This window comes from Thiohalocapsa halophila (assembly GCF_016583825.1).
GTDB classification, from domain to species: Bacteria; Pseudomonadota; Gammaproteobacteria; order Chromatiales; family Chromatiaceae; genus Thiohalocapsa; species Thiohalocapsa halophila.
Genome location: NZ_NRRV01000010.1, coordinates 1 through 55,548 on the forward strand (window position 1 = coordinate 1; position 55,548 = coordinate 55,548).

At 67.8% G+C, this 55,548-nt stretch carries 54 protein-coding genes (1 of these 54 only partly in view); 26 read left to right on the forward strand and 28 right to left on the reverse strand.

Going from position 1 to position 55,548, the window contains the following annotated elements:
* Window positions 1-139: 139 nt before the first annotated feature.
* Together epmB and CKO31_RS05805 are read right to left on the reverse strand one after the other, a co-directional pair.
* The gene (gene epmB / locus CKO31_RS05800; RefSeq protein ID WP_200234896.1) at window positions 140-1,141 is read right to left on the reverse strand and encodes an EF-P beta-lysylation protein EpmB; all 1,002 of its coding nucleotides are present in this window, start codon (window positions 1,139-1,141) and stop codon (window positions 140-142) included.
* Between the two features lie 8 nt (window positions 1,142-1,149).
* Window positions 1,150-2,457 (reverse strand): MFS transporter, encoded by a 1,308-nt coding sequence (locus CKO31_RS05805; RefSeq protein ID WP_242475182.1) that lies wholly within the window; start codon window positions 2,455-2,457, stop codon window positions 1,150-1,152.
* Window positions 2,458-2,630: 173 nt separating this feature from the next.
* Between CKO31_RS05805 and CKO31_RS05810 the strand changes: the two genes are divergently transcribed.
* Window positions 2,631-3,095 carry an SRPBCC family protein gene (locus CKO31_RS05810; RefSeq protein ID WP_200234900.1) on the forward strand — a complete coding sequence of 155 codons (465 nt, stop codon included), beginning with the start codon at window positions 2,631-2,633 and terminating at the stop codon, window positions 3,093-3,095.
* Between the two features lie 115 nt (window positions 3,096-3,210).
* Window positions 3,211-3,657, forward strand: coding sequence for a PAS domain-containing protein (locus CKO31_RS05815; protein ID WP_200234902.1), 447 nt, complete (start codon window positions 3,211-3,213; stop codon window positions 3,655-3,657).
* A 67-nt stretch (window positions 3,658-3,724) separates the two neighbouring features.
* On the opposite strand, the gene CKO31_RS05820 is transcribed toward CKO31_RS05815, so the two are convergent.
* Both CKO31_RS05820 and CKO31_RS05825 read right to left on the reverse strand, forming a co-directional pair.
* A complete protein-coding gene (locus CKO31_RS05820; protein ID WP_200234904.1) occupies window positions 3,725-5,491 on the reverse strand; it encodes a BatD family protein in 1,767 nt (588 codons plus the stop codon).
* Window positions 5,492-5,553: 62 nt separating this feature from the next.
* Window positions 5,554-6,837, reverse strand: coding sequence for a Coenzyme F420 hydrogenase/dehydrogenase, beta subunit C-terminal domain (locus CKO31_RS05825; RefSeq protein WP_306341710.1), 1,284 nt, complete (start codon window positions 6,835-6,837; stop codon window positions 5,554-5,556).
* 791 nt (window positions 6,838-7,628) lie between these two features.
* Between CKO31_RS05825 and CKO31_RS05830 the strand changes: the two genes are divergently transcribed.
* The 3 genes from CKO31_RS05830 (at window position 7,629) to CKO31_RS05840 (ending at window position 11,300) form a co-directional block, all read left to right on the forward strand.
* A complete protein-coding gene (locus CKO31_RS05830) occupies window positions 7,629-10,049 on the forward strand; it encodes a putative bifunctional diguanylate cyclase/phosphodiesterase (RefSeq protein ID WP_200234906.1) in 2,421 nt (806 codons plus the stop codon).
* Window positions 10,050-10,137: 88 nt separating this feature from the next.
* On the forward strand, window positions 10,138-10,299 hold the full coding sequence (locus CKO31_RS05835) for a hypothetical protein (protein ID WP_200234907.1): 162 nt from the start codon (window positions 10,138-10,140) through the stop codon (window positions 10,297-10,299).
* Window positions 10,296-11,300, forward strand: coding sequence for a 5-bromo-4-chloroindolyl phosphate hydrolysis family protein (locus tag CKO31_RS05840; RefSeq protein WP_200234909.1), 1,005 nt, complete (start codon window positions 10,296-10,298; stop codon window positions 11,298-11,300). The genes CKO31_RS05835 and CKO31_RS05840 overlap by 4 nt, the downstream gene beginning before the upstream one ends.
* A gap of 105 nt (window positions 11,301-11,405) precedes the next feature.
* Here the strand turns inward: CKO31_RS05840 and CKO31_RS05845 are convergent, their stop codons facing one another.
* Complete coding sequence (locus CKO31_RS05845; protein ID WP_200234911.1) at window positions 11,406-12,950, reverse strand: Ycf46 family AAA ATPase; 1,545 nt, start codon at window positions 12,948-12,950, stop codon at window positions 11,406-11,408.
* A 193-nt stretch (window positions 12,951-13,143) separates the two neighbouring features.
* On the opposite strand from CKO31_RS05845, the gene dapB reads away from it, so the two are divergent.
* Window positions 13,144-13,959 carry a 4-hydroxy-tetrahydrodipicolinate reductase gene (gene dapB, locus CKO31_RS05850; protein ID WP_200234913.1) on the forward strand — a complete coding sequence of 272 codons (816 nt, stop codon included), beginning with the start codon at window positions 13,144-13,146 and terminating at the stop codon, window positions 13,957-13,959.
* 3 nt (window positions 13,960-13,962) lie between these two features.
* Here the strand turns inward: dapB and CKO31_RS05855 are convergent, their stop codons facing one another.
* On the reverse strand, window positions 13,963-14,391 hold the full coding sequence (locus CKO31_RS05855) for a DNA polymerase III subunit chi (RefSeq protein ID WP_200234915.1): 429 nt from the start codon (window positions 14,389-14,391) through the stop codon (window positions 13,963-13,965).
* Between the two features lie 47 nt (window positions 14,392-14,438).
* Entirely contained in the window at window positions 14,439-15,929 is a 1,491-nt protein-coding gene (locus tag CKO31_RS05860; protein WP_200234917.1) for a leucyl aminopeptidase, read from the reverse strand.
* 207 nt (window positions 15,930-16,136) lie between these two features.
* On the opposite strand from CKO31_RS05860, the gene lptG reads away from it, so the two are divergent.
* Window positions 16,137-17,198 (forward strand): LPS export ABC transporter permease LptG, encoded by a 1,062-nt coding sequence (lptG, locus tag CKO31_RS05865; RefSeq protein WP_200234919.1) that lies wholly within the window; start codon window positions 16,137-16,139, stop codon window positions 17,196-17,198.
* Between the two features lie 35 nt (window positions 17,199-17,233).
* Here lptG and CKO31_RS05870 read toward each other — a convergent pair whose 3' ends face one another.
* Window positions 17,234-17,605, reverse strand: a complete 372-nt coding sequence (locus tag CKO31_RS05870; protein ID WP_200234921.1) for an Hpt domain-containing protein — start codon at window positions 17,603-17,605, stop codon at window positions 17,234-17,236.
* Between the two features lie 246 nt (window positions 17,606-17,851).
* Here CKO31_RS05870 and cysM point away from each other — a divergent pair, with 246 nt between their 5' ends.
* The 4 genes from cysM (at window position 17,852) to CKO31_RS05890 (ending at window position 22,292) form a co-directional block, all read left to right on the forward strand.
* Window positions 17,852-18,742 carry a cysteine synthase CysM gene (gene cysM / locus CKO31_RS05875; RefSeq protein ID WP_200234923.1) on the forward strand — a complete coding sequence of 297 codons (891 nt, stop codon included), beginning with the start codon at window positions 17,852-17,854 and terminating at the stop codon, window positions 18,740-18,742.
* A gap of 28 nt (window positions 18,743-18,770) precedes the next feature.
* Complete coding sequence (gene rlmD, locus CKO31_RS05880) at window positions 18,771-20,102, forward strand: 23S rRNA (uracil(1939)-C(5))-methyltransferase RlmD (RefSeq protein WP_200234924.1); 1,332 nt, start codon at window positions 18,771-18,773, stop codon at window positions 20,100-20,102.
* A 145-nt stretch (window positions 20,103-20,247) separates the two neighbouring features.
* Window positions 20,248-20,715 (forward strand): CYTH domain-containing protein, encoded by a 468-nt coding sequence (locus CKO31_RS05885; RefSeq protein WP_200234926.1) that lies wholly within the window; start codon window positions 20,248-20,250, stop codon window positions 20,713-20,715.
* Window positions 20,716-20,786: 71 nt separating this feature from the next.
* Window positions 20,787-22,292 (forward strand): ABC transporter substrate-binding protein, encoded by a 1,506-nt coding sequence (locus CKO31_RS05890; RefSeq protein ID WP_200234928.1) that lies wholly within the window; start codon window positions 20,787-20,789, stop codon window positions 22,290-22,292.
* Between the two features lie 22 nt (window positions 22,293-22,314).
* Here the strand turns inward: CKO31_RS05890 and CKO31_RS05895 are convergent, their stop codons facing one another.
* Both CKO31_RS05895 and CKO31_RS05900 read right to left on the reverse strand, forming a co-directional pair.
* Complete coding sequence (locus tag CKO31_RS05895; RefSeq protein WP_200234930.1) at window positions 22,315-22,701, reverse strand: phospholipase A2 family protein; 387 nt, start codon at window positions 22,699-22,701, stop codon at window positions 22,315-22,317.
* A gap of 431 nt (window positions 22,702-23,132) precedes the next feature.
* Window positions 23,133-23,621, reverse strand: coding sequence for a DUF2939 domain-containing protein (locus CKO31_RS05900; protein WP_200234932.1), 489 nt, complete (start codon window positions 23,619-23,621; stop codon window positions 23,133-23,135).
* Window positions 23,622-23,885: 264 nt separating this feature from the next.
* Here CKO31_RS05900 and CKO31_RS05905 point away from each other — a divergent pair, with 264 nt between their 5' ends.
* The 4 genes from CKO31_RS05905 (at window position 23,886) to CKO31_RS05920 (ending at window position 27,063) form a co-directional block, all read left to right on the forward strand.
* Entirely contained in the window at window positions 23,886-25,154 is a 1,269-nt protein-coding gene (locus CKO31_RS05905) for a multifunctional CCA addition/repair protein (protein WP_200234934.1), read from the forward strand.
* A 102-nt stretch (window positions 25,155-25,256) separates the two neighbouring features.
* Window positions 25,257-25,745 carry a PH domain-containing protein gene (locus tag CKO31_RS05910; protein ID WP_200234936.1) on the forward strand — a complete coding sequence of 163 codons (489 nt, stop codon included), beginning with the start codon at window positions 25,257-25,259 and terminating at the stop codon, window positions 25,743-25,745.
* A 1-nt stretch (window position 25,746) separates the two neighbouring features.
* Window positions 25,747-26,664: an amino acid ABC transporter substrate-binding protein gene (locus CKO31_RS05915; RefSeq protein ID WP_200234938.1), complete on the forward strand. Its 918-nt coding sequence runs from the start codon at window positions 25,747-25,749 to the stop codon at window positions 26,662-26,664.
* A gap of 24 nt (window positions 26,665-26,688) precedes the next feature.
* Complete coding sequence (locus CKO31_RS05920; RefSeq protein ID WP_200234940.1) at window positions 26,689-27,063, forward strand: uracil-DNA glycosylase family protein; 375 nt, start codon at window positions 26,689-26,691, stop codon at window positions 27,061-27,063.
* 34 nt (window positions 27,064-27,097) lie between these two features.
* Here CKO31_RS05920 and CKO31_RS05925 read toward each other — a convergent pair whose 3' ends face one another.
* Window positions 27,098-28,630 (reverse strand): peroxidase family protein, encoded by a 1,533-nt coding sequence (locus tag CKO31_RS05925; protein ID WP_200234942.1) that lies wholly within the window; start codon window positions 28,628-28,630, stop codon window positions 27,098-27,100.
* Between the two features lie 231 nt (window positions 28,631-28,861).
* On the opposite strand from CKO31_RS05925, the gene lptF reads away from it, so the two are divergent.
* Window positions 28,862-29,992: an LPS export ABC transporter permease LptF gene (gene lptF, locus CKO31_RS05930; protein ID WP_242475183.1), complete on the forward strand. Its 1,131-nt coding sequence runs from the start codon at window positions 28,862-28,864 to the stop codon at window positions 29,990-29,992.
* 32 nt (window positions 29,993-30,024) lie between these two features.
* Here the strand turns inward: lptF and CKO31_RS05935 are convergent, their stop codons facing one another.
* Window positions 30,025-30,318 carry a hypothetical protein gene (locus CKO31_RS05935; protein ID WP_200234944.1) on the reverse strand — a complete coding sequence of 98 codons (294 nt, stop codon included), beginning with the start codon at window positions 30,316-30,318 and terminating at the stop codon, window positions 30,025-30,027.
* Window positions 30,319-30,638: 320 nt separating this feature from the next.
* On the opposite strand from CKO31_RS05935, the gene CKO31_RS05940 reads away from it, so the two are divergent.
* The 3 genes from CKO31_RS05940 (at window position 30,639) to CKO31_RS05950 (ending at window position 34,313) form a co-directional block, all read left to right on the forward strand.
* Window positions 30,639-31,613, forward strand: coding sequence for a MerR family transcriptional regulator (locus CKO31_RS05940; RefSeq protein WP_200235085.1), 975 nt, complete (start codon window positions 30,639-30,641; stop codon window positions 31,611-31,613).
* Window positions 31,614-31,755: 142 nt separating this feature from the next.
* The gene (hisF, locus tag CKO31_RS05945) at window positions 31,756-33,381 is read left to right on the forward strand and encodes an imidazole glycerol phosphate synthase subunit HisF (RefSeq protein ID WP_200234946.1); all 1,626 of its coding nucleotides are present in this window, start codon (window positions 31,756-31,758) and stop codon (window positions 33,379-33,381) included.
* Complete coding sequence (locus CKO31_RS05950; protein WP_242475184.1) at window positions 33,381-34,313, forward strand: COG3904 family protein; 933 nt, start codon at window positions 33,381-33,383, stop codon at window positions 34,311-34,313. The genes hisF and CKO31_RS05950 overlap by 1 nt, the downstream gene beginning before the upstream one ends.
* A gap of 148 nt (window positions 34,314-34,461) precedes the next feature.
* Here CKO31_RS05950 and CKO31_RS05955 read toward each other — a convergent pair whose 3' ends face one another.
* From CKO31_RS05955 to CKO31_RS05970, 4 genes are all read right to left on the reverse strand, one after another.
* A complete protein-coding gene (locus CKO31_RS05955) occupies window positions 34,462-35,430 on the reverse strand; it encodes a GNAT family N-acetyltransferase (RefSeq protein ID WP_200234947.1) in 969 nt (322 codons plus the stop codon).
* Window positions 35,431-35,555: 125 nt separating this feature from the next.
* Complete coding sequence (locus tag CKO31_RS27365) at window positions 35,556-35,915, reverse strand: winged helix domain-containing protein (RefSeq protein WP_306341712.1); 360 nt, start codon at window positions 35,913-35,915, stop codon at window positions 35,556-35,558.
* Window positions 35,831-36,751: a cupin domain-containing protein gene (locus CKO31_RS05965; protein ID WP_200234951.1), complete on the reverse strand. Its 921-nt coding sequence runs from the start codon at window positions 36,749-36,751 to the stop codon at window positions 35,831-35,833. Before CKO31_RS05965 ends, CKO31_RS27365 begins: the two co-directional genes overlap by 85 nt.
* 2 nt (window positions 36,752-36,753) lie before the next feature.
* On the reverse strand, window positions 36,754-37,662 hold the full coding sequence (locus CKO31_RS05970) for a DMT family transporter (RefSeq protein WP_200234953.1): 909 nt from the start codon (window positions 37,660-37,662) through the stop codon (window positions 36,754-36,756).
* Window positions 37,663-38,012: 350 nt separating this feature from the next.
* On the opposite strand from CKO31_RS05970, the gene CKO31_RS05975 reads away from it, so the two are divergent.
* Window positions 38,013-38,618 carry an OmpA family protein gene (locus CKO31_RS05975; protein ID WP_200234955.1) on the forward strand — a complete coding sequence of 202 codons (606 nt, stop codon included), beginning with the start codon at window positions 38,013-38,015 and terminating at the stop codon, window positions 38,616-38,618.
* A gap of 704 nt (window positions 38,619-39,322) precedes the next feature.
* Here the strand turns inward: CKO31_RS05975 and purB are convergent.
* The 7 genes from purB to CKO31_RS06010 form a co-directional block, all read right to left on the reverse strand.
* Window positions 39,323-40,705 carry an adenylosuccinate lyase gene (gene purB / locus CKO31_RS05980; protein ID WP_200234957.1) on the reverse strand — a complete coding sequence of 461 codons (1,383 nt, stop codon included), beginning with the start codon at window positions 40,703-40,705 and terminating at the stop codon, window positions 39,323-39,325.
* 245 nt (window positions 40,706-40,950) lie between these two features.
* Window positions 40,951-41,166, reverse strand: coding sequence for a hypothetical protein (locus tag CKO31_RS05985; RefSeq protein WP_200234959.1), 216 nt, complete (start codon window positions 41,164-41,166; stop codon window positions 40,951-40,953).
* A gap of 4 nt (window positions 41,167-41,170) precedes the next feature.
* Window positions 41,171-41,347, reverse strand: a complete 177-nt coding sequence (locus tag CKO31_RS05990; protein ID WP_200234961.1) for a hypothetical protein — start codon at window positions 41,345-41,347, stop codon at window positions 41,171-41,173.
* Between the two features lie 105 nt (window positions 41,348-41,452).
* Window positions 41,453-41,890: a hypothetical protein gene (locus CKO31_RS05995; protein ID WP_200234963.1), complete on the reverse strand. Its 438-nt coding sequence runs from the start codon at window positions 41,888-41,890 to the stop codon at window positions 41,453-41,455.
* Between the two features lie 94 nt (window positions 41,891-41,984).
* Entirely contained in the window at window positions 41,985-42,347 is a 363-nt protein-coding gene (locus tag CKO31_RS06000; protein WP_200234965.1) for a type II toxin-antitoxin system PemK/MazF family toxin, read from the reverse strand.
* A complete protein-coding gene (locus CKO31_RS06005; protein ID WP_200234967.1) occupies window positions 42,337-42,531 on the reverse strand; it encodes a hypothetical protein in 195 nt (64 codons plus the stop codon). The genes CKO31_RS06000 and CKO31_RS06005 overlap by 11 nt, the downstream gene beginning before the upstream one ends.
* Window positions 42,532-44,132: 1,601 nt before the next feature.
* The gene (locus CKO31_RS06010; protein ID WP_200234969.1) at window positions 44,133-45,305 is read right to left on the reverse strand and encodes a DNA phosphorothioation-associated putative methyltransferase; all 1,173 of its coding nucleotides are present in this window, start codon (window positions 45,303-45,305) and stop codon (window positions 44,133-44,135) included.
* A 46-nt stretch (window positions 45,306-45,351) separates the two neighbouring features.
* Here CKO31_RS06010 and CKO31_RS06015 point away from each other — a divergent pair, with 46 nt between their 5' ends.
* The 6 genes from CKO31_RS06015 (at window position 45,352) to CKO31_RS06040 (ending at window position 49,444) form a co-directional block, all read left to right on the forward strand.
* On the forward strand, window positions 45,352-45,681 hold the full coding sequence (locus CKO31_RS06015; RefSeq protein ID WP_200234971.1) for a type II toxin-antitoxin system HicB family antitoxin: 330 nt from the start codon (window positions 45,352-45,354) through the stop codon (window positions 45,679-45,681).
* A gap of 179 nt (window positions 45,682-45,860) precedes the next feature.
* Window positions 45,861-46,259 (forward strand): HIT family protein, encoded by a 399-nt coding sequence (locus CKO31_RS06020; RefSeq protein WP_200234973.1) that lies wholly within the window; start codon window positions 45,861-45,863, stop codon window positions 46,257-46,259.
* Window positions 46,259-48,580: a DEAD/DEAH box helicase gene (locus CKO31_RS06025; RefSeq protein ID WP_200234975.1), complete on the forward strand. Its 2,322-nt coding sequence runs from the start codon at window positions 46,259-46,261 to the stop codon at window positions 48,578-48,580. Before CKO31_RS06020 ends, CKO31_RS06025 begins: the two co-directional genes overlap by 1 nt.
* Window positions 48,577-48,816: a DUF4160 domain-containing protein gene (locus CKO31_RS06030; RefSeq protein WP_200234977.1), complete on the forward strand. Its 240-nt coding sequence runs from the start codon at window positions 48,577-48,579 to the stop codon at window positions 48,814-48,816. The genes CKO31_RS06025 and CKO31_RS06030 overlap by 4 nt, the downstream gene beginning before the upstream one ends.
* Window positions 48,773-49,036, forward strand: coding sequence for a DUF2442 domain-containing protein (locus CKO31_RS06035; protein WP_200234979.1), 264 nt, complete (start codon window positions 48,773-48,775; stop codon window positions 49,034-49,036). Before CKO31_RS06030 ends, CKO31_RS06035 begins: the two co-directional genes overlap by 44 nt.
* Before the next feature lie 63 nt (window positions 49,037-49,099).
* Window positions 49,100-49,444 carry an HVO_A0114 family putative DNA-binding protein gene (locus CKO31_RS06040; RefSeq protein WP_200234981.1) on the forward strand — a complete coding sequence of 115 codons (345 nt, stop codon included), beginning with the start codon at window positions 49,100-49,102 and terminating at the stop codon, window positions 49,442-49,444.
* 32 nt (window positions 49,445-49,476) lie between these two features.
* Here the strand turns inward: CKO31_RS06040 and CKO31_RS06045 are convergent, their stop codons facing one another.
* The 5 genes from CKO31_RS06045 to CKO31_RS06065 all read right to left on the reverse strand — a co-directional run.
* Window positions 49,477-52,398, reverse strand: coding sequence for a DEAD/DEAH box helicase family protein (locus CKO31_RS06045; RefSeq protein WP_200234983.1), 2,922 nt, complete (start codon window positions 52,396-52,398; stop codon window positions 49,477-49,479).
* Window positions 52,399-52,400: 2 nt separating this feature from the next.
* Window positions 52,401-52,994, reverse strand: a complete 594-nt coding sequence (locus CKO31_RS06050) for a class I SAM-dependent methyltransferase (RefSeq protein ID WP_322789101.1) — start codon at window positions 52,992-52,994, stop codon at window positions 52,401-52,403.
* A 431-nt stretch (window positions 52,995-53,425) separates the two neighbouring features.
* Window positions 53,426-54,058, reverse strand: a complete 633-nt coding sequence (locus CKO31_RS27610; protein ID WP_200234987.1) for a nucleotidyltransferase domain-containing protein — start codon at window positions 54,056-54,058, stop codon at window positions 53,426-53,428.
* Entirely contained in the window at window positions 54,055-54,774 is a 720-nt protein-coding gene (locus tag CKO31_RS06060) for a pentapeptide repeat-containing protein (protein WP_200234989.1), read from the reverse strand. The genes CKO31_RS27610 and CKO31_RS06060 overlap by 4 nt, the downstream gene beginning before the upstream one ends.
* Window positions 54,775-55,147: 373 nt before the next feature.
* A protein-coding gene (locus CKO31_RS06065; RefSeq protein ID WP_200234991.1) for a phospholipase D family protein crosses the window boundary here: on the reverse strand, window positions 55,148-55,548 show its 3' portion. The gene runs 316 nt beyond the window's last position; the window shows 401 of its 717 coding nt (coding positions 317-717); the start codon falls outside the window, past its right edge — the gene reads right to left on this strand; it ends in the stop codon at window positions 55,148-55,150.

Sequence of the window (55,548 nt, forward strand, 5' to 3'; positions counted from 1 at the left end):
TTGGGCGGCGGGCTGGGCGGCGGGCTGGGAATGCATCACCAGTTGCGAGGACGTACTCGGGCAGCGCCTGCAGGACAGCAGGCTGGCGGATTATCCAGATGTCTCTCGCGCTCGCAACGCGCACCCGCGACTTGGCGTCTCATGACAGCGGCAGCTTGCTCGCCGCGCCCGGTAGCTCGCGGACCAACAGCGGTGTCAGATACCCCGGCAGACGCGCCCGCAGGGCCTGGTCAAGGGCACGGGCGCGGGCGTCGCTCACGGCGAAATGGGCGGCGCCGGCGACGGGGTCGAGCTGATGCAGGTAATAGGGCAGCACACCGCAATCGAAGAGCCGCTCGCTGAGCGCCGTCAGACAGCCGACGTCGTCATTGACGCCGCGCAGGAGCACGCTTTGGTTGAGCAGCGTCACGCCGGCGTTGCGCAGCATCGCCAGTGCCTCGGCCGCGGCGGCGCCGAGCTCTGTCGGATGATTGGCATGGATCACCAAGGCACCGCGCTGCGGTTGGGTGCTGAGCAGGTGGCACAGCGCGGGGGTTACTCGGCTCGGCAGCACCACGGGCAGCCGGCTGTGCACGCGGATGCGGCGCAGCCGCGGCATTGCCGCCAAGCGCGCGAGCAGATCGCCGAGGGCATCATCGTCCAGCAGCAGCGGGTCGCCGCCGCTGAGAATCAGCTCCTGCACATCCTCGGTAGCCGCGAGCTCGGTCAGCGCGGCGTCGAGCCTCTGGCGTGCCGGCAGCGCCGCATAGGGGAAATGCCGCCGAAAGCAATAACGGCAGTGCACCGCACAGGCGCCGGTGGCCACCAGCAGCGCGCGCCCATGATACTTGCGCAGCAGACCGCCCTCGCTGCAGGCGGCCTGCTCGGCCAGGGGGTCGGGGCCGAAGCCCGCCGCCGCGTCCAGCTCCGCGCGCACGGGCAGCACCTGGCGCAGCAGCGGGTCATCCGGGTCGCCGCGGCGCATCAATCCCGCGAGCCCGCGCGGCACCAGTAAGGGAAAGCTCGGCGCATCGGCCAGTATCCGTGCCCGCGCGGCGGGGCCGATGTCGAGGAAGTCCAGCAGCGCGTCGACCTCGGTGAAGGCACCCGCCAGCTCCTGCTGCCACAGCGAGCGGCTGCGCTTTTGTGCCAGGGCATGCATGCGCATCGTCAGCCGGCGTCGTCCACCGAGACGTCGCGCAGGGTGAGCGCATAGGCAGCGACGGCGAGGGCGCCGACACCGAGCAGACCGATGACCGTGGCCGTGTCGTAAATGTCCGCCAGCACCCCGACGAAGCCCCCGAGCAGCATGGCGACGCCGATGATGGTGTTGCTCACCGCCACCATGGCCGCGCGGTTGTCGCTGTTGGCCATGTCCACCAAGTAGACCTTGCGGCCGAGGCGCACACCGGCGTGCGCGATGCTCACTGATAGAAACAGACCGGCGAGCAGCCAGGTGAGCACCCTGTCCTGAAGGCCGTTTTGGCCCACGACCCAGGTGGCGATGCCGGTAACGCCACCGAGCGCCGCCGCCAGCGCCATCACCCATCGGGCCGAGCGGTCGCTGAGCCGGCCCCAGATGGGTGCGCTGAGGGCACCCGCGAGTCCGCTGGCGATGATCAGCAGCCCAAGCCCGGAGACGGCCGTGTCGCCGCTGCGCTGGAGCAAGAGCACGTAAAAGGGCGGTGCCAGCGCCAGGCTCAGCAGCCCGATGCGGGTGATGAGATAGCGGCGAAAGTCCGGGTCCGTGCGCAGCAGGTCCAGGCTGGCGAGGGCCTGGGTCAGGGCATTGCCGCCGCCGCCGGTGGCGCCGGGCTGCTCGCGGATGGCGACGAACACCAGCGCGCCCAGCAAGAAGAGTCCGCCGCCGGCGGCCAGCAGCAGACCATAGACCAGTCGCTCGGATTCCAGCCCGCCGAGCACGCCGAGGGCAATGCCGAGGGCCAGGGTGGCGGCGCCGGCGATGCCCGCCGACCAGCCCATGAGTCGCCCGCGGCGGGACTTGGAGACGGTCTTGCCGAGCACATCCTTCGCCGAGACCGAGCAGAGTCCGCGCGCCAGGCTGAACACCGCCAGGAGCCCCAGGATGGTCCAGCCGGCGGCGGCGCCGTCGAGCGTCAGCGCGGCCGCCGCCATGGCGCCGAGGACCGCGGCGGAGAGCAGGGCGCCCAGGATCCAGACCGGCTTGCGCTGCGGCATGCGGCGGATATAGGCGGCCACGGCCAGCTGCGGCAGCAGCACGCCGGATTCGCGCACGGGCACCAGCAGGCCGACGAACACCGCCGGTGCTCCCAGCGCGCCGAGCAGCCAGGGCAGGACCAGCTTGGCGCTGGAGAGCTCGTCGGCCACCTTGCTCAGCAGATTGGCGACCAGATAGGCAAAAAAGTTGCGGGGCTGATCGTTGCAGGACTCGGGGGGGATGTCCTTGCAGACACGGGCGTCCTCGTCACCGGTGACGAAGTCGTAGAGCTGACCCAATGCCCGCTCGGGCGCGGTGGGGTAGCGTGCATTTCGCCCCGCGGCGGGACTTTCATGCTGAGGCTGTGTGTGGTTCATAATGCAGGTGGAACCGCAGAGGGCATTCCGGGTCGCAACAAACATCGTGCACGCGGCCGGGGTGCGCCGCGCAACATCCGGCTTGGGAGATCGTCGTGGTCAAAGCGCAAGCGAGCATCGAGATCGAGCGGCCCCCGGACGCGGTGTACGCCTTCGTCGCCGAGGACTTCGAGCGCAACTATCCGCGCTGGTCACCGGAGGTGAAGGAGCTACGCATGATCTCGAAGGGGCCGATGCGGGTGGGGACCATCGCCCGCCAGGTGCGTGTGGATCAGGGGCGGCGCACCGAGTCCACCTTCAAGATCACTGAGATGCAGCCGGCGCAGCGGCTGACCTTTCAGGGCACGAGCTTCCCCTTCCTCGTGGATTACCGCTTCGACGGCGCTTCGGAGCATACCAAGCTCACCTTCACCTTCGAGCTGCGGCGCCTCGATCTGATGATGCGCCCCTTCGAAAAGCTGATCCGCTCGGCGGTGCAGGATGGCGCCGAGCGCACGGTACGCAACCTGAAGCGGCTGATCGAGGCCGAGTGCGCGCCGCCGCAGCGGCACTCGGCATGAGCGCGCGGGCCAGCAGCACCGCCGACCCCTGCCCGCGTGCGGCCACAACGAGCCCTGCTCGCGCGGGGCAGCACCCGTGCTCGGCGGGTCGGCGGAAAATTGGGCGGAGACTGTCATGAACTTCGTCGTCGAGAAAGACCCCGGCGTGATTCCCACGGTGCTGGCGCAGATCCTGGATAGCTGCGTCAACGGCGTGACCCTGTCCGATCCGGACCTGCCGGACAACCCCATCGTGTTCGCCAACGCGATATTCGAGCACATGACCGGCTATTCACAGGACGAAATCATCGGCCATAACTGCCGTTTCCTCCAGGGCGACGATCGCGACCAGCCCGGCATCGCCGAGATCCGTGCCGCCATCGCCGAGGAGCGGCCGGTGGAGGTGACGCTGCGCAATTATCGCAAGGACGGCAGCCGCTTCTACAATCGCTTGAGTATCCGCCCGCTGCTGGACCCCGAGGGCAAGGTCATCTACTACCTCGGTGTGCAGTACGACGTCACCGAGCAGGTAGAGGCGCAGCAGGAGATCGCCCGTCTGACGGAGCTGCTCGGGCAGGGGTGACGGGCCGCGCCCGCCCCACTGACCGGCAGGCCCGGCGTCGGGCGCTGGATGGCGGGCAGCGGCCCCCTCAAGCGGGAGTGGCGCGGGTCGTGTGGGCGCCCGCAGGGCCCGCTCCGCTGCCCACATCCAGCGCCTCGAGCCGCGCTGCCACCGGCCGTTTGGCCCATGCCCCGTCATCCGGTCCGTAGAAGGCTTTGTCCAGCAGTTTCAAATCATCCCTGAGCGGCGGGCCGAGCCGCAGCATCAGCTGAGCGAGATTGCCGGGCGGTCGCTCGGGCCACACTGCCGCGCCCCAAGCCAGCAGCGCCGTGCGCGCGTCCGCGGCTGAAGCTCGCGCGTAGGCGTCGGCGACGCCGGCGATCAGCACCTCGGGGTCGGGCTCGGTCGGGGGCGCTGCCCGGCTTTGGGGCGCGGGGTCGGGCGGTGCCGGTGCTCGCTGTCGCCGCCGGCGCTGCAGGCCGCGCCGGGGCCAGAGCAGGATTCCCCAGAGCACAATCCCAAAGAGCGCGACGCCTGCGGCGAGCATGATCACCCAGGCCGGTAGGCCGGCCATTGCGTCCCGCTCGGCGCCGGCCGCACTGCGCTGTGTGGATGGTCCGTCGCCGTCGGCGGAGGTCGGTGCCCCGGCGTCGCCGGCGGCAGCCTGCTGATCGCGGGCCCAGCGGGCGGCCGGTCGGCGCTCCGCAGAGGCCAGCGGCGCGACGGTGAGGGTCCAGTCTGGCAAGGTCGCCGTGCGCGGCGCGCTCGCCCGGGTGTCCCACCAGTCCAGGGCCGGGCCGGGCAGCACGTAGCTGCCGGCCTCGGCTGCGCTGATCAGCACGCGCTCGGTGCGATAGCCGACGATGCCGTCGCTGGCTCGCTCGTTCCAGAGCCGCGGCGCGTCTTCTTGCACGCGCAGCTGAAACGGGATGCCCAGCGGAATGGCCGGCAGGCGCTCCGCCGGCAAGCCTTCGACGCGCAGCGTGATCATGCGCTCCAGGCCCTGTCCCGGGGCGATGCGGACCTCCGTGGGGCCCGCCTCGGTGAGCGTCAGGTCCCGTGCCGGCAGCCAGGTGTCGGCATCCGCGCCGGCGGGCAGCGGGCTGGCGCTGATGTGTAGCGGCTCCGCCCGATGGCGCACCGGTGCACCGCCGGCAGGCTGCCAGGCATCGAAGCCGATCCCGGTGATTGCCAATGGGCCCGGGCGCTGCGGGAACAGCGAAAAGCGCTGCACCAGGACATGCGTCTTGTCCTCGTCGGTGCTGCGGCTGGTGCCGAGGGGCAGCAGGCGGGCCCCGTCGGCTTGTGGTGTCGGCAGATGCCCCTGGGGTGGACCATCCGGCGAGCGCACGCGCAGCGTGATCAGGAATTCCTCACCGACGACGCCCGCGCTCGGGGTGACCTCTGCGCTGACGCTGATACGCTGCGGCGAGACATCCGCTGGCGGTGGCGCTGTCTCGGTGGGCGCCGGCAGCAGGCGCGACTGCGGACTGGTGGCCTCTGCGACCATCAGCGCCAGCTCCGGCGTCCGCGTGCCACCGATGGTCAGCGCCGGCACCGAGAGCTGGCCGCTGCGCCTCGGCAACAGGGTCAGGATCAGCTCATGGCGCTCGCGCCGGCGGCCGTTGACGGTGCTAACGGTTTGCGCCCGGCGGCGGCCGACGACCTCGAAGTCCGCCGCCAGGGGGCCGAGATCCAGCGCCGTCGGCAACGGGTCATCGCTCGTGAGCGTGAATGTCACGCGCTCGCCGGCGGCTACACGCGCCTTGTCGAGCTGGGCCCCGAGCTGGGCCTGAAGCAGCTCGGCGGCGGCGGGCGCCGCCATCAGCCACAGCCACAGCGGCCACAGCCGCATCAGCGTCGCCGGCCGGCACCAATGCCCGCCGCCGCGCCGCGCCGAGCTGGCGCAGCCTGGCCTCATTGGCGCTCGGCCCGCTGCCCGCCAGCCGGCGGCTGGAGCCCTTCGCCGAAGGCTTCCCGGTGGGCATCGTCATAGGCTGCCAGCGTGCGATAGACGTATTGCGGCACGATACGGGGCTCGAAGCGGCGGAAGTGGCTGCGCACGTGGTGCAGGTTGCGGAGCATTTTCATTTCGATAATGGCGCGGGCGAACTCCAGGCCCCGGGGACCGCGGTTGCGCTGCAGCCAGGCGATGAAGCGGCGCACGGGCTTCGGCGGCTTGCCCGGTGGCTTGGCGAGCATCTGGATGTAGCGCGGCACGCCGCGGGTACGGTCCCCGGCGCTGTCCAGTGTCGTGGTCTCCAAGTCCTCGCGGAGCAGGTCCAGCAGCTTGGCGCCGCGGTCGGTGCGCACCAGCACCCATTGCCAGCCGAGGCGTGCGCCCATGTAGCCGATGGTGATGTCGGCCAGGGTGTTGGCGTAGTCGAAGCAGGACAGGCACGCGGAGGGAAAGATGCCTTCCAGCTTGTCCATGGGGAAATCGATGTAATTCAGCCGCTCGGTGCTGCCGTCTTCATGGTGCATGTGCAGGCTGTAGTCCTGCATGAACTCGTAGTGGACGATGGTCTGCGGGGAGCGCGAGACCTGCTCCAGGAAGTAGGTCAGGTCGGGGTAGGTGACGTTGTCCGAGCAGGGGATACCGATGACGTCCAGGCGCTCCAGGCCGAGCTTGTCCTCGGCGGCGCGCAGCATGTGCACCTGACAGCCGGTGCCGATGACTGCGAGACGGCGGACACCTGCGTCGCGCACGGCACCCAGCAGGCCAAGACTCGGCGACAGGCAAGGCTTGTTGCCGGCGCTCGCCAGCACCTCGGCGGGCGTGCGCGCCAGCATGGGCCGTGGCGCGAAGCGGGTGCCGGGCATGGTGCCCGCGGTGATCACCGCCTCCACCTCGCCGCGCTCCAGCAGCCGCGCGGCGAGGCTGGTCACCATGCCGGACCACTGCGCACCCGCCACGGGTTGTTGCATGCGCGCGGCCAGCATCTGCTGAAAGACGCCGAAGCGCAGCTCGTCGCCATCGCGGCGGTTGCGGCCGAACAGGCGCTGCTCGATGGCCTCGGCGCGGTTGCGCACGAACACACAGGCCCGGGCCATGTCGGGCTTCAGCCAGGTGTCGCAGAGGCCGCAGTCGCTGCACAGATTGGGACGCCCGGCGAGGCGCTCGTCGCGGGAGAGCAGGGTGCTCTGGCGCAGACCCTTGGACGGGCCGCCGAGGGTCTGGGGATCGGGCTCGATGTCCAATGGCATCTCCAAAGGCGGCGGCGCGGCGCGACGCGGGTCTTGGGGCATAGGGCGCGGGATCTCTCGTCTGGGTGGGTCAGTGCGGTCGACACCCTGCGGCGGCGCTCGCCGCACGGGCATTGCCGGCGCCTGCACTGTAAACCGAAATCGCCAGACCCGGAACCGAAACGCAGGAGTGCGCTGAGTCTAGCCGCAAACATGGTGTCCTCGGCGGCACCGGCGGTATCATGTGCCCCATGGCAGGCGAGCCCAACAAGACCCAGCGCCGAATCATCACGCGCTCCGCTACGGGCACGCGCACTTCCCCTATGGCGCAACCGAGGACGGCAAGGATCTCCGCGACAGCTGAGGGCCGCGCCGGGCCTGAGCGATGAGCACCGCGTGCGCAAACTGTGCGCCAATTCCGGACCTTTGCGCCGCCGCAAGGTAGCGCTCCCGGCTCATGCCCACGCGGTATCGCAGCAAGGCAGTCGCCGGACCCATTCCCCGGCTTCGCATAGGGTCCAAGCGTTGGGCGCTATGGCTGCTTCCATGATACTGTTCCCAGGCGGGCGTCGGGGAATCCCTGATTAGCGCCTGCGCTGCCGGCGTCCGGCATAGCGCCTCACGCCGGGCCCTGCCGGCATCAACGGCCGAGCGGGTTTCTGCGTCAGCGCTCCGGTGTGCGCACCCTGGAAACGGCTGCTGCATCCGGGCCGGCGTCGGCGACTCGCCGCTGCATCCAGCGACGGTCCACCCTGGCACGGGCATTCCCAGAGGATGCACGTCTATTCACCGACCGACTGACGAGCATGCATTTACGGGCAAAGCTCGCCCTTGCTCTTGGCCCCCTGGTGGTGGCGCCGGTATTCGCCCTGGGCTGGCTCACCTGGGAGTCATTGCGCAACGAGCTCCAAGGCGAAGCCGCGCGCGGGATGCAGGCAGCATTGTTGCTGGCGGAGCAACGGCTGACGGATTTGGTGGCCGATGCACATGCAGACGCCGGTCTGCTGGCCGCCGCGCCCGAAGTCCGGGCCTATGCCGCAGCCCTGGTCAGTGCGGATGGCGGGGCAGCCGTCCGCGCGGATTTGATGCGCCTGCTTGAGCACTATCGCACCGCCTACCCGGGCTATTTGGCCATCCGCCTGCTGAACGACGGGGGGGACATCCTCATCGAGGCGAGCGCCAAGGGCTTGCAGGACGACACAGCGGCATTGCGTGCGGGCGATCCACCGCCGGCCGCGGGGGCGACAGCACTACAGCGCTTCGATTCGCAGGCCGATGTGCTCCATGTCGAGCATCCCGTCGTGCTGCCGGCCGCCGACGGAGTCGCCGGTTTTCGGGGCCGGCTGGCGCTGAGCGTTGCTCTGGCACCCCTCTATGCGCGTCTCGCGGAGCCCTATCCGCGCTTCGGCGGTGAGCTGCTGCTGGCGCTTCCCGGCGGCGGTCTCCTTAACGCTAGTGGCGATGCACCGCGCCAATTGCCGTCCGCCCTGCGTGAGCAGTTGAGCGCTTTGGAGCATGCCGTCGAGCCCCACCGGCTGCGCTGGCGCGGCGAGCCGAGCCTGGCACTGGCTCGGTCGCTCCCTGCGGGTGTCACCGCGGTCGCTGTGCAGCCCCTGCACAATCTGTCCCGGCCGCTACAACAGCTGGCGCTGCAAATCGTCGCCATCAGCTTTTTCGCGGGCCTATTGCTGGTGGCGATGCTCTTCGTCTGGCTGCGGCGGCTGGTGTTGCGGCCGCTCACGGCCCTGCGCCAGGCGGCCCGCGCCATCGGCACCGGGCGCAGTGTGCCGGCGCTGCCGGTGCCCGGCGATGATGAGCTTGGGGAGCTCGCCGCGGAGCTGCATGACATGGCCGAGCGCCTGGGCCAGTACAACGAGCAGATCGAGCAGCTCGCTTTCTACGATCAGCTCACGGGGCTGCCCAACCGCAACCTGATTCGCGATCTGCTGGCTAAGCGTATGGGGGCGCCGCGCGCACAAGACGATGTGCTGGCACTGCTGTTCGTGGACCTGGACAACTTCAAGCAGATCAACGACAACCTCGGCCATGCGGTGGGCGACAGCCTGCTCGAGACCTTTGCCGATCGGCTGCATGCCTTGCTGGCGGCGGAGGGGCTCGGCCACAGCGCCCTGCTGGCACGCTTCGGCGGCGACGAGCTGCTGGTTGCGGCGGATGCACTGCCGGGTCCGCGTGCAGTCGAGACGCTCGCCAAGCGCATCCTTGCCGTGGCATCGGAGCCCTTCGAGCTCAACGGGGGCCGCTATATCGTCACCGCCAGCATCGGGATCGCCCTGTATCCCCGGGACGCGGATGACCCGGAAGGACTGATCCGCTGTGCCGATCTCGCCATGTATCGGGCCAAGGCCGAGGGCCGCGACCTCTATCGGTTCTTCACCCGCGAGCTCAATGCGCGCGCTTCCCAACGCCTGCACTTGGAGCACCGCCTGCGCGAGGCGGTGGCGGCGCAGCAGCTCAGCCTGCTCTACCAGCCCATCCTGGACCTCGACACAGGGGCGCTGGTGGCCTGCGAGGCCCTGCTGCGCTGGCACGACGACGAGCTCGGGCCAGTGCCGCCCGCACGGTTCGTACCGGTGGCGGAAGAAAGCGGTCTCATCCAGGACATCGGCCGTTTCGTGCTGAGCACGGTCTGTGAGCAGGTGGCGGCTTGGCGTGACGCTGGTCTCGGCACCTGTCCCGTTGCCGTCAACGTCTCCGCCGCGCATCTGCAGCGCGAGTCCCTGGCGGGTCCGGTAGCGGACCTGCTCGGGCGCTTCGGCTTGAGCGCCGATGCCCTGCAGATCGAAATCACGGAGTCCGTGCTGATGGACTTGAGCGGCGCCATCAGCGCCCGCGTTCAGGCCCTGAGCGACTTGGGCCTCGCCATCCACATCGACGATTTCGGCACCGGGTATTCCTCCATCAACTATTTGCGGCGCTTCGCCATCGACTGTATCAAGATCGACCGCTCCTTCATCGCCAACCTTTGCAACCGTGACGAGGATCAGGCCTTGGCCACCGCCATGATCGCCATGGCCAAGGCCTTCAGCCTCAGGGTCATTGCCGAGGGCATCGAGGAGCGGGTACAACTGGAGGTGCTGCGCAGGCTCGGCTGCGACTTCGGTCAGGGCTACTACTTCGCGCGCCCGATGGACGCCGCCGATCTGGCCCGCTGTCTTCAGGCCCCCGGGCTGCTTGCCGCGCCCAAGCTCGCCGCAGCCGGGGCCTGAAGGCCGCCGCCCGCGTGCGATCTGCGGTGGTCGGCTTCTTGGGGCTGCAAGGTGTGGCAAACCCGCCGGAAGCCGTATCATCGGCACCATGAGAAACGCCCAGTCGCAGCAATCCGCCCATCCCCGTGGCCGCCCGCCGCAGACCGCCGAGCCGCCGCCACCGCCGCGCCTCGGCAGCCGGGTGTTGGGCTGGTCCTTGATGGCCCTGAGTCTCGGCCTCGTGTCCTGCCAGTCCCTATTCGTGCTATGAGCGACGAGCGCCGCAGCCAATCGCATGACCAGCGTGCCCACGGGCAGGCGTCTACCAGCACGCGCGACTTGGGGCGCCTGCTGACCAAGGTCTCCGAGCTGGATCTGCACCTGAATCTGCCCACCGCCGAGCCCAAAGGGGCTCTGCCGGGCCGAGCAGGCCGGGCGGCGGCGGGCGGATTGGTGCAGACCCGCTCGGCCCGCCGCCGGCGCCCGGGTGTTTTCGGCCTGTGGCTCCTGTCCGCGCCGCTGCTGCTGTCGGCGGTCATTGCCCTGGCGGCCGGGCGCTTTGGTGGCTTCGCCGGCGATGCCTTGGGCTGGGGGCTCGTCGCGCTGGGCGCCGTGCTCACCCGCCGCAGTGGGGATGATGCCGGCACGCTGGAGCGGCGGTTCTCGCGGCGGCTACGCCTGCCGCGCAAGAACCTCGGCGGCGCTGCGGTGGCCGCCGGCGTCGCTGTTGCTGCCGTGCTGGGCGTGGGCCAGTCCCTCCCGGTGGGGGTCGCCTTCGGGGCGCTGGCGGCGCTGGCCTTCCACCTCATCTATCGCTTCGAGCCGCTGCTGACCGGCGAGCGGCTCGGCGCCGGCGACCGCGAGTCCCGTCAGGTGGCCGAGGCCCTAGCCGAGGCCGAGCAGCGGCTCATCACCATCGAGCGCGCCGCCGGCGGCGTGGGCAATGCGGAGCTGGACGCACGCCTCGGGCGCATCGCCGCCGAGGGTCGCGGCATCCTGGCGCAGATCGCCGAGCGGCCCTCCGACCTGCGCCGGGCGCGGCGGTTTCTGACCGTGTTCCTGGAGGGCGCCGAGCGGGTCTCCGACGGCTACGTGCGCACCCACCGCCACAGCGACACACCGGAGCTGACGCAGAGCTTCCGCAGCGTGCTCGAGACCATCGAGGCGCAGTTCCGCCGCCAGCGCGAGCGCCTGCAAAAGGCGGACGTCATGGACCTCGACGTGCAGATCGAAGTGCTGAAGAAGCAGCTGGAGCAGGAAGGCATCCGCTGATCACCACCGTCACCAAAACCCGGGGACGGTATACCCAATTGCCCACGGACAGAGCTCCGCAGTCAGCGTGTCGCGCTCAAGTTCTATATACTGTCACCAGAATATCTACTCCTTGGCGGCGGGCTTGGAGGCGGTGATGGCGCGCTTGAAGCACCAGTCCTTGATGGCCTTGATCTGTTCCACCATGGTGCGCGACAGCGGGATGATGGCGACGATGTTGTTGACTACGTCGCGCTCGTTGAACAGGCGGCCGTCCTGGTAGGCATCGATGCGGGCGGACTTCACCGCTTGCTCGATCTCGGCGCCGCTCCACTCCTTGGTGCTGGCGGCAAGATAGCCCAGGTTGAAGGCGTCCGGATCTGCGCCGTTGGCCTGGATGTGGATGCGGAAGATCTCACGGCGCTCGTCCTTGTTCGGCAGGTCCAGGAAAAACAGCTGGTCGAAGCGCCCCTTGCGCATCAGCTCTGCCGGCAGGGCCTGGATGCGGTTGGCGGTGGCGGCGACGAACACCCGCGGGTCCTTCTCCTGGAGCCAGGTGAGGAAGCTCGAGAAAATATTGACGTTGCCACCGCCGTGGGCCCCGCCGCCGCCGTGCTCGTCGTAGCCGAAGGCGTTTTCGATCTCGTCCACCCAGAGCACGATGGGCGCGACCTCTTCGGCCATGCGCGTGGCCTGCTCGAAGGCGTATTCCGCGGTGCCGAAGCTCCCCGAGAGCACCAGGCTCATGTCCATGCGCACCAGCGGCAGCTGCCAGGCGGCGGCAATGGCCTTGGCGGCCATGCTCTTGCCGCAGCCGGAGACACCCATGAAGAGTACGCCGCGGGGCAGGGGGATGCCGGCCTCGTAGGCCTTCTCGGAGAACAGATCGGCGCGCTTGGTGACCCAGTCCTTGAGGTTCTCCAGGCCGCCGATGTCCTCCAGGCTGCGCTGGGGCGGATAGAAGCGCAGGCAGCTCTCCTTGCGCAGGAGCTGGGATTTTTCCTCCTGAATCTCTGCGAGCGTGGTCTCCAGTGCCACCGTGTCGCCGCGGAACAACCGCGCCTGCAGGTGCATGACCTCGTTCAGCGACAGGCCGCGCATGGCGGCTGCGTAGCGGTACAGGTCCTCGCGCGGGGTATCGCCGATGTTGGGCGCCCCGGTGAGGCTTTCGACGATCTCCTCTTCGGACGGCAGATCCATCTCGATGAGGAAGAGCTCCTTCTTCAGGATCTCCGGCAGGATCAGCTGCGGATAGCTCAGAAACACATGGATGCTGCGGTGCTTGAGGCGGTAGTAGAGGTCCCGAACCGCGCGTACCAGCGCCGGATTGGCCTCGAACCAGATGGGCAGGTCTTTCATCAGGTACATGGCCGGGCGCTCGGACGCCGCGATGGCCCGCAGTGCTGCGATGGGATCGCGCAGATCACCCCCGCCGCCGGCATCGGCGACGGCCGCGAGCGCCGTGCCCGCCGGGTCGGCGTCCCCGGCATGAAAGCCGTCGTTGGCGCTCCAGACGATGAGCTCGCCGGCGCCGCTGTAGTAGCTCTTCGCCACCGAGCCCAGCAGCCGCTCAATGCGCTCCTCCTCCCAGCCGAGCACGTAGAAAAGGGGATACCGGGAGCGCAGCCCGCGCGAGATCTTCTGCACGGTCTTGCGGTTGAGGACGGCCATGGACGTGGATGCAACGGGTGTTTGCGAGGTCGATGAGCCGCGAGCGTACGCCGCTGCCGCTGGGTCGTCCAGCGCTGTAGCGGGCTCTGCCAATGAACAATACGGGCGGATGCGCTGGCGCATCGCGCGCTCGGGCGGGCTCGGGTATCGTTGGGGCCCAAGACCAAAGCGACAGACCGAGGGAGCCAAGAGCATGGCAGACATACGTGTGGCAGTGGCCGGTGCCGGCGGCCGTATGGGCCGCACCTTGGTGGGCGCCGTCCACCGGGCAGAGGGGATGGTGGTGAGCGCCGCCACCGAGCAGGCCGACAGCGGCCTGATCGGCCTGGACGCCGGCGAGGTGGCCGGTGTCGGCAAGCTCGGCGCCGCGCTGCGCCCCGACCTAGACGAGGTGCTCGGCGAGTTCGACGTTCTTATCGACTTCACTACGCCGGATGCGACCATGCACAACCTGGCCCTGTGCCGGGATGCGCGCTGCCGCATGGTCATCGGCACCACGGGCCTGAGCCCCGGCCAGCGCGAGGCCGTGAGCGAGGCGGCCATCGACATCGCGCTGGTTTACGCGCCGAACATGAGCGTCGGCGTCAACCTCTGCTTTAAGCTGCTGGCGATGGCGGCGGAGGTCATGGGCGACGATGTCGACATCGAGATCATCGAGGCCCACCACCGCCACAAGGTGGATGCGCCGTCGGGCACGGCGCTGCGCATGGGAGAGGTCATCGCCGACACCCTGGGCCGCAAGCTGGACGATGTCGCCGTCTTCGGACGCCACGGCCACACCGGCCCGCGGGAGCGCCAAACCATCGGCTTTGAGACCATCCGCGCCGGCGATACCGTCGGCGAGCATTCGGTTTGGTTCGCCGCCGACGGCGAGCGTGTGGAGATCAGCCACCGCGCCAGCAACCGCATGACCTTCGCCCGCGGCGCCGTGCGTGCGGCGCAGTGGATCGCCGGGCAGGAGCGCGGGCAGTTCGACATGCAGGATGTGCTGGGGCTGCGGGAGCTCTAGGCGTCAGCGCACCTCGTGATGCTTCAGGTCGTAGCCGCAGTCGCTGTAGTACTTCCAGCGCGTGCGCCCGGCCCGTAGGACGGTGGGGTCCCGGTCAAGCGGCTCGCACAGGCGCTCGAAGCGGCCGAAGAACTCCGGCACCTCGGTGCTCAGGTTGATGAGCACCTGGTCTTCGTCGGTGGGCTCGCCGTCGGTGCTGAGCAGCACCGGCGTGTAGGCGGGCTTGACCTCGCCCACCAGCCCATGGGGCAGGAAGCTGCCGTCGCGGAAGGTCCAGAGCAGGCGGTCCAATTGGCGGGCGAGGTCCATGTCCGGGCAGTGGACGAGCACCCGGCGGCCGTCGCCGTGGGCGCGCTCGGCGATGCGGCAGGCGAGGCCGAGCCGGTCGCCCCGGGCGCCGTCGGCGAGCACGTAGAAGTCGATGCGGGTCATGGCGGCTGGTGAGCCGATGCGCCTCAAGCGCGGCGCATCGCGACAGGCTAATCCTTGGTCTCGACCCCGCTGCGGCGGATCAGAAACTCGCTGAGCAAGGGCACCGGCCGGCCGGTGGCGCCCTTCTCCTTGCCCTTGAGCCAAGCCGTGCCGGCGATGTCCAGGTGCGCCCAGGGATAGGCCTTGGTGAAGCGCGACAGGAAGCAGGCGGCGGTGACGGCGCCGGCCTCGCGGCCGCCGATGTTGGCCATGTCCGCGAAGTTGCTGTCGAGCTGCTGCTGATAGTCCTCCCACAGCGGCAGGCGCCAAACCCGGTCGTCGGCGGCCTCGCCGGCGGCCGTGATTTCCTTGGCCAGCTTGTCGTCGCCGGTGAAGAGCCCGGAGGGATGTTTCCCCAGGGCGATGATGCAGGCGCCGGTGAGGGTGGCCATGTCCAGCACCACGTCCGGCTCGAAGCGCTCCGCATAGGTCAGTGTGTCGCAGAGGATGAGTCGGCCCTCGGCGTCGGTGTTCAGGATCTCGATGGTCTGCCCGGATAGGCTGGTGACCACGTCCCCCGGCTTGTTGGCGTCGCCGTCCGGCAGATTCTCGGACGCCGGCACCAGGCCGATGAGATTAATGGGCAGGCCCATGCGCACGGCGGCCACCATGGCACCGAAGACGCCGGCGCCGCCGGCCATGTCGTACTTCATCTCGTCCATCTCGCCGGCGGGCTTGATGGAGATGCCGCCGGCGTCGAAGGTGAGACCCTTGCCCACCAGCACGACGGGCTTGGTGTCCGCTGCTCCGCCCTGGTAGGACATCTTGATGAGCTTGGCGGGCTGGCGGCTGCCGCGGCTCACGGACAGCAGCGCGCCCATGCCGAGCTCGGCCATGGCGGCTTCGTCCAGCACCTCGGTGCTGAGCGCCTCGTGCGCCTTGGCCAGCTCCACGGCCCGCTCGGCAAGATAGGTCGGCGTGCAGATGTTGCCCGGCAGGTTGCCGAGCTCACGGGCCAGTGCGACCCCGGCGCCGATGGCCTCGGCATGGGCGAGGGCGCGCTCGGCGACGGTGCGCTGAGCCTTCTTCTCCACCCAGAGGTCGAAGCGCTCCAGCAGCGGCGGTGCATCCTCCTTCGGCGGCTTGGTCTGCTCGTAGCGATAGGCACTCTCGGCCGCTTTCAGGGCCGCCGCCCGCACGCCGGCGTAGTCGTCGAGCCCGTCGGGCAGGGCGAGTAGGGCCTTGGTGACGCGGCTCTCGCCGAGCCGCGACAGGGCGGTGCCCAGCGCCTTGGTGAGCTTGCCGCGATCGAACTCCTTGCGCTTGCCGAGGCCCAGCAGCAGCACGCGCTCGACGCTGATGCCGGGCAGGTCATAGGCGAGCAGCGTGCCCTTGCCGCCGTCCAGATCGCCCTTGCGCAGCAGCTTGGCGATGGCGCCGTCGCTCGCCTTGTCGACGGTCGCCGCCGCCGCGGAGAGCTTGTGCTTGTCGTAGACGCCGAGGATTAGGCAGGGGGTCTTGGCCTTGGCGAGGTCGCCGCCGACGATCTTGAGCTCCATGGGGTCTCCTGTTGCGACTGGCTGCATCTTCTGCCGACGCCGGCACCGCCAGGGCGCCCGGCTGTGCTAACGTCCGCGCCCCTGAGTCTACCGGAACGGTGCGGGCGGCAAAAACGACATGCTTGCAGAGCAGGCGACAGCAGCGACGGCGCCCGCGGTGCGCGCACGCGTCTGTCTGCAGCCGAGCCGACGGCAGGGCGTCGGCGCGTGAATCGCCTGGATCGCTACTTGGCGCGGGCTGTGATCCTCGGCACCGGGGTGACCCTGGCGGTGCTGCTGCCGCTGCTCGGCTTTTTTCTGCTCGCGGACGAGCTGAACGATCTCGGCACCGACGGCTACCGCTTCCAGGACGCGCTCTGGTTCGTGACCCTCAGCTTGCCGCGCTACGCCTACCAGGTCTTCCCCATCGCGACCCTGATCGGCGCCCTGGTGGGCCTCGGCCAGCTGGCCGCTGGCTCCGAGCTGGTGGCCATGCGCGCCGCAGGGGTCTCCATCGGGCGCATCGTGCTCGGTGCCATGCTCGGCGGTGCGCTCTTGGCGGCGGCTGCGGTGGCGGTGGGGGAGCTGGTGGCCCCGCCGGCGGAGCAGCGGGCGCTGACCCTGCGGCAGTCGGCCCAAAGCGGCGAGGATGTGGCCATGACCAGCGCGGGGCTCTGGGCCCGCGACGGCGACACCTTTGTGAATATCCGTGAGCTGGACATCGGCGCGGACCTTCGGCACATCTACATCTACGAGGTTAGCGGTACGGAGCTGATCTCCGCCACCTATGCCGAGAGCGCCGCATACCGCGACGGCAGCTGGGTGCTCAAGAACATCCAGCGCAGCCTGATCGGCCGCGACGGCGTGCGCGTGGAGCGCTTGGTGGAGACCGGCTGGTCGTCACTGCTGCGGCCCGCGCTGCTCAAGGTGATCGTCGTGGAGCCGCAGGCGCTGTCGGTCTGGGGGCTCTATCGGTACATTCGGTTCATGGGGCGCACCGGCCAGGACGCCGGGCGCTACGAGGTTGCCTTCTGGGGCAAGCTGGTACAGCCGCTGTTGATCCTGGCCATGATCTTCGTCGCCATCCCGGTGCTGCTGGGCACAGCGCGCAGCACGGGCATGGGCATCAAGGTCTTCGTGGGCATCGTCATCGGTATCGCTTTCTACTTGGTGAGCCGCAGCTTTGCCTTTTTGTCCTTGCTCTACGGCATGAGTCCGGCGGTGGCGGCGCTGGCACCGCCGCTGATCTTCGCCGGCGTCGCCTTTTTGCTGCTGCGGCGGGTGGGATGAGCGCGCGAGGCATGGCGCAGCTGCCGCCCTGCGCCTCAGCCGAGCGCCTGCTCGTGGGCGACGAGGCGCTCCACCTGCGCAGCCAAGGCTTCCAGAGCGAGGCCGGTGGCCGCCGCATCACCGCTGCGCGCCTGCCGCTCCAGGGCCTTCAGGCTGCTGCGCAGGGCCGTGACGCCGCAATAGGCGGCGCCGCCGCTCACATGGTGAGCGTGATCCGCGGCCGCCGTGAGCTCGCCTGCGGCATGCAGGCGCCGCAGCTCCGCCAGCTCATCGGGCAGGCCCGCGCAGAGCTGGTGCAGCAGCCGCCGGGCGAGGGCGGCGTCGCCCACGCTCTCTGCGGCGGCGGCCTGGTCCCAGGCGGGTAGGTCCCAGATCGGGATGTCGTCGGCGCTGTCCGGTTGCGGCATGGCGTGTAAGCTCCGTGGTGTGGACTGGTCGCTGCGGCAGCGGGCGGCTCGCCGGCGGTTGCGAGCGGGTATAAGGGACTGGCCTTTGCCGGCTGTCGGCGCTGTTGCACAATGCTGCTTCGACCCGCCGGCGGCTGGCTGCGGCAAAGTTGCCCGGCACCAGCCGCGGGGCGTTTCCGTAACCATCCTGTCGGCAGAAACCCTTTAAGCAGCAATCCTTTGGGCAGCAATCAAGAGCAGCCAAAGATGAACTATCCGACCATCGAGCAGTTCGTCGGCAATACGCCGTTGGTGCGCTTGCAGCGCCTCCCGGGTGAGACGTCCAACATCGTGCTCGGCAAGCTGGAGGGTAACAATCCGGCGGGCTCGGTCAAGGATCGCGCCGCGCTCGGCATGATCAGCCATGCCGAGGTGCGCGGGCAGATCCGCCCCGGCGACACCCTCATCGAGGCCACCAGCGGCAATACCGGCATTGCACTCGCCATGGCGGCGGCCATCAAGGGCTACCGGATGCTGCTCATCATGCCGGAGCACATGAGCGTGGAGCGCCGCCAGTCCATGGCCGCCTATGGTGCCGAGATCCGCCTGACGCCGCGGGAGGCGAGCATGGAGGGCGCCATCGACCTGGCCCGGGAACTGGAAGCCCAGGGCGTCGGCGTGCGCCTGGACCAGTTCTCGAATCCCGACAACCCACTGGCCCACGCCGAGACCACCGGCCCCGAGATCTGGCGCGACACCGCAGGCGCCGTGACCCACTTCGTCAGCGCCATGGGGACCACGGGCACCATCATGGGCACCAGCCGTTACCTCAAGGCGCAGAGCCCGGCAGTCCAGATCGTCGGCGTGCAGCCGGAGCCGGGCGCCAGCATCCCCGGCATCCGCCGCTGGCCGGAGGCCTATCTGCCGAAGATCTACGACGCCTCCCGGGTCGATCGCATCATCGACGTCTCCCAGCAGGAGGCCGAGGAGACCATGCGCGCCATGGCCGCCCGCGAGGGCATCTTCGCCGGCGTCTCCTCCGGCGGTGCCATGGCCGCGGCGCTGCGGCTCTGCAAAGAGGTGGAGGACGCGGTGATCGTCAGCATCGTTTGCGACCGCGGCGACCGCTATCTCTCCACGGGCGTCTATCCCGCCTGAGCCGGCCGGGCGCGTACCTACCAGCACCTTGGGTAAGAAGCGCAAACCCCTGCCGGCGGAGCCCGTCGCCGCGGACGTGGCATCCCTGAGCCACGACGGCCGCGGCGTGGCGCACGTCGACGGCAAGGCGGTGTTCGTGCACGGCGCCCTGCCGGGGGAGCGGGTGCTGTTTCGCTATACCCGCCAGGCCCGGCGTCACGACGAGGGCGCGGTCGTGGAGGTGCTCACACCCTCGCCGGAGCGTGTCGAGCCCCGCTGCGCGCATTTCGGCGTCTGCGGCGGCTGCGCGCTGCAGCACATGGACCCGGCCGCGCAAGTGCGCATGAAGGAGCAGGTGCTGGCGGAAACCCTGGCGCGCATCGGCAAGGTCACGCCACAGCGCTGGCTGGCGCCCTTGACCGGCGAGCCCTGGGGCTACCGGGGCAAGGCGCGGCTCGGCGTGCGCCGGGTCGCCAAGAAGGGCCGGGTGCTGGTGGGCTTTCGCGAGCGAGGGTCGTCCTTCGTCGCCGATCTCCGGCACTGCGACGTGCTCTCCCCGGAAGTGGGCGCACGGCTGCCCCAGCTGGGGGCGTTGGTGGACAGCCTCTCCATCCGCGAGCGCCTGCCGCAGATCGAGGTGGCCCGGGGTGACGGCCCCCTGGTGCTGGTGTTCCGGGTGCTGGACCCGCCGTCGGCGGGGGATGTGGAGAAGCTCCTGGCCTTCGCCGCTGACACGGGGCTGCATGTCTATCTCCAGCCGGGCGGCACCGAGACCATCGCGCCGCTGCCGGGCCAGGATGTCCAGCTCGGCTACCGTCTGCCCGCGCACGGGGTGGAGGTTCTGTTCGAGCCCGCGGACTTCACCCAGGTGAACCTGGCGCTGAACCGCCGCATGGTGGACCAGGCCCTTGGACTGCTGGACCCGCAGCCCGGCGATGCGGTGCTCGATCTCTTCTGCGGCCTCGGCAACTTCACTTTGCCGTTGGCCGGACGCGCGGGCAGCGTGGTGGGTGTGGAGGGCGATGCCGGCCTCGTCGCCCGGGCCCGCCGCAATGCCGCGCACAACGGCCTCGACAATGTCGATTTCCAGTGCGCGGATCTCTATGCCGAGCCTACGGCCGCCGCCCCCTGGCACAGCCGACGCTTCGATCTGGCGCTGCTGGACCCGCCCCGCAGCGGCGCCCGCGAGGTGCTGGCGCCGCTGGCGGCCACCGGCGTGCAGCGGATCGTCTACGTCTCCTGCTACCCCGGCACCCTGGCGCGGGACGCCGAGCACCTGGTGCACGGCCTCGGCTTTCGGCTGACCGCCGCCGGCGCCATGGACATGTTTCCGCACACCGCGCATTTGGAGTCGATGGCGGTGTTTGAGAGGAGAGCGTAGCTACGAAGTGCGCGGTGCGAAGTGCGCGGTGCGGGGCGGCGACCGCACTGCGCACCACGCACTGCGCACCCCGCGCTTCGATCCCCCGTTTCGACGCTCCTTGCGGCCACCGCTCCTATCACGCAACGCTCACGAGGATTCTTCCATGCCCACAGAAATCGAGCGCAAGTTCCTGGTCGACGGCGACGGCTGGCGCGAGGCGGTGGAGTCCGAGACGCGCATCATGCAGGGCTATCTGGCCAACAACCAGAACGCCACCGTGCGGGTGCGGGTGGCGGGCGAGCAGGCCTGGCTCACCATCAAGGGCATGATGCGGGGCCCGAGCCGCAGCGAGTACGAGTACGCCATTCCGAGCGAGGACGCCGTAGCCATGCTGGACGAGCTCGCGGTGTCCGCGCCCATCGACAAGGTCCGCTATCGGGTGCGCTGCGGCGGGCATATCTGGGACCTGGACGTCTTCGCCGGCGAGAACCAGGGGCTGGTGATGGCGGAAGTGGAGCTCGCCAGCGAAGACGAGCCCTTCGAGATGCCCGACTGGGCCGGCCGCGAGGTCACCGGCGACGGGCGCTACTACAACGTCAACCTCGCCCGACACCCCTATCGGCATTGGTGACCCCCGGATCACTTCTGCCGGTTCGGCGACCCCTTTCACACTTCTAACTTCACACTTCCAACTTTCCCCAAGTGCACCGCCGCACCCTGATCCGCGCCGCCGCCGCCAGCCCGCTCGTCGCGCTCGCCGGCGGCTGCGGGCGGCCTGAGCCGCCGGCGGACGGGCTGTGCTTCGCCATCGCCAACGAGCCCCGCAACCTGGACCCGCGGCTCGCCACGGATGCGGTCTCCGAGCGGGTCAACCGGTTGCTCTATGCCAGGCTCGTGGACTTCGACGGCGCCAGCCGCCCGGTGCCCGGCATCGCCGACTTCGAGCAGCTGGGCCCCCTGCGCTGGCGCTTTCGACTGCGTCGGGACATCGCCCCGTTCAGCGACGGCACGCCGGTGCGCGCCGCGGACGTGGCGGCGACCTATGCCTCGGTGCTGGACCCGGCGACCGCCTCCCATCACCGTGCCGTGCTGTCGGTGATCGCGCGCATCGAGGTGCAGGGCGCGCGCACGCTCGACTTCCACCTGCACGAGCCGGAGCCGTTGTTCGCCTTTCATCTGGGCATCGGCATCCTGCCCGCGCGGCTGATGGCGGCAGGCCACGGCTTCCAGCGCGCGCCGCTCGGCAGCGGACCGCTGGCGCTTGCGCGCTGGCCGGCGCCGGGGCGGCTTGCGCTGCACCGGCGCCGCGACGGCCTGGCCGTGGAGCTGGTGACGGTGAAGGACCCCAACGTCCGGGCCATGAAGCTGCTGCGCGGCGAGGTGGAGCTGCTGCAGAACGATCTGCCGCCGGAGCTGGTGGGCTATCTGCGCGGCCAGCCGTCGGTGCGGGTGACCCGGGCGCCGGGGGTCAATTTCTCCTACCTCGGCTTCAACCTGGCGGATCCGGCCACCGGGCGGTCCGAGGTGCGCCGCGCCATTGCCCATGCCGTCGACCGCGCCGCCATCCTGCGCTGGCTGTTCCAGGGCAACGGCCGCCTGGCGGAGGCGCTGTTTCCGCCCGAGCACTGGGCCGGCGCCGCCGACCTCACGCCGCACCCCTTTGATCCCGCCCGCGCCCGCGCCCTGCTGGCGCAGGCGGGCTACGGCCCGCAGCGCCCCCTCAGGCTCAGCTACAAGACCTCCAGCGACCCCTTTCGTGTGCGCCTGGCCACCGTCATCCAGGCGCAGCTCGCCGATGTCGGCATCGACCTGCGGGTACAGAGCTACGACTGGGGGACCTTCTTCGGCGACGTCAAGGCGGGTCGCTTCCAGCTCTACAGCCTCACCTGGGTGGGGATCCGCAGCCCGGATATCTTCCGTTACGCCTTCCACAGCGCCGCCATGCCGCCGGATGGTGCCAACCGCGGCCGCTACCAAAGCGCCGCGGCCGACCGGCTCATCGATGCCGCCGCCGCCGAGCCGGACGCGCAGCGCCAGGCGGCCTTGTATCGCTCGCTGCAACACCTGCTGCATCGGGACCTGCCGTATCTGCCGCTCTGGTACGAGGACCATGTACTGGCGTCACGGCGGGGTGTCACCGGATACCGGCTCGCACCCGACGGGCATTACGATGGGCTGGCGAGCGTCGATCCGCCCCGGCACGCGTGAGCCGGGTGCCGGGGCCGAGCGGTCACCAGCAGGGGGCTGTTAGGCTGGAGAAGGCGCCCATGGCATCCCAGGGCGTGGGCATGGGCATACCGCCCCAAGGGCCGCCGGCCTTGAGGCGAATCACGTACTCTGCCCAGCGCAGCGGCCGCGGCATGTAGCCCGCTTGGGCAGCAGCGTGGCGCAGCTCGTTGACGAAGGCGATGTCGCAGGGCCGGTCCGACGGCGTGCTCGCCACGCAGATGTCGTGGCGCATGCAGGCGGCATCGAAGGCGTCCACCGGCGGCGGCGCGCCGCGGCTGGGGTGATCGATGCCGCACCAGTTGCCGTAGATGGGCACGCACTTGAAGGCGGCAGCATCGCCGGCGGCGAGCAGGAGCAAGACGGCGAGGGCGGTTGTGAGGCGGGCCATGACAGTCTCCAGGCGGTGCTAAAAGACCGATATGTTAGCCCAGTACCCACGCATGGCAGTCCATGACGACAACCACAACAACAATCCGGTTGCGGGCGCCGGGCGTGCTCCGACGTGAGCCGGCGCACAGTCTGCGCACATCGGCACGGCGCTGCCGAACACCATCAGCATGCACCTGCGCCCGGCCGCGAACATGGCCTGGCACTGTGCGCGCTGCCGGCTGTTGCTGCTGGACCACGACAAGCTGGTCCATTGAGCGGGCTGGGGGTGCAGGGTCCGGCCGGCGAGCGCCTGCTCGCGCGCCGCGCTGAGTCCTGGGCTTGCTGGATCCTTGGCTTTGTTCGGGGGCCTAGGCATGGTAAGCAGGATCGAATCATCGGTTTCGACAGCGCTACCCAAGACCCAGGGGCGAACTGCACAGCGGCGCGGGCTCAGTGGACGAGGTCCACGATGCGCCAGTCCGTGCCCACGAGCCCGAGCACGACATGGGTCTCGCTGCCGAGGGGGCCGACGCGGATGACGAAGCGATTCCAGGACTCGAAGAAGGCGAAGTCGATGGCGTCCATGAACAGCGCCGGGCGGCTTTCGGTGGTACGCCGCGCGGCCTCGCGGATGCTGTTCTGCACCCACTCCAGCGTAATGGCCTGATCCAGCGCGGCATCGCCCAAGCGCGCCAGATTGGTCTTCAGCCATAGCACCACTTGATCCGCACCGGGGCCGCCGGGCGGCTCGAAGGCGGGCACCGGTGTGTTGAGGCGGGCGGCGTAGTTGGCCTGGATGGCCGCGAGGTCCACAAAGGGGGCGAGGGCCTCGGGCTCCGCTTCGCGGACGGCGTCGTCGAGCCGGAAGACTGTGTAATAGGGCCAGAGACCGTAGGCCAGCACGGCCAGCACCAGCAGATAGCCCAGGAGGCGAGCCATGACGTCTTATCCGCGAGCAGCATCCAAAACCAGGCATTGTACCGGCTCGCGGCAGCAGTGCGCGTCAAGCTAACCGATGCCGGCATGCGGCAAGGCCTGTCAGCGCCCCCGGCCGCCGCCATTTATAATCCTGGATCGTCCTATCTGCGGAGCGCCGATGGTAAGGGCCCTCACAGCCAGACCCGCCCCTGACCGCGTGCGGGCCGCCGCCGGCTGCCCCATGCTCGGCGCGACAGCGGCCAAGGGCGCCACGGAGCCCGGCGCGTGAGCGGCGCGGCCACCGACGGACTACAGATCTACCTGGTAGGCGGCGCCGTGCGCGATCGGCTGCTGTGCCTGCCCGTGGACGAGTCGGACTATGTGGTCGTCGGCGCCACACCCGACGAGATGCGCCGGCGCGGCTTCACGCAGGTGGGCAAGGATTTCCCCGTCTTTCTGCATCCGGACACCAAGGACGAATACGCCCTCGCGCGTACCGAGCGCAAGCGTGCACCCGGCTACCACGGCTTCGACGTCTATGCGGCACCCGAGGTGACCCTCGAGCAGGACCTGGCGCGGCGCGATCTCACCATCAATGCCCTTGCCGAGGACTGGGACGGTCGCATCATCGACCCCTTCGGCGGCGTCGCCGATCTCAAGGCACGGGTGCTGCGGCACGTTTCGCCGGCCTTCGCCGAGGACCCGGTGCGCATCCTGCGCGTCGCGCGCTTCGCGGCCCGCTTCGCCGAGCTCGGCTTCCGCGTCGCCGACGAGACCATGGCGCTGATGCGCGACATGGTGGCCGCCGGCGAGGTGGACGCCCTGGTCCCGGAGCGCGTCTGGCTGGAGATGGCCAAGGCGTTGTCGGAGTCGCGCCCGTCGCTGTTCTTCCGGGTGCTGCGCGAGTGCGGGGCCCTGGTCCGGCTGCTGGCGGAGCTGGATGCGCTCTGGGGCGTACCGCAGCCGGCGAGCTGGCATCCCGAGATCGACGCCGGCGAGCACGTCATGTTGGTGGTCGACACCGCCGCCAAGCTGTCGGATGCGGTCGAAGTACGCTTCGCCGCCCTCTGCCACGACCTCGGCAAGGCCGCGACGCCGCCGGCGCAGTGGCCGCGCCACCCTGGGCACGAAGCGCGCAGCGTGGAGGCGGTGGCACAGGTGTGCGCGCGTTTCCGCGTGCCGAAACGCTTCTGTGAGCTGGCGCGCCTCACCGCCCGTTACCACGGATTGGTGCACCGCGCCACGGAGCTGCGGCCGGCGACCCTGCTCGAGCTGTTCGAGGCCGTGGATCTGTTCCGGCGGCCGCGGCGCCTGGAGCAGATGCTGCTGGCCTGTGAGGCGGACTACCGCGGGCGCTCCGGCTTCGAGGAGCGCGCCTATCCCCAGGGCGAGCTGGTGCGCCGCTGTGCCCGGGCTGTGCGCCAGGTGAATGAGCGCGCCATCGCTGCGGCGGCTCAGGAGCCCCGGCGCATTCCCGATGACATCCGCCGTGCGCGGCTTCGGGCCATTGCCAGCGCTTGCCGGCGCCCGCGCGCTGGCAGCGAGGAGTCCTGACAGGCTTCGTGCGCTTCCAAGTCGCGCTGCGCGGACATGGATATTGGTATGATCGGCGCGCTTTTTTGCCTGGGGCTGCCGGCCTCTTAAAGGAGTCGTCCGATGTCCAAGCCTTTGTACGCAGCGAACCCGTCGGTCTGGCGGATGCACCCGTTCGGAACCTTCGTCGCCTGGTTGCTGGTGCTCGCGGGTGCCTACGTCGGCGTCACCGGCGACATCCCTTATGTGTCCGACCTGCTCGCCGGCGTGCAGCTGCCGGCCTGGCTGGATCTGCGCTATGTCGGTTACTTGCTCGCTGCCTGGGGGCTATTGCAGCTCATCGGGTGGTGGATCAGCGCCCGCTTCGATCATCTGGAGATCGGCGAGCAGGCGCTGGTGTGGACCCATGGCTTCCTGAACAAGCAGTACACGGAGACCAATATGGCCTCGGTGCGCACGGTGCGGGTCAAGCAATCCCTGCTCCAACGCCTGCTGAACGCCGGTGATCTGGTGATCTACACCACCGGCGACGACCCGGAGCTAACCATCAAGGGCCTGCCGCGCCCCGGTGACATCCGCGTTCTGATCAAGCAGCAAAGCGGGGGCGACTGAGATGGCAGGCCGCGCCGTCGGTGCCCGGCTGGCATCCCGGCTGGGGCGCCGGCCGAGTCGCCGGCTATGGTCCTGGCTGACGGCGCTCGCGCTGCTGCCGGCCGCCGCGGGCCTGCCCGCCGCCGCGGACACTGGCGCGCTGGACCGCATTCGGGCCGCTGGCACCATCACCATCGCCTACGACCCGAACGCCTATCCCATTTCCTTCAAGGACGCCGACGGCGCCCCGCGCGGCTACTCGGTGGATCTGTGCCGGCGCATTGTTGCCGGCGTCCAGGGTGCGCTCGAGCTGGACGCCCTGGAGGTTGCCTGGATCGAGGGCAACACCCCCAGGCGCGTCGCCGCCGTCGCCAATGGTGAGGCGGACCTGGAATGCGGCACGACCACCATGACGCTGGCCCGCCAGCGCCAGGTGGATTTCGCCAACGTCGTGTTCGTGGAGTCCGGCGGGATACTCACCAAGTCCGACAGCGGTATTCGCGCCCTGGCAGATCTGGGCGGCAAGACGCTCGGCGTGATTCCGGAGACGACCACCGAGCGACGCCTGCGCCCGGTGCTGGAGGAGCGGCTCATCAATGCCGCGCTGAAGCCCATCCGCGATGCCCGTGACGGCCGGGAGCGCCTGGAGGCCGGTGAGCTGGACGCCGTGGCCGGCGACCGCCTGGTGCTCATCGGGCAGGTGGCGGAGGCCGGTAATCCGCGGGACTTTGCCATCCTGGACGCGGACTTCTCCGTGGAGCCCTATGCCTTCGCCGTGCCGCGCGACGATGCGGACTTCCGCCTGGTGGTCAACACCGCACTGGCGCAGATCTATCGCACCGGCGAGGTGGATCGCATCTTCGAGCGCTGGTTCGGCGAGGATTCCGAGCCCACTGCCCTGCTGGAGACGGTGTATTTCATCTATGGGCTCGCCGATTGACCCCGGCGGTCACAGACGCGCGCAATGCCGGCATACGCCTTGCCGAGTCCCGGCTCGACGACGCGGGAGGAGATCACCAATTGCGCCCCCTGGTGGCGACGGGAGCTCCAGCTGGTCCGCCCGCGCCTGGTGATCCCGGTGGGCCGACTCGCCATTGCGCGCTTCCTGACGGTACCGCGTCTGGATGCCGTCGTCGGGCAGCGGCTGCAGATCACAGAGGAGGGCTTCGCGGCGGATGTCATTGCGCTGCCCCATCCGTCGGGGGCGTCCACCTGGCTCAAGACCGAGCCGGGTCGGACACTGCCGGCCCGGGCGCTGGCGCTCATCCATGAGCATCCGGCTTGGCGGGCGCTGCGAGCGATTCCCTTTTGCTATCCGTCGCTCCGGCGTCAAAGCTAAGCGGGCCTCCGCCGGCCGCCCCCCTCCGCTGCGGTCACTCGGACTGGTAGCCCTGCGGGTCGCCCAAATCACCGACGAAGCGCACCACATCCGCGAGCTCGAAGGGGTAGTAGTCCGGCTCGCTCACCAGGGCGCTCGGATCGAAGTGCTGCTGGTATTCGTCCGTCCACCAGCCCCAGCGCTCTTTGGACACGCAGGGGTCCGGGTGCCAGTCCGTGGCGTGCACGAAGCTGGTGCCGTCGCAATGCACCAGCATGCCCCCGAAGACTTCCAGCAGGATGGCCGACCCCACCGGCCCGAAGCGCTGGCAGTCATGCACCACTTCCGATTCGCGCAGGATGTAGTAAAACAGCGGCGTATCGGCGCCGAGCTTGGCGCCGTCGAGCCCGGCGGCGTTGAACAGATCCTCGAGGCCCAGGTCGAGATTGGGGTCGATGCAGCTGCCATAGTGCCCCGACAAGGTCTGGGCTGCCTGCTGCCCGCTCGGCAGGCGCATGACATTGCCGCGCATCAGGTTGCGGAAGCCGAGCGCCCTGTCGTTGGGGTTGCGGCTGTTGACCACGGGCAGCGGCATAGCCTGGATCTCGTCGGCGAGCTTGGGGTCCAGACCCTTGGCCATGCGCGGGCGGATGCAGCGATGTACGGGCAGCAGGTAACGCCAGTCCACCGCCAGCTCCTCCGGCAGGCCGTTGAAGCCGAGGGTGCCGAAGCGCTCATCGAAGAGCTCGATGTCGAGATTGGCAGCGTTCACCGCATAACGCGAGCGCACCATGGTATGGCCGACGCGGAAGGCGGCGACGGAAAACTCGACAGGCATGCGCAGCTTGCCGTGCGCGTCCGGTTGATAGAGATACGGGTACTTCTTCGGGTCGGCGGCGAGGATCTTCGGCACTGCGTGGGCATAGACGCAGGGGTCGCACAGGCGCTTGAGGAAATCGAACAGCACCAGCCACTGGTAGTGGTAGCGGGTCTGCTTCTGAGCCTCCTCGAAGCGCTCGAAGTGCTTGCTGCCCGTCTCCTGCACCACGCGCTCGGCCAGCAGCTTGTTGTGGAAGCGGTGGAAGAGCAGCTGCATCTGGGAGACGAAGATGTTCTCGTCGTTACGCGGGTCGCCGATGAGCGCCTGACCGGCCGGCGCCCGTGCCACGTCGAAGCCGTTCGGATGCACCGCGATGTGGCCGGGGCGATCGGCATCGTAAATGTGCGGGCTCGCCTCCGGGCCAAAGCCGTAGACGCAGTCCAGATCCAGGCTCGCCGAGCGGATGTTGGGCAGGGCATCCACGTCCACGGTGGCGGGATCGGCGCGCAGGCTGGATGTGGTGTCCAGGGTCACATCGTGGTCGATGAACTGCGCAAAGAAGATGTAACCGGCGGGAATAGGGCTGTCCGGCGAGGTGCCGTCGAAATCATGCATCAGCCCGCCGGGGCCGCCGATGGCGGCGGCCTCCTGCTCGGTGAGGGTGCCGCTGCCGGTAGCTGGCAGCAGACGGCCGAACTTGGATACCGCGACATGCTCGCAGCCGCTGGCCTTGGTCATGCCGTGGTGCATCACTGGGCAACCGCTCATGCTCGTTCTCCTGTCTGATTCGAGGACGTTGGTCTGGGTGCGCCGCCGCAGTGCCGTCGGCGGCGACGGGATCAGACTAGGGGACGGCCCAAGCCGCGAATATGGGCGGAATCCCAGTCGAGCAGTAGGAATTGGGCGGTCTTCTGCGCTGAAAAGGACGGTGCGCGCCGCCGGAAAAGGCGCCGCGGGCCGGCTGCACGGCATTGCGCAGGCCACCGCGCAGCGCGGACAATGCCCGCCGCATTCTGGGAAGCCGCGTCCATGTGGAGCATCGTCGACCGCTATTTCCTCACCGAGATCGTCAAGGTCTTCATGGCCATCATGGCGACGTTGCTGCTGGTGGTGGCGAGCATGCTCTTTCTGCGCACGCTGGAGCAGGTGAACGTCGGCAATCTGCAGGCGGGGCTCGTGCTGCAGTTCCTGGGCCTACAGCTGCTGCGGGACACGGCGACGCTGCTGGCGCCGGCGGCGTTTCTCGCAGTGCTGATGGCGCTCGGGCGCATGGCCCGCGACAGCGAGCTCATCGCCTTCACCGCGGGGGGGTTGAGGCCGTCGCGGGTGTTCCGGGCGGTGCTGTTGTTTGCCCTGCCGGTTGCGCTGTTGACCGCTTGGTTTGCGTTGGTGCTAAAGCCCTATGCGGCGGCGCAGATCCAGCTCATCGAGTCGCGCAAAGATGACGAGGCCACGCGCATCAGCGGCCTGCAAGCCGGGCGCTTCTATCAGCAAAGCGACGGCAGCGTGACCTTCTATGCGGCGGACATGGACAGCAGCAGCCGCTTCACCGGCGTGTTTGTGCAGGATCGGCGCAGTGATCCGCCGCGGGTGGTGCTCGCGGAGCGAGGCTACTATCGCGAGTCCGGGGTGGATGGTGAGCAAACAGTGGTGCTGGAGGAAGGCAGACGGTTCGACGGCAGGGCCGGCGACGCCGCCTACACCTTGATGGATTTCGCGCGGCTTACCTACTACGTCAGCGGCGCCAGCACGGCGCAGGCGGCGCGGTCGCGGCGGGCGGCGACGCCCACAGGCGAGCTGCTGGCCTCCGCGGACATCCGTGATCGCGCAGAGCTCGAGCATCGCCTGGCCGCCGCGGTGGGCGTCATCGCCCTAGTGATTCTCGCGGTCCCGTTGACGCAGCTGTCACCGCGGCGGGGCAGTGGCGGCCGGCTGCTGCTGGCCTTCCTGGCGTACTTCGCTTTCTTCAACGGCCAGCGCCTCGCCGAGGAGTGGATGACCGCCGGCGTCACGCCGCAGTGGCTGGGTCTCCTGTGGTATCAGGCAGTCATTGTGGCCGTTGTGTTCGGCGCGATCCTTCCCGGGAGTTATGCCTCACGTCGTTTGGTCTCGCGTCTGCGCGGGCGCTGAGCACCCGCGGCACAGACGTGCTGTCGGTGCACTCAGGCGGCGCGGGGTGTGGCATCCGCGACAGCAATCTCCAACAGCCTGGGCGGTGTTGTGGTGTCCGCCTGCTCGTCGGCCTCGCCAATCGCCAGCCGCAATGCGATCGCGAGGTCGAGCGCCTGGACGGCATCGGCGTTGGTGGTATCGCCCTGAGCGCAGAGCTCATCGACGATGCCGAGCACGCGATGCAGCAGTAGCGCAACACTCTCGGCGTTGTCGGTGGCGGGGTGCAGCGGCAGCTCTAAATCGAAGCCGGCGGCTGCGTGGGTTGCGAGCGTGTGCTGGGCCATGGTTGTCGCTCCTGTTCAGCATTGGGCCGTCGGCTAGAGCCGTCACGGCGGTCGTCGGTAATGCCGGCTCGCTGGGTTGCGGCGAGCTTGGGCGTGCTTCGCTCAGTAGGCTGTACAAAACTTGGACGTGCCCGATGCGCCTCCATCTCAGGACCAGGTTGGCGCGTCTCCAAGACGGTTTCGCTTAAGACGCGCCCAAGGCTGTTCATGTCTTGTCCAACCTTGCGCCAGACTTTAGGCGCCTGTTGCCCTATTGTCAATAAATTGTTCAGATATAACTTGGACAAAACATCAACGTGGGGAGTCTGCCTGTGACCGAGATGAACGAGCCCGAAGTCGGCCAGACCTATCGCATCGGCGCCGTGGCGCGGCTGACGGGGATCCCGCCGGACACCCTGCGCGTCTGGGAGCGGCGCTATGCCGTTGTCACGCCGGTGCGCTCGGAGGCGGGCACACGCCTCTATCGCGCCGAAGACGTGAGCCGGCTCAATCTGATCAAGCGACTGGTCGACAATGGCGATGCGATCAGCCACGTCGCGAGGCTCTCGCTGGAGCACCTGCGCCAGCGTGCCAAGGGGCTCGACAGTCCGCCGCCGGCGTCGCAGGAGGCGCGCCCCTGTCGCGTCGGTGTGCTGGGGCCGTCGCTGCCATTGCTCATCCAGGGCGAGCCCTCACGCGAGGCGGATGACGCGGACGCGCAGGTGCAATTCGCGGGTCTCTACACCGAGGAGTCGACGTTCCGCGACCAAGCCGGCGGCCTCGGCTTAGACTTGCTGGTGTTGGAGTTTCCGACCATCCACGACGACCAGCTGCGCCAGCTCGCCGATCTCGCCGCGCGCAGCGGCGCACCCCGCACCCTGGTGATTTACAACTACGCGAGCCGCGACGTGGTCAATCGCCTTGAGGCGCAGCATATGGTTGCCAAGCGGGCGCCGGTGGACGCGACGGAGCTGCGGCGCTGGTGCGTGGCCATGCATTCGACAGCCGGCGGCGGCTCGGCGGCACTGCTTGCGGACTTCGACCTCAGCGAGCCGCCGCCGGCGCGCCTCTACGACACCGCGGCGCTGTCGCGCATCGCCGCTGCCTCGCCGACGGTCAAGTGCGAATGTCCGCATCACCTCGTGCAGCTGGTCTCGAGCCTGGTGGCGTTCGAGACCTACTCGCGCGAGTGCGAGAACCGCAACGCCGACGATGCCGCCCTCCACGCCTTCCTGCATGCGGCCACCGCACAAGCTCGCGCCACCATGGAGGCGGCGCTGGCGCGGGTGGTGGAGGCCGAGGGGCTCGAGGTCTGAGGCGCCGGAGCATGGGTGCGGCCCGGTCCGTCTCACAGCACCGTCGGGCGGGTCGGGGCGCCGCGGCCGTCACGCGGCCCCGAAGGCGCGCTGACGGGCTGCTAAAATCGAGCGCCAGCGCTGACACCCGAGACCGGCCGCAATGATCTCTCTTCTCGACTATGGCGCAGGCAATGTCCGTAGCCTGCGCAACGCCGTCACCCGCCTCGGCTATGAGGTCACCGATGTTCGCACGCCGGATGACATCCTGGCCGCCGAGCGGCTGCTGTTTCCCGGCGTCGGCGCCTTTGGTGCCGCCATGGGGCGCCTGCGCGAGCTCGGCTTTGTCGAGCCCTTGCTGGACTATCTGCGGGCGGATCGCCCCTTCCTCGGTATCTGCATCGGGCTGCAGTGCCTGTTCGAAGGCAGCGACGAGTCGCCGGGGGTGCCCGGCCTCGGCCTCCTCGCCGGGCGCGTGGAGCGCTTTCCGGCGGCTGCGCTGTCGGTGCCGCACATGGGCTGGAATGGGCTGCGCGTGCATCGCGATGCCGAGCTCCTGGCCGGGCTGACGGCGGATCGCTTCTATTTCGTCCATTCCTACTGCGCCCGAGCGGGCACCGCCAATGCCGACTGGGTGCTGGCGGAAACCGATTATGGCGGGCCCTTCGTCTCCGCGGTGCAGCACGGGCAGGTAATTGCGCTGCAGTTCCATCCCGAGAAGAGCGGCCCGGCGGGACTCGAGCTACTCCAGCGTTTTCTGACCGGCACCGTGGCGGTGGCCCCGGGCTTTGCGCCGCGCATCCTCTCGGCGCCCGAGGACGCAAAGAAGCCGCATCCGTCGCTGCCGCCGACTCGGCTCGCCAAGCGTGTCATCGCCTGCCTGGACGTGCGCAACAACGATGCCGGCGACCTCGTGGTCACCAAGGGCGATCAGTACGACGTGCGCGAGCAGGGCGAGGTCCGCAACCTGGGTAAGCCGGTGGAGCTGGCGGCGCGCTACTACGCCGAAGGCGCCGACGAGATCACCTTCCTCAACATCACCGCCTTTCGCGATTTCCCGCTGCGCGACCAGCCTATGCTGGAAGTGCTGCGCCGCACCTCCGAGCAAGTCTTCGTGCCGCTCACCATCGGCGGTGGCATTCGCGCCTTCACTGACAGCGACGGGCATCGCTACACCGCCCTGGACGTCGCGGACGAGTATTTCCGCTCCGGCGCCGACAAGATCTCCATCGGCTCGGATGCGGTCTACACCGTGGAGCAGGTGCGCGCCGAGGGCGCCGACGGCAGCAGCGCCATCGAGCAGATCGCTGCCCGCTACGGCAATCAGGCGGTGGTGATCTCCGTCGATCCGAGGCGGGTCTATGTCAGCGCGCCGGAGGCGACACCCCGCCATGTCATCGAGACCGCTTTCCCCGGCCCGAACGGCGAACGTTTCTGCTGGTTTCAGTGCACCGTCAGCGGCGGCCGCGAAGGCCGCGACGTGGATGCCGTGGAGCTGGCCCGCACCTGCGCGGCACTCGGCGCCGGGGAGATCCTGCTGAACAGTATCGACCGGGATGGCTCCGGCCTCGGCTTCGATCTAGAGCTGATCGCCGCCGTGCGCGGCGCGGTGCACATCCCGGTGATCGCCTCCAGCGGTGCCGGCAAGCCCGGGCACTTCGTGGAAGTCTTCTCCGCAACCGACGCCGACGCCGCCCTCGCAGCGGGCATCTTCCATCGGCGCGAAGTCCCCATTGCGGCCGTGAAAACGGCACTGGCCGAGGCCGGCATGCCGGTACGGGTGGTTTGATGGCGAGCCGCATTCGGCAGCGTCCTGCGCTCCGCAACGCCCCGCGGCGTGCGCCTGTGCGGGCGCGCGGCGGTGTCGGCTTGGCTGCGCTGGCGTTGTCGGCGCTCATGCTGCTGGCAGGCTGCGCCGGCACCGCCCCGAGGACCCAGGGCCCCGACCCCGCGGCGCCTGCGGGCATGGAGCGCGACGAGCTGCTCACCACCATCGCCACCTGTCACCTGCGCCGGGTGGTGCAGAACGAAGACCGCGGCGCCACCGATGCGGTGGTCATCGCCGCTGTGGAGCGCTATGGCTTCGCGGTGGAAGACATGGTGGAGCGCGCCAACGCCCTCACCATGACCGCCGTCGACGACCCCGGTGCGCGCGCCTCCCTGCGGCGTCTGGCGCGGGATGCCTGCGAGCGCCTGGCTGCTCTCACCGGTACGGCATCGGGGCTGGTGCGCTTCGATGGCTCCGGCAACATCGGCAACACCTGGGTGGTGGTGACCGGCGAGATCCACGAGGGCTTCGCGGATGAGGTCATCGGCAAGCTCCGCCGCGAAAAAGCCGTGGGGCTTTTGATCTCCAGCCCCGGCGGCTCCTTGTACGAGGCCCGCAGGCTCGGGCGCTATCTGCGCGAGAACGGGCTACGGGTGGGCGTAAAGGATGTCTGCACCTCCGCTTGTGTGGACGTGCTCGCCGGCGGCACCGAGCGTTATGTGACCCGCGGCGCCAAGCTGGGCATTCACCAGAGCAAGGTGCCCAAGCACTTGAGCAGCCACGAGGGCGGGCAGTTGTCGGTGGTGGCGGCAGCCCTCTATCTGCGCGAGATGGGCATCGACGACACCGTAGCGCTGGCGGCGGCCTCCGTGCCCAACGACAGCATGTACTGGATCTCCGTCGCCGAGGCCCTGGAAACCGGGCTCGCCACCAAGTTGGTGGACGATATCTGACGACAGCAGGGCTCACGAGGGGCGCTGCGAGGGGCACTGCGAGGGGCCCTGCGAGGGGCTCAGGGCGTGGCGCGGGTTGGGCGCCACGCCTTGGCCGCCGCACCTTGGCCGAGTCTTGCTCGCGGCGGGACTCCGCGAGAGCCCGCGGTCACAGGTAGAGCCGCCGCAGGCCCGGATGCACGCCGCTTTGTTGCCAGAGCAGCTCGAAGCGCCGGCGCAGCCGCCGCGTCTGGCCGCCGTCGGCGAAATCCATCAGCAGGCTGTCGTGGGCTGCGGTCGGGCGCATGGTGTAGCCCATCTCATCCGCGAGCATACAGGGCTCGACGCCGTCGGCGAGCTCCTCGGGAATGCAGCGGATCTGGATGGCCGAGCTAAACCGCCGCGAGAGCTCGATGAGCCTGTGGCCGCGCTTGAGCGGCGCTTCGGCATCGGCCACCAGCACGCGCACCGGCACCCGCCCGCGCCGGAGGATTGCCAGGCGCATCATGGTGTCCAGCACCGGCGTCTGGTCGTACAGCCCTGGCTCCAGGTCCGGGCTGGTGATGAGAAGCTCGGTGCGGGCCTGGCCCGCCAGACTCGTGACCGCGCTGCACTGCGCATGCGGCGTGTCGAAACGCAGCACGCCGGCGCTGGCGCCGAGCCGGCGGCCGTGGAGCTCCACCGCCCGTATCCGCTCGGGGTCCGTGAACTGCATCCGTCGGTGGGGAATCCCGGCCTCTTCGAAGACGTCGCCCTCGGCCTCGAAGCCGAGGGCGGCGTAAAAGGGCAGGGCGCTCACCTGGGCGTTGAGGAAGAGCCGGGCGCGTCCCTCGGCCTCACTGATGCGCAACAGCTCCAGCAACAGCGCCCGGCCCACGCCTTGGCGCCGGTGCTCGGCCAGCACCGCCATGCGGCCGATCTGCCCCGAAGGCAGCAGCCGGGCGGTGCCGATGGCGGTGCCGTCGGCATCCTCGGCGAGCAAATGCAGGGCCTCCGTGTCCAGACCGTCCCATTCCAGCGTCTCGGGCACCTGTTGCTCGCGCACGAATACCTGCCGACGGATGGCCGTGAGACGCGCGGCGTCGGCACCCCAGTCGGCGCGGCGTATACGGAATTCAGGGCGTTGGTCGTCGGCCATGGCTCGCATGCTCTGTGGTGGAACGCCGGCTTCCCGGCTGGGAAGCCGGCATTGGCTGCTAGAAGATTCACCAGGGTGGGGACGCAACCCGGTCTGTGGAAGCGCTTGGGGCCTTGCGCGCCGGTTTAGTCGCCGACGCCCGGCGTCAGGAAATGGCCGGCGTTGAACAAATGGGTGAGCAAGTCGGCGCAGGGCGCCGCATCCAGCCAGGGCAGTACCGCCTCCGCCGTCAGCGCCGACCGCCGGCAAAGCGCCGCCAAAAAGTCGGCATGGCCGGCGGGCAGCGGGTGGCAGTCGCCGTTGGCGAACAGCAGATCCTCGGCGCCGGCGGTCATCGCGCGCAGGAACAGCAGTCGCGACGCGCCGTCGCGGAGCAGGCGGCCCTCCTCGCGCAGCAGCGCTACGACCTCCGCCCTCGGCCAGGGGGGTCCGGCGGCAGCAGGGCGATGTTCGGCTTCGGCTCCGTCAGGTAACAGCCCAGCCAGCGGCGGAAAAGACCCTCGTCCGCGCCGGCCAGGATTTGGTCGATGTGCGCGCGCATCGTCCCGGGCAGCGTCATCGGCAGCGCCGCCGGCTCATCCGGGGGAGCGGCAGACGGCGGGTCGCGCCAGCGCCCGTCACCGGTCAACGCATCCACGGCGTACTGGAGCCAGTCCGCGGCCAGCTCGCGCCAGGCGGGCGCCCGCAGACCCACGGACCAGGTCATGCAGGGCCCTTCGGCGATGCCCCAGTGCGGCACCCCCGGCGGCAGATAGAGCACGTCGCCCGGGCCCAGCAGCCAGTCTGCGTCCGGCTGGAAGTGCTTCAGGAGACGCAGATCCAGGTCAGGCACACAGTCGGCGGGCGGGCTCGGGCGGGTGTCGATGCGCCAGCGCCGCCAACCCTGGACCTGCACCAGGAATACGTCGTATTGATCCAGGTGGGGCCCCACTGAGCCGCCGTCTTCCGCCCAGCTCACCATGATGTCGTCGAGCCGCCATTCGGGCAGGAAGTCGAAGCAGGCGAGCAGCCCGGCCACCGCCGGCACGTGCTTGTCCACGTCCTGCACCAGGAGCGTCCAGTGGGTCTCGGGCAGTGCCGCGAAGACGGACTCGTCGAAGGGGCCATGGCTCACCTGCCAGGGCCGCTGTGCACCATGCTCTTGAACGATGCGCGCTTCCACCTCCGGCTCGCAGGCGAGTCCCGCCAGCTCGTCCGGCTCAATGGGAGAGCCGATGCCGGCGAAGGCGCCGGGGAGCAGCAGCGGGCGCCGTTGCCAGTAGTCCGCCAGGAAGCGGCTCGCGTCGAGGCCGGCGGGCCAGTGCAGGCGTCGCGGCAGCATGGTCAGCGCCTCGGCTCAGCTGCCGCCCTTGACGGCGCCGGCGGCTCGGCGCCCAGAGGTCGGGCCGGGCGCCGGGTGGCCTGGGCGGCGAGCACGGCGGCGGCGGCGATGAGCAGCGTACCCGTGATGGTGGCCAGCGTCAGCGGCTCGTCCCAGAGCAGCCAGCCGTAGGCGGCGCCGAAGACCACGGCCGAATAGCCGAACACGCCCATGCGCGAGGCCGGTGCCAGGGACAACCCCCGGGTTAGTGCCAGCTGCCCCAGGGTCGCCGCGACAGCGATGCCGACCAGGCCCGCCGCCGCCGGCAGCGATGGCGTCTGCCAGCTCCAGCTGAGCGGCACCGCGGAGATGCCCGTGGCGATGAGCGCGAAATAGAAAACGATCCGCGTCGGCGGCTCGCTGCGGGACAGACGGCGCACCGTGACCTTGGCCAGCGCCGCCAGGACACCCCCCATGAGGCCGATCAGTGCCACCGGCGAGACGCTGAAGCCGCCGGCGGCGAAGCTCGGGTCCAGGATCACGGCCACACCGGCAAAACCGATGCCGAGCGCCACCGCCAGCACCGGCGTCACCCGCTCGTGCAGCCAGAGCACGGCGATGACCGGCATGAAAATGGGCGCCGTCAGCTTCAGCAGCATGGCCTCCGCGAGCGGCATGGCGGCGATGGCGTAGAAAAAGCAGTACATGGCGGCAACACCAGCCCCCGCCCGCAGCAGATGCAGGCCCGGCACCGCGGTTGTCAGATTGCCCACACCGCGGCGCGCGAGCCAGGGCAGGAGCAGCGCCAGCCCCAGAACATTGCGGGCAAAGACGATCATGGTGTTGTCCAGCTCCGCGGACACCAGCCGGATACCGACGCCCATGCTCGCGAAGCACAGCTCGCCGAGGACGATGAAGGCCGCACCACGCATCAGGGATTGGGCTCGGTAAGGCATAGCAGCAGTAAAAGCCAAGGCTTTGTAGCGAAACAGCAACAGTTGCAAGGCGCGCAGGCATCATGGAAACGGCAGAAAGCCTAGGGTGCTAAATGGCTTACAGGAAAGACCCGAGCGCCTTGATGCAAGAAAACCGAAAAGTTGGAAAAAGTTGCGCGAATGCCGCTAACATTCGCTACACTAATGGAGCCGATCCCTGTACTTGCGCCCGGTGTGCGCGCCGCTGCAAGCACGCCTGTCAGCGGACGACGCGATGCAACAGGGGCCCTTGCAGCAGTACTCGCCACTGCCTATTTTGTCATCACGCAACATTTCGGGAGTCTAAGATGCGACATCTCACCACCCTGCGGACCCTGGCGCTGGCATTGCCGGCGGCAGCTGCGCTTAGCTTCAACGCCGTCGCCCAGGAGCCGGACGAGACCTATTGGTACGCCTCCGGCGATCCCACCGTGCCGGAAGGCCAGCTCTGGGCCACCAGCTACGGCGAGTGCTGGCAGTCCGCCGCACCCGACGGCCCCACCAACCTGCCGCCTTGTCAGGTGGCGGAGGTCCGGGACCCGCTGGTGCTGCGCCTGCAGTTCGCGCTCGACCGCTATGGCCTGGACGACATCCTGAACCCCAGCGCCCTCGCCAGGCTGGATGAGTATATCCAGGACCTCAAGGAAACCCCGCGTGACGAGCGCCTGGTCATCGGCGGCTTCACCGACAAGCTCGGCAGCTGGGAGCACAACCTGACCCTCAGCGAGAACCGCGCAAACACCATCCGCAACTACATGATCGATCAGGGCATCCCGCCGAGCGACATCGCCCGCGTCACCGGCTTCTCCTGGGACGTGCCCACCGAGTACAAAATCGGCGACCTGGGCCCGCTGGAGAACAACCCGCTGCGCCGCCGTGTCGTGGTGCGTGAGGTCCTGCCGGAAAACATGTAAGCCGTCCGCGGCCGGCGCATTCAACGCCGCCGGGCTGCTGGTCGATACAAGCCCGCTGCGCGCCGCGCAGCGGGCTTTTTTGCCCCTTGGGGCGCCGAGCTCCACTCGGCAACGCAACCCCTGCTCTGCCGACAGCGGACACAGCCCCCTGGGGGCGCCGAGTTCCACTCGGCAACGCGCAGCCCAGCCCAACGAGCCTGTTTTGCCGTCAACGCAGCCGGCGACCACCCCATGCACCCCCGAGGCCGGGGTCCCCAGGTTCAAGCCTGAAAGAGCAGTGGCTGAGTGCATCCTGCCGACCTGAAAGCGGGACCGGAACCCAGCCTTCCCGACGGCGCTCGGCTGACTGGGACCGCCGGCTTTCCAGCCGGCTCGGCGCCGCCGCGGCTCGATGCCGCGTCGGCGCCGTCCGGGCTGACACGCGGCCACAAGTCCAGTCCCCCGCCCAGCGGCACGGGCAATCGGCCTGCTCCAGCGCCGCAGATCGCGCGCCGGGGCATCGAGCCCCCGGCGCGCGAAGCCGGCTGAAAGCCGGCGCTCCCAGCCCGTGCCGGCTCGCTGCTGCCAGCCGCGTCTGCATGGATTGTCAGTGCAATTGCCGATCAATGCATTGCTTCGCTCCTGCCGAGGCTCTGCCTCGGCACGTCTCTGCGCGGCTCTGCCGCCCCGGGTGTGTGCCCGCGCCCTTGCGCGGGCCCGTCGGCTCACACCGCTCGGGCCTGCTCGGCGGCGTTGCCAATGTAGCGGGCAGGGGTCAGTGCCTTGAGCTCCGCCTTGGCGTGCTCGGGGATGTCCAAGGTCTCCACAAAGTCGGCGAGGGCGTCCGGGCCGATGCGCCGGCCGCGGGTGAGCTCCTTCAGCTTCTCGTAGGGCTGCTCGACCCCGTAGCGGCGCATGACGGTCTGGATGGGCTCGGCGAGAACCTCCCAGTTGGCGTCCAGGTCGGCGGTGAGGCGTGCCGGGTCCGCTTCCAGCTTGCCGATGCCCTTCTGCACGCTTTGCAGGGCGATGAGCGTATGGGCGAGTCCGACGCCGAGGTTGCGCAGCACCGTGGAGTCCGTCAGGTCCCGCTGCCAGCGGGACACGGGCAGCTTGGCGCCGAGATGGCCGAAGATGGCGTTGGCGATGCCGAGGTTGCCCTCGGCGTTCTCGAAGTCGATGGGGTTGACCTTGTGCGGCATGGTGGACGAGCCGACCTCGCCGGCGACGGTCTTCTGCTTGAAATACCCGAGCGAGATGTAGCCCCAGACGTCCCGGCAGAAGTCCAGCAGCACCGTGTTGAAGCGCGCCTGGGCGTCGAAGAGCTCGGCGAGGTAGTCGTGCGGCTCGATCTGCGTCGTGTAGGGGTTCCAGGTGAGGTCCAGGGATTCGACGAAACCCCTTGCCAGGGCTGGCCAGTCCACCTCCGGATAGGCGGCGAGGTGGGCGTTGTAATTGCCGATGGCGCCGTTGATCTTGCCGAGCAGGTGGACGCCGGCGACGGCATTGCGCTGGATACGCAGGCGATGCACGACATTGGCCATCTCCTTGCCCAGCGTCGTCGGCGAGGCCGGCTGGCCGTGGGTGCGCGAGAGCATGGGCTGCTCGGCGTACTTGTGGGCCAAGTCCCGGACGGCATCGATCACCGCGTCCATGGCCGGCAGCAGCGCGTCCTCGCGGGCGGCGCGCAGCATCAGCGCGTGGGCGAGGTTGTTGATGTCCTCGCTAGTGCAGGCGAAGTGGATGAATTCCGACACCGCCGCCAGCTCGGCGCTGTCGGCGATGCGCTCCTTCAGGAAGTATTCCACCGCCTTGACGTCGTGGTTGGTGGTGCGCTCGATGGCCTTGACGCGGGCGGCGTCGTCCACCGAAAAACCCTCCACGATGGCGTTCAAGCGCGCCTCGGCGGCGTCGGACAGCTCGGGCACCTCGGCAATGCCGGGATGTGCGGCCAGCGCCTGTAGCCAGCGCACCTCCACCAGCACCCGGTGGCGGATCAGGCCGTATTCGCTCGCGATCGGCCGCAGCGCCTCGGTCTTGGCGCCGTAGCGGCCGTCGATGGGGGAGATGGCGGTGAGGGTGGAGAGATCCAGGTCGATCGAGGGCATGGCGCAGGCGTGAGGATCGGTGGCGGCAGCACAAGCCGACAATGCTACAGGGAGCGCAACAGGTCTTCACGGCAGCCAGGCATCGAGATTGCGCCCGATCAGCCGCGGCAGCTGTCTACCGGCGCCGGAGTATCTCATCGTGGCGCCGAGCCTGGGCTCCGGCCAGAAACCCGTCCAAGCCGATCACCGTCGGCACCAGGCGCCCGCTCGGCCCCGTGCGCATCAGGACAATCTGCCGGTTGTGCTCATGCGCCGCGTGCTGGTCGCGCTTCGGATCGATGGGGCCACCGCCCCGGGCGCGGATGGCGCGCGCCAGCGCCGGCGAGGATCAGCAGCGCCAGCCCCTGGGTGCGGGCGGTGGTGTAATCGCCGAAAAAGGCCTTGATGTCGCGCTCCAGGCCGGGTTCCAGATGCTTGTAGGGCTTGCGCCGGCCGAACTGGTCCAGGGCGAAATAGACCAAGAGATCATCGCGCCGCGCCTCGGCCGAGCGCTCCAGGGTGGCCCTGATTGGCCAGCATCACCGACACCACCAGCAGCCCGCGGGCCAGCGACCAGGCCCGGGTCAGGGCCTCCAGGGGCTCGTCGACGTTCTCGATGACGTTGATGACGAGGCCGAGGTTGACGATATCCGCCCCGACCACTGGCTCATGTCGTTGCCCAGGGGCAGGAGCGCATGGTCCACGACGCGATAGCCGCGCTCGCGCACCAGCTGCTCCCACTGGCGCTTGTACCCAATGCGCCGCGGGTCATCGAACAACCCCGCCGACTCGCAGGCCGCCGTCAGCGCCGCCCAAGGCCTCCCGGCGCGGGTCATCCGCCGGCAGCGGGAGCTCCTTGCGGTGCAGGATGGGCGGATTCAGTGAATCCGCATAGGTGCGAAAGCCCAGGGTGCCGGCCGCCAGGTCCACCCGCCAACTCTGCGCAAGCGCTGGGAAGGGCTCATCGACGAAGCCCGGATAATGCAGCAGCGCCAGCTCCGCACCATCCGCATCGATACGCACCAGGTTGAAGTGCTCGCCCCGGCTGACGCCGGCGAGTTGCTCCGCCGCGGCAAGCTGCTCCGCAAGGGCGCCGTCGACGTCTCCGCCCGGCCCGGTGCGGAGCGTGTCGACATGGACATAGCGCTTACGCCCCACGGTCTTGCCGACGGCGCTCGGAGTCTGGTTATCGAGCCGGAGTTGCACGAGTCTGGCCGTTCTCGTCGTCTGGTGTCGCAGGTCGCGGCCTGCCACGGGGTGAGGTGGCGCGCGCCGATAGCGATGATGCCTTTGGACCGACCTATGTTTCTTTGTTCGACCCGCCCGCAGCTGTATCGATACCGACCCGTGAGCAAACCCCGCGCACCACTCGATCTGCGAACACGTCGCTTACAGACCCAAAAACCTTGCTTACTAGAAAAGCATTCAAGGTAATCACCCTATCGGTACGCACCCAACTCGTTGCGGGAAGCGCGCCGCTGCTGATGTCCTGATCCCGGATGGCGATGGCGTTGGTATGGTGCGGCCGCGACGTCACCGCGACCGCCAGGAAGTCGCCGTAGCCGTCGGGATCGGCCAACACCAGCACTGGTCGACGCTTTTCTGACGACAGGTCAGTGAATGGAAACGGCACAAGGACCAAATCACCGCGCCTATAGGTCATTCCAAACCTCATCTTCCGAGTTATCCCAGACGGCAGCGAGCGATGCCGCTTGGGCGGCCATCAGGTCCTGCCATTCCGCTCGCTCGGTCTTTTCCTTGAGATAACCGATAAAGACTAACACCTCACGCGCCTGGCTCTCAGGGAGTGTCTTGATCTGCTCGTATGCCAACTCTGCAACGCTCATGGGCAGGCCTCCACGGCTTGGCTCTAAGAAACTACCGGGCAACAGCGTCCGCGTCCATGCAAACAGTCGCCTCTTGGCTCCGAAGAATTGCGAAGATATCAGCCCTTCGGACCAACTCTTGCAATCGGTTCAGCAGTTGCCCGCGCAGCTCCGGCGACAGCCGCGCGATCCGTTCCAGAAGATCGTCCAGGCTCAGCTCGTCCAGGCGGGCCGTCAACCCGGCGGCAACGGTACGCTGCCAGGATGTCTCATCGGGCGCAAGCAGACATGGCGGGTTCTCCAAGGTCTTGAGCAGGGCCTCGGTACTGGCGCGGTCCAGCGCCGCCGGTTGCTGGGCGGGGGCGAGTTGCGCCCTCCAGGCCGCAACTTTGGCCGCTCGCCCTTGCTCCGCCAGCGTGGCCTGCCGTTGGCGCAGCGCCGCGAGCTGTCGGGCAACGACACTGGCGTCGGCATCGGCAAGGTAGCCCGGCGCATTCGCCAGCTCCTGCACCAGTGCATCGCACCGTGCCTGGTCCATCTGTGCGATGGCGTCATCGTCCAGCAACCGGGGCCGCAACCAATCCGTGGAGCGGCGTCGGGCACCTTCCACCTGCTCGGCCGCCAATGCCCGGTAGATGGTCTCCAGATCCCACTGCATCGGCGGTTCGATGTCCATCTGCTCCAGCCAGACTTGAAGGTCCCCGAGCTGATGGGTGAGCTGGTCGGTCAGCAGCTCGGATAGGCGCTCCACGCTGACGGCTCCTGCGTCCCAGGCCACCATGTCGGCCTTGATCCGGTCGATGAGCTTGGCCAGATCATTGATCTGCTCCTCGTCTCGACGGCCGACAAAAAGCAGGCGTACTCGCTCCACTTCGGCGCGGGCCTCGGCAAGCATCTCGGCGTTGAGGATGCGCAGATCGTCGAGCGCCGTCAGGGCCGCATTGCGCTCGTCGACGGACTGCTTCAGCACACCCTGGCGGGTCGAGATCGTGCTGCGGTGTGCGTGCTTCTCGGCATCGGATAGGACCGTCGCGGGGATCGTCCCGAGAACCTCCAGCAGCTCGTCGCCCTGCTTGATCTCGTCAGTCAGATCTTGGCCCGGGGTTGATGCGCCCGGAGTCGGCTGGCGCGGATAATCCTGACAGCGCGCTAGCGTGTCCTGCCACTCAGCGCGAAGCTCTATCGAGTGGATGACCCGTTGTCCTTGCGTTAAATGCCTATTCGCCTCCGCGAGATACCCCAGATCCTTCAGCCAACCTACTTCGCTCTGCATGGTTTCGCGAAAGGCGGCGATCTGTTGGGCGGCACCGCAATGCTGCGTCAAGGTGAAGCGCTGGATGCCGGGCTCAATCACCTCGCGTGCGAACTCGATGATTTGCTCGCACTCGTCCATCATCGCCCGTGGCCAGGCACCGCTCTTGGACATCGCCTGCTGCCGGTGCAGGGCGGCGGCCCCGTAACGCAGCGCGTGGTGCACGCTCTCTCGCCGAACAGCCTCCTCGACCTCGTCGAACCATTTCTTGATTTCGCGTTGCGTCTCGAACAGCCGCCTGGCGGCCTGATCGACCTCGGATGACAGGCGCTGGTAATCCACCGCCAAGCTCGGCGGCACCGGCTCGCGCTCACGCCACTGCTTGGCCTCCTTCGCCAGCTTGACCTGCTCCTGCAGAGACTCGGTGACGGACCATTGATCGATGAACGCCCGCCAACGCGTCTCGGAAGAAGATCCGCTTTGCGCTCTGGCGCAGGCGATCCGACGGCGGCGCGTCGAAGCCCGCCACCGGGAAGCGGCGATCGCGCAGGGCATTGCTCACCGTCTGCTTCAGCGCCTCGCGGAAGCGCTCGCCGCGGGGGTCGTTCTGATTGGCCAGCATCACCGACACCACCAGCAGCCCGCGGGCCAGCGACCAGGCCCGGGTCAGGGCCTCCAGGCGCTCGCGGAAGTCCTCGATGACGTTGATGACGAAGCCCAGGTTGACGATGTCCGCCCCGACCACCGGCTCATCGGGCGCGAAGTACGGGTCCCAACCCCGGGCATCGATGCCGTTCTCCCGCAAGCCCCGCAGATCGTCGCCGCGCCCGCAGCCGTAGTCGAACAGGCTGAGCGAGCCATCAAGCAGGCCGTTGCGGGCCAGGCTTTGGACTGGTGCTGAGAAGCCGTAGCGGCTCAATGCCGTGCGATGCCGCGCCGCCGACCAGCCCGTCGGCCCAGCCAGTGGTCCGGCGGACAGACCTTGCGCCGCGTCCTCGACCCCGTCCGCTCCGTCGTCGTTGCCGATGGGCACGAGCGCATGATCCACCACCCGATAGCCGCGCTCGCGCACCAGCTGCTCCCACTGGCGCTTGTACCCGATGCGCCGCGGGTCATCGAACAAGCCCACCGACTCGCAGGCCGCCGTCAGCGCCGCCCAGGCTTCCCGGCGCGGATCATCCGCCGGCAGCAGCAGCTCCTTGCGGTGCAGGATCGGCGGGTTCAACGAGTCCGCGTAGGTGCGGAAGTCCGCGGTGCCCGCTTCCAGATCCACCCGCCAGCTCGCGGCCAGCGAGGGAAACGGTTCCGTCGAGAACCCGGGGTAATGCAGCAACGCCATCTCGTTGCCGCTCGCGTCCACCCGCACCAGATTGAAGTGCTCGCCCCGGCGGACCTGGGCGATCTCCTCCGCGGCCGCCAGTGATGCGAGCAAGGCCGAGGCGTCCGGGCCGTCCGCCGGCTCCGGGAGTGCATCGACGTGCAGGTAGCGTTTGTTGCCGGCGCGCTTGCCGATGCCCGACGAGGCTTGCTTGTTCAGTTGCAATAATGCACCTACACTATCGGCATGGGCGGAATCGACAGGCTCCAAGATGGTTGACCCCAAACATTACACCTACCGCGTCATCTGGTCGGAAGAAGACCAGGAGTTCGTCGGTCTGTGCGCAGAATTCCCCAGTCTCTCCCACCTCGATGAGGGCCAAGCCGAGGCGTTGTCCGGCATCACCCAACTGGTGGCCGACATCGTCACCGATATGCAGGCCAGCGGAGAAGCGCCACCTCAGCCCATCGCGGACCGCGAGTACTCCGGCCGCTTCCAGGTGCGCATCACGCCGGAGCTCCACCGCCGACTGGCCATCCGGGCCGCCGAGGCCAATGTCAGCCTCAACCGCATCGTGAGTGATCAGTTGGCGAAGCCGTGAGTGCGTCTGCCTGCCAGGAGCGCGAGCGGTCGTTCTGAACCTGGCGACCTTGAGAAGGCCGGCTCCCTCGCGCGAGGTTCCTTTCCCGTCAAGCACGGCATGTTTCCGTCGGGCATATGGCGTGCGATCCGGTTATCTTGTGGTCCTCAGCTGAACGTTGCCCGGAATCCGTCAACGGCATGACCAACGAAGCCCGCCCGGCCTGTGTATTCTGCGCCGTCCCGAAGGACCGCATCGTCGCCGAGACCGATCGGGTCATCACCATCGAAGACGGGTTCCCGGTCTCACCGGGGCACACGCTGATCATCCCGAAGCGCCATATCGCGAGCCCCTTCGAGGCGACCGAAGCCGAGATGGCCGACATCTGGCTGGCGATCCGCCTTGCCGCGGAGCGGCTGCGCGCTGAGCATCATCCGGCCGGCTTCAACATCGGCGTCAACGACGGCGCCGCGGCAGGCCAGACCGTCATGCACCTGCACTGGCATGTGATTCCGCGCTACCAGGGCGACCAGCCCGATCCCCGGGGCGGCATCCGCCGCATCTTCCCGGCGCTGGCCGACTACTGGAGCCCGCGTTGATGGCCAAGCAATCGCCTCCCGGCGCGGACCAATGCGAGCCGGCCGACGCGCCCCTGCTGGACCGCGCCGCCCAGTCGAGCCAGGCCGAGGACGACTTCGTTGCCCTGTTCGCCGAGGTCTTCGGCCTGGAGAAGACCCAGTTGCTCGCCCCCGAATTCCCGTTCCTCGACATCGACGGCACCCCGCGCTTCATCGACTTCGCGCTGCGCGCCGCCCAGCGCAAGATCGCCTTCGAGGTGGATGGCCCGGCCCACTACCAGCCGCCGGATTTCGACCGCGCCAAGTACGAGGACGACCTGCTGCGCCAAAACAGCCTGATCCATCAGGGCTGGCAGGTCTACCGCTGGACCGATCACGAACTGGCACGCCGCGCCGACCGGGTCAAGGCCCAGCTGGAGCTGTTCCTGGCGCATCTGCCGGGGCTGTTGGAGCTGGACGACTTCCTGCCGAAGCAGGCCGGCGCCGAGGCGCGCTTCAACCTGCGCGATCACCAGCAGGATGCGCTGGACTGGCTGGCGCTGATCCGCGCCGAGGGCAAGACCATCGCGCTGCTGGAGCACGCCACCGGCTCCGGCAAGACCGTCACCGCCATCGAGGACGCCAAGCGCGTCGGCGGCCCGGTGCTCTACCTGGCCCACCGCAAGACCCTGGTGCACCAGACCGGCCGCGAATTCGCCAGGCTCTGGCCCGACGTGGACAACGGCCGCATCGAGGCCGGTCGCTGGCAGCCCGAGCGGCATGTGGTCTGTGCGTCAGTGCAGACCTTGGCCAACCGCTTCGGCGACATCGCCCCGGAGCGCTTCCGCTACCTGATCATCGACGAGGCCCACCACGCCACCGCCGGCAGCTACGGCGAGCTGCTCCGCCACTTCACACCGGCCTTCACCTTGGGGCTCACCGCGACCCCGGAACGCCCCGACGGCAAGCCGGTGCTGGAGCTGTTCCGCAACGCCGCGCACCGCTTGACCCTGAAGGAGGCCATCGAGCGCGGCGAGCTGGTCCCCATCCGCTGCATCCGCGTCAAGACCAACGTCGATCTCACCAAGGTTCGCTTCAACGAGGTCCAGTACAACCGCCAAGACCTGGAGACCAGCATCACCGTCCCGGCCCGCAACGCGCTGATCGTCGAGACCTACCTGGAGCACGTGCGCGGGCGCAAGGGCGTCACCTTCTGCGTCAACGTCCGCCATGGCGAGACCCTGGCCGAGCTGTACCGCGAGCAGGGCGTCCCGGCCCGCTCCGTCTCCGGCAGCATGCCGGCGCGCGAGCGCGACGAGGCCCTCGCCGCCTTCGCCAGGGGCGAGGTGCTCATGCTCTGCGCCTGCGACCTGCTGAACGAGGGCTGGGACTGCCCCGACATCGAGGTCCTGCTGATGGCCCGCCCGACGCTGTCGAAGATCATCTACATGCAGCAACTCGGGCGCGGCACCCGCAAGGCCCCCGGCAAGGAGTCGCTGCTGGTCTTCGACTTCGTCGACAACGCCGGGCGCTACAACCAGAGCTGGGACCTGCACCGCCTGACCGGCACCCGCATCTACCGGCCCGGCCGGCTGGTGCTGGCGCTGGAGGATCGCATCGCCGACGAGGACACCAACGGCCCCGGCGACCCCCTGGTGCTCCACCTCGGCCTCTGGACCGAGCGCCTGGAGGAGATCGACATCTTCGACTGGCAGAACGTCGTCAAGGACATGCTCACCGTGGCCGAGCTGGAGCTGGCCCTGGCCGCCTCCGAGGGCTACCTCCGCGGCAAGGTCTTAGCCTCCGACCTGAACCCGGACCATGACCTCACCATCGGCAGCCGCCGCTACCTCTACTTCCACAAAGACCGCAAGCAGGAGATCGGCGAGCGCTACGGCCTCACGCCCGTCACCGCCGCCAACATCCGCGAGCGCTTCCTCGCCTTCTGCGAGGAGATGGACATGGCCGCCAGCTACAAGCCGGTCCTGCTGCGCTGCCTGCTCGATACCGTCGACGACGACGGCAGCGTCCCGATCAACCGGCTGACGCTCGCCTTCCGCGACTTCTATCTTGACCGCAAGGCTGCCGGCCTGTCCGTCGAGAAGCCGCGCGCCCGCATGGCCCGGGTCGACGAGCTGACCGAGACGGACATCCGACAACTCGTCCTCACCATGCCGTTCAAGAAGTTCGCGCAGCGCGGGTTCCTGTCCTATGATCGGGATGCATCGCGGCTGCGGTTTGCTTCGGCGCTCTGGCAACGGATCAGGGACGAGGATGCACGCCAGAAAATCAGGGACTTGGCCAATACTGCGCTGAAGGCCTACCATCAGCGCGCTGGGCTCTCGGAATCGGCAAGCCCATGAATCCAACAGTCTTTCGCGAGGCGAAACTTCGCTTCCACTTCTTCTCGAGAGAAGAAACCCGAATGCACGTCCACGTGACGAGTCCGGACGGGGAGGCCAAGTTCTGGCTGGAGCCGGTCGTTGAGCTGGCGCAGAGCTACCGCTTCTCCCAAGCCCAGATAAAGCAGATACAAAGCACGATTGAGGCAAACTATGGCGAGCTCTGCGCCGCTTGGCGCCGACATTTCGGAACCTGAGATCACCAACATCAGCATCCACGGGTTCTGGCTGCTCTTCGAGGGTGAAGAGCACTTTCTGTCCTTCGATGACTTCCCGTGGTTTCGCGACGCCCCGGTCGCATCGATTTTCAACCTCGAGCAGCCCCATCCCGGGCACCTTTACTGGCCCGATCTGGACGTCGATCTCGGTATAGCAACGATCAAGTCACCGGAAAACTACCCCCTCATCGCTGGATGACCGATCTGGAAGGGCTGAGGGCGGATTCCCAGGTCCACCTCAGGAAACTGTAAAGAAGGACCGATGACCACACTCATCATTGATGTTGCGGACCTGGACGCAGTCAAGGCGAGCTTGCGGGCAGCCTTTCGCGGCGAGCCTCAAGGCTGTCGATACACCTTCCACAGCGAAGAAGCACTATTGGCTATGCTGACTCCGAACCGCTGGCGCATCCTCAAGGCGCTCACCGGTGCAGGGCCTCTGGAGCTGGGCCAGCGTGCGCGGCGCGTGGGACGGGACCGTGACAGCGTCCATGCTGATGCAGAGACGATGGTGAAATTCGGGCTCATCGACCGGAGCAACGACGGAAAGCTGCATCTACCCTATGACGAGGTGCGCGTCAGTCTCGTGTGCCAAGCCGCGGCGTAGTCGACTATCCGTGGTCTGTCCGCGGTTTCCGCTCAGCCGTCCTCGCTCCAAGACGCAAGCAATCGGGCCAACGGACGCATCTCCTCGTTCGCATCGAAGTCAGGATAGTCGGGGTTCGCCGCCTTGAGCACATAGCGGCCATCCGGCTGCTTGGTGATGATGCGCAGCAGGTACTGGTCATCGCCGGTCGCGTCCTGTCGCTCGATGGCCATCACGTTGCCGGTGATGGAGCCGGCCTTGGTCGGATCGACCAGCTCCAGCAGCAAGTAGTCGCCGTCGCACACCGGGTTCCTGCCGCCGTTCATCGAGTTGCCCCGGGCGCGGGCCACGAAGTGGCGGCCCGGGTCGACACGGCCATGGCCCGGCGGAACGCGGTAGGTTTCTTCCACCTCCGTGCTCCCAGTGCGAAAGTGGCCGCAAGCAATGCGCAGATCAGGGAAGTAAGGTAGCTCGGTGCCTTCCGGGGATTCGATGGCGTTGGCCGCCGCGGGCTGCGGGAAATCCAGGATCTGTGCGCCCTCTTTGGGCTCTTCCGCGGTGGCGGTGACGGCGTCGGTCGGCTTCGCCAGGCGCGGCTCGTAGGCGGCGAGCCGGTAGTCGACAAGCTCCTGCACCATCGCCTGAAAGGTCGCGCGCTCGCCGTCGTCCACCGGGAAGGTCGGCCGGAATCGGCCCTCGGCCACCTCGAACCAGTGCTTGGCGTCGTCCTTGCGGTTGCCGCCGGTCCAGGCATTGATGGGGTTGCCCTTCCAGTAGGTCAGCCATTTGCGCTCGTCCACGGCGTCGACCTGCCGAAGGTCCTTGTGGATGTCGTCGATGAAGCGGCGTCGGCGGCGAAAGACCTCCAGCGCCTGGGCGGCCAGGGCCTCGACCGTCGGCGGCTGGCGAAAGCCGTCCAGGTCCAGCATGGACTCCAGCAGCACGGCCTTGAAGCACTTGGTCATGCTGGTGGTCTCCACCTCGCGGAAGAAGCCCGCGTGGCGGTCCAGGCAGGCGGCCTCGTCCGGTGTCAGATCGTCCTGGTCGGCCACCAGCGCCCACCAGTGGCCGTGCTGTTTGCGCAGGCCCTGCATGCTGGACCCGCTGCGGTAGAACTCCGCCAGTGTCGGCCGACGATTCAGGGAGTCGCGCAGCGCCTGGTAGTCGGTCGCCGGTCCCTTGCCCTGGAGTCGGATCAGGAAGTCGATGATGGCCAGGTCGTAGTTGGCGAAGCAGCCGGGCGGCAACTTCAGTTGACCGTCGCGGGCGCGACGGCCGAACTCGGCGAGCTGGCGATAGCTGCTGCCCACATCGAACAGCGCCTGGGGCTTGTTCAGAAAGCCCTGGTGGTTGCCGATGAAGTCCAGCACGACCAGGTGTTCCTTCTCCGGGTGCAGGCGCAGCCCGCGGCCGAGCTGTTGCAGGAACAGCACCTTGGACTCCGTGGGGCGGAGCATCAGCACGGTGTCGATGGCGGGCAGGTCGACGCCCTCGTTGAACAGGTCCACGGAAAAGATGACTTGGAGCCGCCCCTGTTCCAGCCGCTCCAGCGCCTCGCTGCGCGCCAGGGACGAGCCGCGATAGACGGCGGCGGCACGGATGCCCTCGCGCTGGAAGCGGTCTGCCATGAAGTCCGCATGGCTGCGGGACACGCAGAAGCCCAGGGTGCGCTCCCGGCCCTGCTCGCGCCAGTACCGCAGCGCGTGGCGGGCGCGGCCCTGGGTGGCGAGCTTGTTCTCCAGCGCCTGCGGGTCGAAACGCCCGTTGCGCCAGGGAATCTCGCGGTAGTCGACGGTCTCATCAAAAATGCCGAAGTAGCGGAAGGGACAGAGCAGCCCGAGCTCGATGCCGTCGAACAGGTACCGGCTGTAGACGCGATTGTCGTCGCAGAGGCTCAGGATGTCCGACTGGTCCGTGCGCTCCGGCGTCGCGGTGAGCCCCAGCAGGAAGCGCGGTCGCAGGTGTTGCAGCAGCCGGCGGTAGGTGGGTGCCGCGGCGTGATGGAATTCATCGATCACCACGTAATCGAAGTGGTCCGGCGCAAAGCGCTCGAGGTGCTGCGCCTGGCCCAGCGTCTGCACCGACGCGAACAGCAGGTCGACGTCGGTCTGCTTGCGGGCCCCGGTGTAGTGGCCGACGCGCGCGCCTGGATGCACGCGCTGGAAGCTGGCCTCCGCCTGCATCAGGATCTCCTCGCGGTGGGCGACGAACAGCACCCGCGCCGCGCCCATCCTCTGGCTGTCGAAGGCGGCCAGGTAGGTCTTGCCGAGACCGGTGGCCATCACCACCAGGCCCCGCCGGAAGCCCTTATCGCGGGTCTCCGCCAGCGCGGCCAGGGCCTCGCGCTGGACCTCCGATGGCTCCGGCGGCGGTTCCTCGGGCTCCTCGCAGCCGGCCGCGACGGGCAGGTACTGCACCAAGCGCCGACGCGCCTCGTAGCGCTCGATCCAGGGGTAATCTAGAGCCTGGACCTGCGGATGGGCAAGCAAGGCCTCGTACTGGTCGCGAATCTCGCGGAATCGTCTGCTGTCGGAGGAATCGGCGTCGTCCGTCGGCGCCACCCGCAGGTTCCACTCCAGTCCGTCGGTCAGCGCCGTGCGGCTGAGGTTGCTGGAACCGACGAAGGCCGCACCCCAGACCGTCTCGCCCGCGCTGGTTTTGGTGCAGATGTAAGCCTTCAGGTGGAAGCTCTCCCGCTCGGCCTGAAACACCCGGACATCGGCGCCGCGCTCCGCCAGCAGCATCAGCCTGCGCAGCGCTTGCGGATCGGTGACGTGCAGATAGTCGCTGGTCAGCACCCGAAGTCGGGCGCCACGAATCTCGATCGCATCGTCCAGCGCCTGATAGATCATCGCCAGGCCGCTGGACTTGATGAAGGCCACCGCCAGATCGATCTGGTCGGCGCCGCGAATCGCCTCCAGCAGGTGAGGCAGAAACGGATCGGCCGTCCCGCCGGTGGTCAGGAACGGCCGCAAGCTCAGTCCGTCCGTTGCAGCAGCGTGTTCAGCCAGCGCTCGGCCTCGCGGCCCGGGCGCAGGTCGCCGGTAACCCAGGTCTCCACCGGCTCCAGGCCCGGCACCTGATCCAACAGGCCCGCCAGCCCCGGCTCATCCAGATCGGTGAAGTGCCGGCCGTGATGCTCCCGCTCCCCGCTACCGTACTTAAAGGAGGCGTAGAGGATGCCGCCGGGCTTGAGCGCCGCGCGGAGTCGGTCCATCACGTCCGGCAGCTCCACGGTCGGCACATGCAGCAGGCTGGCGCACGCCCAGATGCCGTCGAACTGCTCCTGCCAGGTGATGTCCTGGAAACGCAGGCAGTACACCGGCTGACCGGTGTGGTTCTCGGCCAGTGCGGCCAAGGCAGGCGACGCGTCGAAGGCTGTCACCGAGTAGCCGAGCTTCGCGAAGGCCAGCGCATCGCGCCCGGAGCCACAGCCGGCGTCGAGAATCGCCGCCCCGTCCCCCAACAGCGGCAGGAAGCGGCCGTAAAGCGGGGTCATGTCGACTTCGACGGTACCGTCGAAGAAGGTATGAGCCTGCTGGTCGTAGTACGTGCAACTATGGTCAGACACTCGAACAACTTGTCGGTAGGGCACAGGACGCATCTGCCGGAGACAGTAGGCAGCTCATATCCCGGTCTGCCCCAGAATTCTTCAAAAGACATTTCGATGCTTCCGTGCCACCCAGCACGAATCGGGATTATGCGGAGTCCGGAGGAGTTCTAATCAGAATCTCCTCCAATGTTCGCAGGAGTTCTTTCGCGCGAGTACTGTGGGCCTCATGCTCCTCTTCGAGCGGCTCTTGGCTGTGGGTCGCCATAAAGAACAACTCATTGGATATCTTAGTAAGTAACAGCACGACACTCGCCGAAGATGCGAGTCCATTCGCTGCCGCCCAACGGTTCAGGGCCGACCGCGACAATCCATGCAACCTCTGCGGCCAACATCGAGATGAATTGATAAGATGAAGCACACGTCGCTGCACGTCCATTCTGTCAACAAATTCATCCATCAGACTTCATCTCCAAACATAGCCCCTCCATCCAGCCCTGGACTTCCGAAAGGCTCGTTAGCACAATAGAGAAATCAGAAGCCTCTATTTCTTCTCCCGACCCCCTGGTGGACAAGATTCGAGCCCGCATGAGTGTAGTGTATGCCGCACCATTGATTGGGATACTACTCGCTCCGAGCTGTCGAGCCGAATCTCTTCCGAAAGTTGGTTTCTTCAGTTTGGCAAGTGAGTAACATGTAGCAATATTCCGAATAGCAAGAAAAATTGTGGATAGCTCGAAAACGACACTCGGAGTGCCGTTCCTTATTGCTATTGCCGCCTGAGTGTATAAATTGAGGAAACGGAGGCAATCCTGCAGGCCGCTCGTGTATGGCGCAGGCAACCCTAAGTCGCGCACAAAGTCTGCCCCATCCTCAGCAAAAAGCAACCTGCTTTCTAGCGCTAAATGCCACGCGAAAGCATTACCTAGCTTCCATAGCTTGGTCAATCTCTTGTAAGAATAGATAGAGAACTTTTTTGGATTGAATCTGGAGTCCCGCTTATCCAGCACCGCGAGCAAGTCTACGTCGGAGTCCGGCAAGACATCCCCCCGGCAAATAGAACCAAACGCATAGATATGCATCATCTTCGCCCCAGCCGCTTGACCAAAATCGAGACTAAGAAAGCAAACAGGATATATCGAGTCGCCGCGATACCCGCTAACACCATACTTGAGTATCCTTGCGGCGCGTTGTCCACCCCAAGGAATATCCCAGGCGCCGCAAGAAGCGCCTCCCGATAATCAGAAAGTACTTTCCAATCTCCCAAGTAATAAACCTGGCCAAGACCAATAGCGGCTACAACAATGGCGATAGTTCTAAACAGCTTAAGCCAACTCTCGCCGTTGCCCCAGGAGAAGTCTAAGATTATGAAAGAAAGCCATTCTAGAAAGTGACGAAAACGCTTGAAACCTCTGTAGTGTTTGCGATAGTAGGATTCTCGTGACGCCCATGCCTTGAACAAATGGACGCGATTTGCCGAGAGTTCGCATTGTATCGCCTTGTTCGCCGCCTGCGTGTCCCCAATCTGGGCGTAATTGATTCGCAGTGCCCGGGCAAATCTAAGCTGAAGATTCTCGCGCCCTGGAAGGCCGAATTCCAACACCTCAGGATCAATGAGTGTATTGGAGAATGTCGCATACTCGAAATCGCACCCTAGGAACTGCGAGCCACTCAAGTTGGAGCTAGAGAATCGGCAGCCGATGAACTTGCAGTCCTCAAAGACACAGCGTCTCAAATATGCGGCGTCGAATTCTGAATAGCTAAAATCACAATTTTCAAATCGCTTTTTTTGGGCGACCAACCTCAAAAACTGATAGTTGCGAAAATTAGCCCGTTGCAAATCTTGGCTTATCGCTCGGTCAGTACACAGAACTCTGCCGCTGGGACGAAGAGCTTCGCATTCGTCTGGTACTTGTCGCATATGTGTAACCGGTTTTCGAAAAGAACCCGTAAGGACGGAGATCAAAGGATTCCGGATCAGACAATGGATACGTCAGGAGAGTGCCAGATCACTCGACCAAATAGAGAAGGGGACAAAGTTATTCGAAAACCGAAACTCCCCGCCCGCCGCCTTTCTATCGTCCTTCAGCTTCTACTGGTCACCCCCCTCTGGACAAGAGTCCGGCGGCAGAACTTGCGGGACCGGCGGAATTCCGGGACAGACCACGAATGCCTTACTCAATCGCCAAATCACTCGGCCAGATAAAGAAAGGCCCAAATTTCTTCGAAAACCGAAAGTCCCCACCTGCCGCCTCGCCTTGATCCAGCAACCTGAACTGGTCGCCGTCCCTCGTCAGTAACCCGGCGGTGATCAGCTTGTCGTCGAGCTCTCCGGTACGCATCCCCAAGGCTCTCGCGACCTTCGACGTGGTGAGCTTGTCGTAGGGCTTGTCCTCGACCTTGTTCGCGGCGGAGGGCGCTTGGGCGCCGTCTTCGCCCTTGGCGATGGTTTCGGCGGAGAGGCGAACTTCGTCGCTGATGCGGATCAGGCGTTGGGCCTCTTCGAAGGTGTCGCGGTAGAGCTGTTCTTCTTCCTTGCGGGAGATCAGCACGCCCATCTCGTTGTTGTTGATCT

What these genes read in the sequence shown, in the direction of transcription:
- epmB (WP_200234896.1), bottom strand. Translation starts at nt 1,141, where the DNA reads ATGCATGCCCTGGCACAAAAGCGCAGCCGCTCGCTGTGGCAGCAGGAG.
- CKO31_RS05815 (WP_200234902.1), top strand. Translation starts at nt 3,211, where the DNA reads ATGAACTTCGTCGTCGAGAAAGACCCCGGCGTGATTCCCACGGTGCTG.
- CKO31_RS05820 (WP_200234904.1), bottom strand. Translation starts at nt 5,491, where the DNA reads ATGCGGCTGTGGCCGCTGTGGCTGTGGCTGATGGCGGCGCCCGCCGCC.
- CKO31_RS05830 (WP_200234906.1), top strand. Translation starts at nt 7,629, where the DNA reads ATGCATTTACGGGCAAAGCTCGCCCTTGCTCTTGGCCCCCTGGTGGTG.
- CKO31_RS05835 (WP_200234907.1), top strand. Translation starts at nt 10,138, where the DNA reads ATGAGAAACGCCCAGTCGCAGCAATCCGCCCATCCCCGTGGCCGCCCG.
- CKO31_RS05840 (WP_200234909.1), top strand. Translation starts at nt 10,296, where the DNA reads ATGAGCGACGAGCGCCGCAGCCAATCGCATGACCAGCGTGCCCACGGG.
- CKO31_RS05845 (WP_200234911.1), bottom strand. Translation starts at nt 12,950, where the DNA reads ATGGCCGTCCTCAACCGCAAGACCGTGCAGAAGATCTCGCGCGGGCTG.
- dapB (WP_200234913.1), top strand. Translation starts at nt 13,144, where the DNA reads ATGGCAGACATACGTGTGGCAGTGGCCGGTGCCGGCGGCCGTATGGGC.
- CKO31_RS05855 (WP_200234915.1), bottom strand. Translation starts at nt 14,391, where the DNA reads ATGACCCGCATCGACTTCTACGTGCTCGCCGACGGCGCCCGGGGCGAC.
- CKO31_RS05860 (WP_200234917.1), bottom strand. Translation starts at nt 15,929, where the DNA reads ATGGAGCTCAAGATCGTCGGCGGCGACCTCGCCAAGGCCAAGACCCCC.
- CKO31_RS05870 (WP_200234921.1), bottom strand. Translation starts at nt 17,605, where the DNA reads ATGCCGCAACCGGACAGCGCCGACGACATCCCGATCTGGGACCTACCC.
- cysM (WP_200234923.1), top strand. Translation starts at nt 17,852, where the DNA reads ATGAACTATCCGACCATCGAGCAGTTCGTCGGCAATACGCCGTTGGTG.
- CKO31_RS05885 (WP_200234926.1), top strand. Translation starts at nt 20,248, where the DNA reads ATGCCCACAGAAATCGAGCGCAAGTTCCTGGTCGACGGCGACGGCTGG.
- CKO31_RS05895 (WP_200234930.1), bottom strand. Translation starts at nt 22,701, where the DNA reads ATGGCCCGCCTCACAACCGCCCTCGCCGTCTTGCTCCTGCTCGCCGCC.
- CKO31_RS05900 (WP_200234932.1), bottom strand. Translation starts at nt 23,621, where the DNA reads ATGGCTCGCCTCCTGGGCTATCTGCTGGTGCTGGCCGTGCTGGCCTAC.
- CKO31_RS05910 (WP_200234936.1), top strand. Translation starts at nt 25,257, where the DNA reads ATGTCCAAGCCTTTGTACGCAGCGAACCCGTCGGTCTGGCGGATGCAC.
- CKO31_RS05915 (WP_200234938.1), top strand. Translation starts at nt 25,747, where the DNA reads ATGGCAGGCCGCGCCGTCGGTGCCCGGCTGGCATCCCGGCTGGGGCGC.
- CKO31_RS05920 (WP_200234940.1), top strand. Translation starts at nt 26,689, where the DNA reads ATGCCGGCATACGCCTTGCCGAGTCCCGGCTCGACGACGCGGGAGGAG.
- CKO31_RS05925 (WP_200234942.1), bottom strand. Translation starts at nt 28,630, where the DNA reads ATGAGCGGTTGCCCAGTGATGCACCACGGCATGACCAAGGCCAGCGGC.
- lptF (WP_242475183.1), top strand. Translation starts at nt 28,862, where the DNA reads ATGCCCGCCGCATTCTGGGAAGCCGCGTCCATGTGGAGCATCGTCGAC.
- CKO31_RS05935 (WP_200234944.1), bottom strand. Translation starts at nt 30,318, where the DNA reads ATGGCCCAGCACACGCTCGCAACCCACGCAGCCGCCGGCTTCGATTTA.
- CKO31_RS05940 (WP_200235085.1), top strand. Translation starts at nt 30,639, where the DNA reads ATGAACGAGCCCGAAGTCGGCCAGACCTATCGCATCGGCGCCGTGGCG.
- hisF (WP_200234946.1), top strand. Translation starts at nt 31,756, where the DNA reads ATGATCTCTCTTCTCGACTATGGCGCAGGCAATGTCCGTAGCCTGCGC.
- CKO31_RS05950 (WP_242475184.1), top strand. Translation starts at nt 33,381, where the DNA reads ATGGCGAGCCGCATTCGGCAGCGTCCTGCGCTCCGCAACGCCCCGCGG.
- CKO31_RS05955 (WP_200234947.1), bottom strand. Translation starts at nt 35,430, where the DNA reads ATGGCCGACGACCAACGCCCTGAATTCCGTATACGCCGCGCCGACTGG.
- CKO31_RS05965 (WP_200234951.1), bottom strand. Translation starts at nt 36,751, where the DNA reads ATGCTGCCGCGACGCCTGCACTGGCCCGCCGGCCTCGACGCGAGCCGC.
- CKO31_RS05970 (WP_200234953.1), bottom strand. Translation starts at nt 37,662, where the DNA reads ATGCGTGGTGCGGCCTTCATCGTCCTCGGCGAGCTGTGCTTCGCGAGC.
- CKO31_RS05975 (WP_200234955.1), top strand. Translation starts at nt 38,013, where the DNA reads ATGCGACATCTCACCACCCTGCGGACCCTGGCGCTGGCATTGCCGGCG.
- purB (WP_200234957.1), bottom strand. Translation starts at nt 40,705, where the DNA reads ATGCCCTCGATCGACCTGGATCTCTCCACCCTCACCGCCATCTCCCCC.
- CKO31_RS06000 (WP_200234965.1), bottom strand. Translation starts at nt 42,347, where the DNA reads ATGACCTATAGGCGCGGTGATTTGGTCCTTGTGCCGTTTCCATTCACT.
- CKO31_RS06005 (WP_200234967.1), bottom strand. Translation starts at nt 42,531, where the DNA reads ATGAGCGTTGCAGAGTTGGCATACGAGCAGATCAAGACACTCCCTGAG.
- CKO31_RS06015 (WP_200234971.1), top strand. Translation starts at nt 45,352, where the DNA reads ATGGTTGACCCCAAACATTACACCTACCGCGTCATCTGGTCGGAAGAA.
- CKO31_RS06020 (WP_200234973.1), top strand. Translation starts at nt 45,861, where the DNA reads ATGACCAACGAAGCCCGCCCGGCCTGTGTATTCTGCGCCGTCCCGAAG.
- CKO31_RS06025 (WP_200234975.1), top strand. Translation starts at nt 46,259, where the DNA reads ATGGCCAAGCAATCGCCTCCCGGCGCGGACCAATGCGAGCCGGCCGAC.
- CKO31_RS06030 (WP_200234977.1), top strand. Translation starts at nt 48,577, where the DNA reads ATGAATCCAACAGTCTTTCGCGAGGCGAAACTTCGCTTCCACTTCTTC.
- CKO31_RS06035 (WP_200234979.1), top strand. Translation starts at nt 48,773, where the DNA reads ATGGCGAGCTCTGCGCCGCTTGGCGCCGACATTTCGGAACCTGAGATC.
- CKO31_RS06040 (WP_200234981.1), top strand. Translation starts at nt 49,100, where the DNA reads ATGACCACACTCATCATTGATGTTGCGGACCTGGACGCAGTCAAGGCG.
- CKO31_RS27610 (WP_200234987.1), bottom strand. Translation starts at nt 54,058, where the DNA reads ATGATGCATATCTATGCGTTTGGTTCTATTTGCCGGGGGGATGTCTTG.